Source organism: Streptomyces mashuensis, assembly GCF_014654785.1.
Lineage (GTDB): Bacteria > Actinomycetota > Actinomycetes > Streptomycetales > Streptomycetaceae > Streptomyces > Streptomyces mashuensis.
This window is the reverse complement of the sequence record NZ_BNBD01000006.1, coordinates 170528-227460: the sequence shown is the minus strand read 5'-3', so window position 1 is coordinate 227460 and position 56933 is coordinate 170528. Positions and strand designations below refer to the sequence as shown.

49 protein-coding genes and 1 pseudogene (1 of these 50 cut by a window edge) are annotated in these 56933 nt (G+C 73.1%); 22 read left to right on the top strand and 28 right to left on the bottom strand.

The features are described 5' to 3' along the window. Window positions 1-1584, bottom strand: partial view of a phosphate acetyltransferase gene (pta, locus tag IE305_RS17480; RefSeq protein WP_190130538.1) — the 5' portion only. It extends 513 nt beyond the left edge of the window; 1584 of the gene's 2097 nt are visible here — the first part of the coding sequence; the start codon lies at window positions 1582-1584; the stop codon falls past the left edge of the window. Window positions 1585-1829: 245 nt separating this feature from the next. On the opposite strand from pta, the gene IE305_RS17475 reads away from it, so the two are divergent. Then, window positions 1830-2855, top strand: a complete 1026-nt coding sequence (locus IE305_RS17475; protein WP_190130537.1) for an ATP-dependent 6-phosphofructokinase — start codon at window positions 1830-1832, stop codon at window positions 2853-2855. Between the two features lie 43 nt (window positions 2856-2898). On the opposite strand, the gene IE305_RS17470 is transcribed toward IE305_RS17475, so the two are convergent. Then, entirely contained in the window at window positions 2899-3744 is an 846-nt protein-coding gene (locus IE305_RS17470; RefSeq protein ID WP_190130536.1) for a carbohydrate ABC transporter permease, read from the bottom strand. Window positions 3745-3832: 88 nt separating this feature from the next. After that, window positions 3833-4252: a CBS domain-containing protein gene (locus tag IE305_RS17465; RefSeq protein WP_190130703.1), complete on the bottom strand. Its 420-nt coding sequence runs from the start codon at window positions 4250-4252 to the stop codon at window positions 3833-3835. A 197-nt stretch (window positions 4253-4449) separates the two neighbouring features. Between IE305_RS17465 and IE305_RS17460 the strand changes: the two genes are divergently transcribed. The 3 genes from IE305_RS17460 to IE305_RS17450 all read left to right on the top strand — a co-directional run bounded on the left by IE305_RS17460 (window position 4450) and on the right by IE305_RS17450 (window position 6720). Next, on the top strand, window positions 4450-5238 hold the full coding sequence (locus tag IE305_RS17460; protein ID WP_190130535.1) for a VOC family protein: 789 nt from the start codon (window positions 4450-4452) through the stop codon (window positions 5236-5238). A 107-nt stretch (window positions 5239-5345) separates the two neighbouring features. Beyond that, window positions 5346-6038, top strand: coding sequence for an aspartate/glutamate racemase family protein (locus tag IE305_RS17455; protein WP_190130702.1), 693 nt, complete (start codon window positions 5346-5348; stop codon window positions 6036-6038). A 94-nt stretch (window positions 6039-6132) separates the two neighbouring features. Beyond that, on the top strand, window positions 6133-6720 hold the full coding sequence (locus IE305_RS17450) for a DUF3592 domain-containing protein (protein WP_190130534.1): 588 nt from the start codon (window positions 6133-6135) through the stop codon (window positions 6718-6720). Window positions 6721-6735: 15 nt separating this feature from the next. On the opposite strand, the gene IE305_RS17445 is transcribed toward IE305_RS17450, so the two are convergent. Continuing rightward, the gene (locus tag IE305_RS17445) at window positions 6736-7689 is read right to left on the bottom strand and encodes an SDR family NAD(P)-dependent oxidoreductase (RefSeq protein ID WP_190130533.1); all 954 of its coding nucleotides are present in this window, start codon (window positions 7687-7689) and stop codon (window positions 6736-6738) included. 52 nt (window positions 7690-7741) lie between these two features. On the opposite strand from IE305_RS17445, the gene IE305_RS17440 reads away from it, so the two are divergent. Next, window positions 7742-8170 carry a MerR family transcriptional regulator gene (locus IE305_RS17440; protein WP_190130532.1) on the top strand — a complete coding sequence of 143 codons (429 nt, stop codon included), beginning with the start codon at window positions 7742-7744 and terminating at the stop codon, window positions 8168-8170. Here the strand turns inward: IE305_RS17440 and IE305_RS33070 are convergent. Continuing rightward, window positions 8097-8276: pseudogene (locus IE305_RS33070) on the bottom strand (hypothetical protein); the annotation flags it as partial. The gene IE305_RS17440 and the pseudogene IE305_RS33070 sit on opposite strands and share 74 nt — an antisense overlap. A gap of 67 nt (window positions 8277-8343) precedes the next feature. Beyond that, window positions 8344-9123: an NAD(P)H-dependent oxidoreductase gene (locus IE305_RS17435; protein ID WP_190130531.1), complete on the bottom strand. Its 780-nt coding sequence runs from the start codon at window positions 9121-9123 to the stop codon at window positions 8344-8346. Between the two features lie 168 nt (window positions 9124-9291). On the opposite strand from IE305_RS17435, the gene IE305_RS17430 reads away from it, so the two are divergent. Continuing rightward, the gene (locus tag IE305_RS17430; protein WP_190130530.1) at window positions 9292-10128 is read left to right on the top strand and encodes a helix-turn-helix transcriptional regulator; all 837 of its coding nucleotides are present in this window, start codon (window positions 9292-9294) and stop codon (window positions 10126-10128) included. A gap of 9 nt (window positions 10129-10137) precedes the next feature. Then, a complete protein-coding gene (locus IE305_RS17425) occupies window positions 10138-10587 on the top strand; it encodes a 2-thiouracil desulfurase family protein (RefSeq protein WP_190130529.1) in 450 nt (149 codons plus the stop codon). A 9-nt stretch (window positions 10588-10596) separates the two neighbouring features. On the opposite strand, the gene IE305_RS17420 is transcribed toward IE305_RS17425, so the two are convergent. Both IE305_RS17420 and IE305_RS17415 read right to left on the bottom strand, forming a co-directional pair. Further along, complete coding sequence (locus tag IE305_RS17420) at window positions 10597-10782, bottom strand: DUF397 domain-containing protein (protein WP_190130528.1); 186 nt, start codon at window positions 10780-10782, stop codon at window positions 10597-10599. A gap of 10 nt (window positions 10783-10792) precedes the next feature. After that, window positions 10793-11644, bottom strand: a complete 852-nt coding sequence (locus IE305_RS17415) for a helix-turn-helix domain-containing protein (protein WP_190130527.1) — start codon at window positions 11642-11644, stop codon at window positions 10793-10795. 180 nt (window positions 11645-11824) lie between these two features. On the opposite strand from IE305_RS17415, the gene IE305_RS17410 reads away from it, so the two are divergent. Further along, window positions 11825-12229: an ATP-binding protein gene (locus IE305_RS17410; protein WP_190130526.1), complete on the top strand. Its 405-nt coding sequence runs from the start codon at window positions 11825-11827 to the stop codon at window positions 12227-12229. A gap of 85 nt (window positions 12230-12314) precedes the next feature. Then, on the top strand, window positions 12315-12716 hold the full coding sequence (locus IE305_RS17405; protein ID WP_229891110.1) for an MmpS family transport accessory protein: 402 nt from the start codon (window positions 12315-12317) through the stop codon (window positions 12714-12716). A gap of 35 nt (window positions 12717-12751) precedes the next feature. On the opposite strand, the gene IE305_RS17400 is transcribed toward IE305_RS17405, so the two are convergent. Further along, window positions 12752-13258, bottom strand: coding sequence for a cupin domain-containing protein (locus IE305_RS17400; RefSeq protein ID WP_190130524.1), 507 nt, complete (start codon window positions 13256-13258; stop codon window positions 12752-12754). A gap of 284 nt (window positions 13259-13542) precedes the next feature. On the opposite strand from IE305_RS17400, the gene IE305_RS17395 reads away from it, so the two are divergent. The 3 genes from IE305_RS17395 (at window position 13543) to IE305_RS17385 (ending at window position 15228) form a co-directional block, all read left to right on the top strand. Beyond that, complete coding sequence (locus IE305_RS17395; protein ID WP_190130523.1) at window positions 13543-13827, top strand: hypothetical protein; 285 nt, start codon at window positions 13543-13545, stop codon at window positions 13825-13827. 71 nt (window positions 13828-13898) lie between these two features. Then, window positions 13899-14276 (top strand): hypothetical protein, encoded by a 378-nt coding sequence (locus IE305_RS17390; RefSeq protein WP_190130522.1) that lies wholly within the window; start codon window positions 13899-13901, stop codon window positions 14274-14276. Window positions 14277-14322: 46 nt separating this feature from the next. Next, window positions 14323-15228 carry a Vgb family protein gene (locus IE305_RS17385; protein WP_190130521.1) on the top strand — a complete coding sequence of 302 codons (906 nt, stop codon included), beginning with the start codon at window positions 14323-14325 and terminating at the stop codon, window positions 15226-15228. On the opposite strand, the gene IE305_RS17380 is transcribed toward IE305_RS17385, so the two are convergent. Beyond that, window positions 15225-16151, bottom strand: a complete 927-nt coding sequence (locus IE305_RS17380) for a LysR family transcriptional regulator (protein ID WP_190130520.1) — start codon at window positions 16149-16151, stop codon at window positions 15225-15227. The two genes, IE305_RS17385 and IE305_RS17380, sit on opposite strands and share 4 nt — an antisense overlap. Window positions 16152-16222: 71 nt before the next feature. Between IE305_RS17380 and IE305_RS17375 the strand changes: the two genes are divergently transcribed. Then, entirely contained in the window at window positions 16223-16867 is a 645-nt protein-coding gene (locus IE305_RS17375) for a maleylpyruvate isomerase family mycothiol-dependent enzyme (RefSeq protein ID WP_190130519.1), read from the top strand. Window positions 16868-16872: 5 nt separating this feature from the next. Then, window positions 16873-17370, top strand: a complete 498-nt coding sequence (locus IE305_RS17370; protein WP_229891108.1) for an anthrone oxygenase family protein — start codon at window positions 16873-16875, stop codon at window positions 17368-17370. Window positions 17371-17384: 14 nt separating this feature from the next. Here the strand turns inward: IE305_RS17370 and kilB are convergent, their stop codons facing one another. The 5 genes from kilB to IE305_RS17345 all read right to left on the bottom strand — a co-directional run bounded on the left by kilB (window position 17385) and on the right by IE305_RS17345 (window position 22566). Next, window positions 17385-17831: a plasmid transfer protein KilB gene (gene kilB / locus IE305_RS17365; protein ID WP_190130517.1), complete on the bottom strand. Its 447-nt coding sequence runs from the start codon at window positions 17829-17831 to the stop codon at window positions 17385-17387. A gap of 30 nt (window positions 17832-17861) precedes the next feature. Then, window positions 17862-18728: a carbohydrate ABC transporter permease gene (locus tag IE305_RS17360; RefSeq protein ID WP_190130516.1), complete on the bottom strand. Its 867-nt coding sequence runs from the start codon at window positions 18726-18728 to the stop codon at window positions 17862-17864. Next, entirely contained in the window at window positions 18725-20086 is a 1362-nt protein-coding gene (locus IE305_RS17355; RefSeq protein WP_190130515.1) for an extracellular solute-binding protein, read from the bottom strand. Before IE305_RS17355 ends, IE305_RS17360 begins: the two co-directional genes overlap by 4 nt. Window positions 20087-20167: 81 nt before the next feature. Continuing rightward, window positions 20168-20899: a response regulator gene (locus IE305_RS17350; RefSeq protein ID WP_190130514.1), complete on the bottom strand. Its 732-nt coding sequence runs from the start codon at window positions 20897-20899 to the stop codon at window positions 20168-20170. Beyond that, window positions 20896-22566 (bottom strand): sensor histidine kinase, encoded by a 1671-nt coding sequence (locus IE305_RS17345; RefSeq protein WP_190130513.1) that lies wholly within the window; start codon window positions 22564-22566, stop codon window positions 20896-20898. The genes IE305_RS17350 and IE305_RS17345 overlap by 4 nt, the downstream gene beginning before the upstream one ends. 141 nt (window positions 22567-22707) lie before the next feature. On the opposite strand from IE305_RS17345, the gene IE305_RS17340 reads away from it, so the two are divergent. Continuing rightward, window positions 22708-24039: a cation:dicarboxylate symporter family transporter gene (locus tag IE305_RS17340; protein WP_190130701.1), complete on the top strand. Its 1332-nt coding sequence runs from the start codon at window positions 22708-22710 to the stop codon at window positions 24037-24039. A 34-nt stretch (window positions 24040-24073) separates the two neighbouring features. Here IE305_RS17340 and IE305_RS17335 read toward each other — a convergent pair whose 3' ends face one another. The 3 genes from IE305_RS17335 to IE305_RS17325 are packed head-to-tail and all read right to left on the bottom strand — an operon-like array spanning window position 24074 to window position 26444. Then, complete coding sequence (locus IE305_RS17335; RefSeq protein WP_190130512.1) at window positions 24074-25303, bottom strand: beta-ketoacyl-[acyl-carrier-protein] synthase family protein; 1230 nt, start codon at window positions 25301-25303, stop codon at window positions 24074-24076. Continuing rightward, entirely contained in the window at window positions 25303-25572 is a 270-nt protein-coding gene (locus tag IE305_RS17330) for an acyl carrier protein (protein WP_190130511.1), read from the bottom strand. Before IE305_RS17330 ends, IE305_RS17335 begins: the two co-directional genes overlap by 1 nt. Window positions 25573-25616: 44 nt before the next feature. Further along, a complete protein-coding gene (locus tag IE305_RS17325) occupies window positions 25617-26444 on the bottom strand; it encodes a class I SAM-dependent methyltransferase (RefSeq protein WP_190130510.1) in 828 nt (275 codons plus the stop codon). A gap of 207 nt (window positions 26445-26651) precedes the next feature. On the opposite strand from IE305_RS17325, the gene IE305_RS17320 reads away from it, so the two are divergent. After that, window positions 26652-28022 (top strand): condensation domain-containing protein, encoded by a 1371-nt coding sequence (locus tag IE305_RS17320; RefSeq protein ID WP_229891139.1) that lies wholly within the window; start codon window positions 26652-26654, stop codon window positions 28020-28022. A 174-nt stretch (window positions 28023-28196) separates the two neighbouring features. Here the strand turns inward: IE305_RS17320 and IE305_RS17315 are convergent, their stop codons facing one another. Next, window positions 28197-28793, bottom strand: coding sequence for a TetR/AcrR family transcriptional regulator (locus tag IE305_RS17315; RefSeq protein WP_190130508.1), 597 nt, complete (start codon window positions 28791-28793; stop codon window positions 28197-28199). A 151-nt stretch (window positions 28794-28944) separates the two neighbouring features. Between IE305_RS17315 and IE305_RS17310 the strand changes: the two genes are divergently transcribed. Continuing rightward, window positions 28945-30615 carry an MFS transporter gene (locus IE305_RS17310; RefSeq protein ID WP_190130507.1) on the top strand — a complete coding sequence of 557 codons (1671 nt, stop codon included), beginning with the start codon at window positions 28945-28947 and terminating at the stop codon, window positions 30613-30615. Between the two features lie 93 nt (window positions 30616-30708). Here IE305_RS17310 and glgB read toward each other — a convergent pair whose 3' ends face one another. From glgB to IE305_RS17290, 4 genes are all read right to left on the bottom strand, one after another. Further along, the gene (glgB, locus tag IE305_RS17305) at window positions 30709-32988 is read right to left on the bottom strand and encodes a 1,4-alpha-glucan branching enzyme (protein WP_444546164.1); all 2280 of its coding nucleotides are present in this window, start codon (window positions 32986-32988) and stop codon (window positions 30709-30711) included. A 158-nt stretch (window positions 32989-33146) separates the two neighbouring features. Beyond that, a complete protein-coding gene (locus IE305_RS17300) occupies window positions 33147-34751 on the bottom strand; it encodes a maltokinase N-terminal cap-like domain-containing protein (protein WP_190130505.1) in 1605 nt (534 codons plus the stop codon). Window positions 34752-35103: 352 nt separating this feature from the next. Next, window positions 35104-36819, bottom strand: a complete 1716-nt coding sequence (treS, locus tag IE305_RS17295; protein WP_190130504.1) for a maltose alpha-D-glucosyltransferase — start codon at window positions 36817-36819, stop codon at window positions 35104-35106. Continuing rightward, complete coding sequence (locus IE305_RS17290) at window positions 36816-38810, bottom strand: alpha-1,4-glucan--maltose-1-phosphate maltosyltransferase (protein WP_190130503.1); 1995 nt, start codon at window positions 38808-38810, stop codon at window positions 36816-36818. The genes treS and IE305_RS17290 overlap by 4 nt, the downstream gene beginning before the upstream one ends. 386 nt (window positions 38811-39196) lie before the next feature. Here IE305_RS17290 and glgP point away from each other — a divergent pair, with 386 nt between their 5' ends. Continuing rightward, window positions 39197-41824 (top strand): alpha-glucan family phosphorylase, encoded by a 2628-nt coding sequence (glgP, locus tag IE305_RS17285; RefSeq protein WP_190130502.1) that lies wholly within the window; start codon window positions 39197-39199, stop codon window positions 41822-41824. 70 nt (window positions 41825-41894) lie between these two features. On the opposite strand, the gene IE305_RS17280 is transcribed toward glgP, so the two are convergent. From IE305_RS17280 to glgX, 5 genes are all read right to left on the bottom strand, one after another. After that, on the bottom strand, window positions 41895-43430 hold the full coding sequence (locus tag IE305_RS17280) for a M4 family metallopeptidase (protein WP_190130501.1): 1536 nt from the start codon (window positions 43428-43430) through the stop codon (window positions 41895-41897). A gap of 235 nt (window positions 43431-43665) precedes the next feature. Further along, window positions 43666-45951 (bottom strand): M4 family metallopeptidase, encoded by a 2286-nt coding sequence (locus tag IE305_RS17275; protein ID WP_190130500.1) that lies wholly within the window; start codon window positions 45949-45951, stop codon window positions 43666-43668. Between the two features lie 291 nt (window positions 45952-46242). Beyond that, window positions 46243-48036, bottom strand: a complete 1794-nt coding sequence (locus IE305_RS17270) for an ABC transporter ATP-binding protein (protein WP_190130499.1) — start codon at window positions 48034-48036, stop codon at window positions 46243-46245. After that, window positions 48033-49892: an ABC transporter ATP-binding protein gene (locus IE305_RS17265; RefSeq protein ID WP_190130498.1), complete on the bottom strand. Its 1860-nt coding sequence runs from the start codon at window positions 49890-49892 to the stop codon at window positions 48033-48035. The genes IE305_RS17270 and IE305_RS17265 overlap by 4 nt, the downstream gene beginning before the upstream one ends. Before the next feature lie 70 nt (window positions 49893-49962). Then, a complete protein-coding gene (gene glgX / locus IE305_RS17260; RefSeq protein WP_190130497.1) occupies window positions 49963-52245 on the bottom strand; it encodes a glycogen debranching protein GlgX in 2283 nt (760 codons plus the stop codon). Between the two features lie 184 nt (window positions 52246-52429). Here glgX and IE305_RS17255 point away from each other — a divergent pair, with 184 nt between their 5' ends. The 4 genes from IE305_RS17255 (at window position 52430) to IE305_RS17240 (ending at window position 56760) form a co-directional block, all read left to right on the top strand. Continuing rightward, complete coding sequence (locus IE305_RS17255; RefSeq protein WP_229891106.1) at window positions 52430-53701, top strand: L,D-transpeptidase; 1272 nt, start codon at window positions 52430-52432, stop codon at window positions 53699-53701. Between the two features lie 213 nt (window positions 53702-53914). Continuing rightward, on the top strand, window positions 53915-55117 hold the full coding sequence (locus tag IE305_RS17250) for a L,D-transpeptidase (RefSeq protein ID WP_190130495.1): 1203 nt from the start codon (window positions 53915-53917) through the stop codon (window positions 55115-55117). Between the two features lie 93 nt (window positions 55118-55210). Beyond that, complete coding sequence (locus IE305_RS17245; RefSeq protein WP_190130494.1) at window positions 55211-55978, top strand: enoyl-CoA hydratase/isomerase family protein; 768 nt, start codon at window positions 55211-55213, stop codon at window positions 55976-55978. A 278-nt stretch (window positions 55979-56256) separates the two neighbouring features. Further along, window positions 56257-56760, top strand: coding sequence for an ATP-binding protein (locus tag IE305_RS17240; protein WP_190130493.1), 504 nt, complete (start codon window positions 56257-56259; stop codon window positions 56758-56760). Window positions 56761-56933: the final 173 nt, after the last annotated feature.

Below are 56933 nucleotides of genomic sequence, written 5' to 3'. Positions count from 1 at the left end.
GACGAGCACCCGGTCGGCGAGGCACATGAAGAAGACCGAGGAGACGATCTGCGCGCCCGGCGCCGTCTTGATGATCTCGAAGGCGGGACGGATGGTGGCGGCGGTGGAGTGCACCGCGCCGGAGACCATGCCGTCGGCCAGGCCCTCCTGCACCATCAGCGTGCCGAAGTACGACACGTCGGCGACGACGTCGTGCGCGAGCTCCAGCGTCATGCCCTTGTGGGCGCGCGCCTTCGCGTAGATCCCGGCGAAGCGCTCGCGCAGCGGCGACGTCTGCGGGTCGATGAGCTGCGCCTCGGCCAGGTCGATGCCCAGCTCGGCGGCGCGCTTGCGGATGGCCTCCTCCTCGCCCAGGAGGATCAGGTCGCACACGTCGCGGCGCAGCAGCACGTCGGCGGCGCGCAGCACGCGCTCCTCGGTGCCCTCGGGCAGGACGACGCGGCGGCGGGCGGAGCGGGACCGCTCGATGAGCTCGTGCTCGAACATCATCGGGGTGACGCGGGCGGAGCGGGCGACGGAGATGCGGTCGGTGAGCTCGGCGGTGTCGACGTGCCGCTCGAAGAGGCCGAGGGCGGTCTCGCCCTTGCGCGGCGAGGACGCCTCCAGCTTGCCCTCGATGGCGAACAGCTCGGCGGCGGTGGGGAAGGACCCGCCGGGCACCGAGGCGACGGGCGTGCCCGGGGCGAGCCGGCCGGCCAGCGCCAGGATGTCGGGGCCGGGGCGCTCGTCGAGGGTGAGCAGCAGGCCGGCGATGGGCGGCGCGCCCGCGCTGTGCGCGGCGAGGGCGCCGACGATGAGGTCGACGCGGTCGCCCGGGGTCACCACGAGGCAGCCCTCGGTCAGGGCGGGCAGGAAGACGGGCAGCATGGCGCCGCCGAAGACGAAGTCCTTGGCGTCGCGGGACAGCCCGGCCTCGTCGCCGAGCAGCACCTCGGCGCCCAGCTCCTGCACGATCTGGCGGACGGTGGGCGCGGAGAGGGAGGGCTCCTCGGGCAGCGCGTAGCAGGGCACCGGCAGGCTGGCGGTGAGCCGCTCGGCGACGGCCTCGCGGTCGGCGGGGGCCACGCGGTTGACCACCAGGGCCACGACGTCGCAGCCGAGGGACTCGTAGGCGCGGAAGGCGTTGCGGGCCTCGGCGCGCACCGACTCGGCGGACTGCTCCTGGCCACCGACCACGGTGATCACGGAGGCGCCGAACTCGTTGGCGAGGCGGGCGTTGAGCGCCAGCTCGTCGGGGAGGGTGGTGCCGGCGAAGTCGGTGCCGAGGACGATCACGTACTCGTAGTCGCGGGCCACGGCGTGGTAGCGGTCGACGAGGCGGGAGACCAGCTCGTCGGTGCCGCGCTCGGCCTGGAGGGCGGCGGCCTCGGCGTACGTCATGCCGACGACGCTCTCGGGGGTCTGCGTCAGCCGGTAGCGGGCGCGGAGCAGGTCGAAGAGGCGGTCCGGGCCGTCGGCGTGGAAGAGCGGGCGGAAGACGCCGACCTTGTCCACGTGGCGGGTCAGGAGCTCCATGACTCCCAGCTCGATGACCTGACGCCCGTCGCCACGGTCGGTCCCGGTCACGTACACGCTGCGCGTCACGTGTGCACTCCTTGATCGCTGCGGTGACCCCCGGTGGTACCCGGGGGCGAAAAAAATAACCCGTTAGGGTGGCCTTGCCCTCTTGACAATACCTGTCCCCGTGGATAAGGCGCTCGTCAGGAGGTGAACGCCGGAGCCCCGGAGGTTCGGCACCGGCCGCCGACCCGTGAAAGAATCGGCACGGCACACACGTACCATCCTCCCCGCCTCCGCCGGGGCCACCAGAGCAGGAGACACAGCACACGATGCGCATCGGAGTCCTCACCGCGGGCGGCGACTGCCCTGGCCTGAACGCTGTGATCCGCTCGGTGGTGCACCGCGCGGTCGTCGGCCACGGCGACGAGGTCATCGGCTTCGAGGACGGCTTCAAGGGCCTGCTCGACGGCCGCCACCGCAAGCTCGACCTGGAGGCCGTCAGCGGCATCCTGGCCCGCGGCGGCACCATCCTCGGCTCGTCCCGGCTGGAGCGCGCCCGGCTGCGCGAGGCCTGCGAGAGCTCCAAGGAGCTCGCCCGCGAGTACGGCATCGACGTCCTGATCCCCATCGGCGGCGAGGGCACGCTCACCGCGGCCCGCATGCTGTCCGACGCCGGCCTCCCGGTCGTCGGCGTGCCCAAGACCATCGACAACGACATCTCCTCCACCGACCGCACCTTCGGCTTCGACACGGCCGTCGGCGTCGCGACGGAGGCCATCGACCGCCTCAAGACCACCGCCGAGTCGCACCAGCGCGTCATGGTCGTCGAGGTCATGGGCCGCCACGCCGGCTGGATCGCCCTGGAGTCCGGCATGGCCGGCGGCGCCCACGGCATCTGCCTGCCGGAGCGCGCCTTCGACCCCGCCGACCTGGTGAAGATGGTGGAGGAGCGCTTCGCCCGGGGCAAGAAGTTCGCCGTCATCTGCGTCGCCGAGGGCGCGCACCCCGCCGAGGGGACGATGGACTACGAGAAGGGCGCCATAGACCAGTTCGGCCACGAGCGCTTCCAGGGCATCGGCACCGCCCTCGCCCACGAGCTGGAGAAGCGCCTGGGCAAGGAGGCCCGGTCGATCATCCTCGGCCACGTCCAGCGCGGCGGCACCCCCACCGCGTACGACCGCGTCCTCGCCACCCGCTTCGGCTGGCACGCCGTCGAGGCCGCCCACCGCGGCGAGTTCGGGAAGATGACGGCGCTCAAGGGCACCGACATCCGGATGGTGCCGCTGGCCGACGCCATCACCGAGCTGAAGCGCGTGCCGGAGGACCGGATGGACGAGGCGGAGTCGGTCTTCTAGGGCAGCCTTCCAGGGCAGTCCTTCCGGGCGTCTTCCGGGGCAGTCAGCCCTTGACGGCGCCCGCCAGCGCGAACCCGCCGCCCAGGCGGCGGGACACCAGGGCGTACAGCAGCACCACGGGCGTGGAGTACAGCAGCGAGAACGCGGCCAGCTGCCCGTACGCCACCTGGCCGTGGCTGCCGAAGAAGGTGAACACGCCGACGGAGGCGGGGAGCTGGTCCGGGGTGAGCAGCAGCATGAACGGCACGAAGAAGTTGCCCCACGTCATGATGAAGCAGTGCACCGTCACCACGGCCAGCCCGGGCCCCATCAGCGGCAGCACCACGCGCAGCAGCGCCTGACCGCGCCCCGCGCCGTCCGTCCAGGCGGCCTCCTCCAGGCTCACCGGCACGCCGTCCATGAAGTTCTTCATCAGCCAGACCGCGAACGGCAGTTGGGTGGCGGCGAGGAACAGCGCCGTGCCGGAGACCGTGTCGATGAGGTTGACGCGCACGAACAGCCCGTACACCGGCACCATCACGGCCGTCACCGGCAGGCAGGTGGTGAAGAGGATGCCGAGCAGATACGGGCGGACCAGGCGCGAGCGGTAGCGGGACAGCGGGTACGCGGCGAGCGCGGCGCACACGATCGTCACGGCCGTCGCCCCGCCGCACAGCACGAGGCTGTTGAGCAGCGGCGTGAACGTGATCTCGTCGGTCAGCACCGCCGAGAAGTGCTCCGCCGTGGGCCCGTCCGGCCACCGCAGCCGCAGCCCCGCCCCCGCGTCGACCGACGCCAGCAGCAGCCACGCCAGCGGCGCCGCGAACGCCGCGGCGACCAGCAGCAACGCCGCGTCGGCCGCCAGCCGGCGGCGGACGGGGGACGTGGACGGGGACAGGACGGGACCCATACGAGCACCTCCGCGCGGCGCGCAGGGACAGCCGCTCGGAGCGTAGCGCGGAGGCGCGGGTCCGCGTCAGGGGACGGTCGGCCCCGGTCTACGGCCGGGCGTACACCGCCTCCGCGAACTCGGCGATCTGGTCGTCGGTGAGGTGCTGGGCCAGGTCCGCCTCGCTGATCATGCCGATGAGCCGCTTCTTCTCGATCACCGGCAGCCGCTTGATGCGGTGCTGCTCCATCTCGTGCAGGACCTCCTCGACGTCGGCGTTCGCGTCGATCCAGCGAGGGGTGCCCTCGCAGATGTCCGCCGCCCTGCAGTCGGCCACGTTGTGGCCCCGGGCCACGCACTTCACGACGATGTCGCGGTCGGTGATGATCCCGCACAGCCGCTCGTTCTCGTCTGCCACCGGCAGCGCGCCGAGGTCCATCTGCTTCATGAGCTCGGCCACGCGCAGCAGGGAGTCGTCCTTGGTGACCCACTGTGCGCCCGGGTGCATGATGTCCTTCGCAGTCGTCATGATCAGCTCCTTCGGGTCGCTCGCTCCGGGCTCGCTCATCCCTCCCATCCTCACGCCGTCGCAGCCGGGCGGCGATCGGAGGGCTACTCCGTTCGGGTGAGGGCGGGGTGAGTGGGCCGGGCCGCCGGGCATCCGCCGGGCGGGTGTCAGTGCCCGGTGCCAGACTGAAACCGGCCGAACGGAAGGAGCGCGTCACCATGCTCAGCACAGACTTCGTCACCGGTGCCCCCAACTGGCTCGACCTCGGCAGCCCGGACACGGAGGCGGCCGCCGCCTTCTACGGCCAGGTCTTCGGCTGGGACTTCGAGTCGGCCGGCCCCGAGTCCGGCGGCTACGGCTTCTTCAAGAAGGACGGCAGGACGGTGGCCGCCTGCGGCCCGCTCACGGAGGAGGGCGCGAGCCCCGCCTGGACCGTCTACTTCCAGACGGCCGACGCCGACGCCACCGCCAAGTCGGTGGAGCAGAGCGGCGGTACGGTGCGCGTGGCACCGTTCGACGTGATGGAGGCCGGCCGCATGGGCTGCTTCACCGACCCGGGCGGCGCGGAGTTCTCCGTCTGGCAGCCGGCCGCCGTCCCCGGCCTGGAGAAGACGTCCGAGACCGGCGCCCTGTGCTGGGCCGAGCTCCACACCGGCGACCCCACGTCGGCGAAGGCGTTCTACCGCGGCCTGTTCGGCTGGCGCTCCGAGGACATCAAGGTCCCCGGCATGACGTACACGGTCCTCTCCACCGCCGAGGGCGACCAGCAGGAGGCCGCGTTCGGCGGCGTGGTCCCGCTGCGCGACGAGACGGAACGGCCGCGCTGGCTCCCGTACTTCACGGTCGAGGACGTCGACACGGTGGTGCGGACGACGCAGGGCTCGGGCGGCGAGGTGCTCATGCCGGCGTCCGACGTCCCGGACATCGGCCGCATGGCGTGGCTGGCCGACCCGGCGGGCGCGCCGTACGCGGTGATCAAGCCGAACCCGCCGGTGCAGGCGGCGTGAGGGCTGATCGGGGGCCGGGGGTGGGTCCGCGTTAGGGTGACGCAACGATCATCACCCAGGCGGCTATCCACGGGGGAACGGCCATGCGGACCGAGCAGACGCAGACCATGCGGACCATAGGGCTCATCGGCGGAATGAGCTGGGAGTCGACGGCGGAGTACTACCGCCTGCTGAACGAGTTCACGCGGGACCGGCTCGGCGGACTGCACTCCGCCCGCTGCGTGCTGCACTCGGTCGACTTCGCGGAGATCGAGCGGTTGCAGGTGGAGGGCCGCTGGACGGAGGCCGGGGAGATCCTGGCCGGGGCGGCCCGGTCGCTGGAGGCCGCGGGCGCCGACTTCCTCCTCATCTGCACCAACACCATGCACAAGGTCGCCGACCAGGTGGCGGCGGCCGTCTCCGTGCCGCTGCTGCACCTGGCCGACGCCACCGCCGACGCGGTCCGCGCGGCGGGCGTGCGGCGCGTGGGCCTGCTGGGCACCGCGTTCACGATGGAGCAGGACTTCTACCGCGGCCGCCTCGCCGGCCACGGCCTCGACGTCCGCGTCCCCGACGCGGAGGGCCGGGCGCTCGTGCACCGCGTGATCTACGAGGAGCTGTGCCTGGGCATCGTCCGCGAGGACTCCCGCGCCGCCTACCGCAAGGTCATCGACGGCCTGGTGGCCGACGGCGCGGAGGGTATCGTCCTGGGCTGCACGGAGATCGAACTGCTGGTCACCGCGGACGACAGCCCGGTGCCGGTGTTCCCCACGGCCCGCCTGCACGCGGAGGCGGCGGTGAGGACGGCGCTGGCAGGCTGACGCCCGGCGGCCGCCGGCCTCGCCGAATTGGACTGGACCAACTCGGCCGGGCCGGGTTGAATGCACTCCTTCAGCACTCAACTGACGGGGTGTCATGCGCGACGTGTTCTTCCTGGCCCTGCCGGCACTCCTGGCCGCCGGCGGCATCGCCGGCATGGTGGCCGTGCTGCTCCGGGCGAGACGCCTGCAAGCCGCCTGGGACAGCGGCATCGCGGTCGAGGGGCGGTGCGTCGCCGGGTACGTGGTCACGAGGACCCACGGGCACGGCCGCCCCGGCCACAGCGTGTGGCACCACGTGCACGAATTCACCACGCCGGAGGGCGAGGTGCGCCGCCTCGAAGAGGCCGGCGGCCCGCGCACGGTGGTGCCGGGCGACACGGTGACGGTCCGCTACCCGCACGGCCGCCCCGGCCGGGCCACCGCCCTCCCCCCGGCCGCCCGGAGCAGGACGCTGCTGGGCACCGGGTGCGTGATGGCGTTCCTGGTGGTCTTCGTCCTGGCGGCGCTCTCGTTCATGGGCTTCTACCTGACGGTGTTCAAACCCATGTGGCACACCGCCCGCACGGGTGGCACGGGCAGCACCCGGACCGTCCCCGACCTGCCGCCCTTGCCGTCCTTGCCCACGACGTGGCCCACGGACCTGCCCCCGCCGCCGGCGGACGTCCCGTTGCCGCGCCCCTGACCGTGGGACCGTGGCTCAGCCGCCGACCCCCGTCAGTTCGCACGACAGGTCCCACAGCCGCGCCGCCGCCTCCCGGTCCACCGCCCACGGCTTGACCCCGCCCACCAGCATGTCGTCGCCGGTGGCCGGCTCGGCGACGTCGCAGTCCTGGCAGTAGAGGCCCCCGCGGCCGGCGAGGAGCGGCGACGTCGCCGCCCACACCGCCGTCGCCGCGCCCTGCTGCGGCGTCTTGAAGCCCTCCGCCGCCTCGCCCGTCTCCGTCACCCAGCCGAGCCCGCGCCACTCCTCCCGCGGTACGTGCCGTTGCAGCGGCGTGAGGATGCTGCCCGGGTGCACCGCGAAGGCCCGTACCCCGGCGGGTGCGCCGAGCAGCCGGTCCAGGTGCACCGCGAACAGCGCGTTCGCCGTCTTCGACTGCGCGTACGCCAGCCACCGGTCGTAGCCGGTGCGGAAGTGGACGTCGTCCCAGCGGATGCCGGACAGGAAGTGCCCCGACGACGCCACCGCCACCACCCGCGCCCCGCGCGCCAGCGCCGGCCGCAGCCGGTTGACCAGCGCGAAATGGCCCAGGTGGTTGATCGCGAAGTGCGCCTCCCATTCCCCCGGGCCGACGCGCGTCTCGGGGCACGCCATCACGCCCGCGTTCGCGACGACGGTGTGCAGGGGCCGCCCCGACTCCAGGAACCGTTCCGCGAACGCCCGTACGTCGTCCTGGTCCGCGAGGTCCAGCGCCTGCACCTCCGTCCCCGCGATGCCGCGCAGCGCCGCGGCCGCCGTGCCGGGTCGCCGTGCGGGCACGACGACATGTGCCCCGGCGCCCGCCAGGGCCCGCACGATCTCCAGGCCCAGACCCGAATACCCGCCCGTGACCAGGGCGTTCGTGCCCGTGAGGTCGATGCCGGCGACGACGTCCGCCGCCGTGCTGTGCGCACCGAAACCGGTGCCGATGCTCTTCTGCCGAGTGATCATGAGCGGGACGCTAGAAGCTCGACCGCGCGCTAGGTCAAGCTACGGTGACGCCATGGCCGACGACGCCCCCACCCCCCTCCCCATCGGCAAGGTCGCCGAACTCACCGGCATGAGCGTGCACGCCCTGCGGTTCTACGAGCGCGAGGGCCTGCTCCTGCGCGACATCCCGCGCTCCGCGGGCGGGCAGCGCCTGTACGACCGCGCGGACGTCGAGTGGCTGCTGCTCTGCGACCGCCTGCGCGCCTCCGGCATGCCGATCGCCACGATGCGGCGCTTCGCCGCCCTCGTCCGCTCCGGCCCCGGCAACGAACCCGACCGCCTCGCCCTCCTCCGCGAGCACGAACGTTCCCTCCGCGCCCGCATCGACGACCTCACCGCGTGCCTCGACGTCGTCCACGCCAAGGTCGTCACGTACGAACAGCACCTACGGGACGGCACGGCGGCGGGCCTGTGGTCGCCGCCGGCACCGGCCGCCGGGTGAGCACGACGCGGCCGGCCGCCACGTCGTACGCGAGGAACGGGTGCTCGTAACACCCCTCGGGCGCCATCAGCACCGGCTTGCCGAGCCGCCGCCCGATCGCGCGCAGATCGACTCCGCCCCGCGCCCCTACGGGGCGCCGTGGTGGCGCGTGGCGGAGATCCGCCGGACACGACCTAGCCGCGCACGTGCAGTCCGAAGCCCGTGCGGCCCGCGGGCTCCAGCCCCTCCTTCAGGTGCAGCGAGGGGATCTCGTAGTCGCCGAAGTTCTGCCGCCGGAACGCGATCGGCTCGGTCGACTCCAGCGTGAGCAGGCGCTCCTCCCACGCCTTGGCGACGGCCGGGTAGTCCTCCTCGGGCATCCGGTCGGTGCCGTGCAGCACGAACGGCGGCAGCACCTCGATGCCCGGGTAGAAGAGGATGCCGTGGTGGATCGGGAACAGCAGGTCCTCCATCGGGCCGTTGATCCCGCGAGCCGCGTAATGCGACTCCGGGCCGCCCACGGTCACCGACAGCAGGGCCCTCCTGCCCGCGAGGGTGCCCTCACCGAACCGCTCGCCGTACTTGGTGTCGCTGTGCTCGCCGACGCCGTACGCGAAGCGGTAGGTGAACACCCGGTCCACCCAGCCCTTGAGGATCGCGGGCATGCTGTACCACCACAGCGGGAACTGGAAGATGATCACGTCGGCCCACAGCAGCTTCTCCTGCTCGGCGCGGACGTCCGGGGTGAGCTCCCCGGCCTCGAAGGCCCGGCCGGAGTCCCGGGCGACCCTCAGCGGACTCGACGCGTGGGGGCCGTAGTCCGCGGCGTCCACGACCGCCTTCCACTTCATCGCGTACAGATCGCTCACCCGCACCTCGTGCCCCGCGCCCTCCAGCGTGGACACGGCCAGATCCTTCAGCGAGCTGTTGAGCGACTTCGGCTCCGGGTGTGCGTGGACGATCAGCGTCTTCATGGGAACAGGAACTCCTCGGGATCGGATGCGTTTCGGCTGCCTCCGATCCTGGGCGCCGCCGCCCCCGCTGTTCAGGGACGCTTCGTCCGTCGGACGGGACTTCCTGGTAATGGCAGGGCCACCCTCGTGGCCGGGGGCCGAGGCGATACCGAGGCCATACTGAGGACCATGGACGATCTCGCGGGCTTCCTCCGCACCCGGCGTGCCCGGGTCGACCCGGCCGCCGCCGGCATCCCGGCCGACAACCGCCGCCGGGTCCAAGGGCTGCGCCGCGAAGAGGTCGCCCACCTGTCCGGAGTCAGCGTCGACTACTACGTACGCCTGGAGCAGGGCCGCGCGACCCAGCCCTCCGAACAGGTCCTCGACGCCCTCGCCCGCGTCCTCGGCCTCGACGCCACCGAACGCGAGCATCTCGGCCGGCTCGCCTGCCAACGCCGCCGCGCGAAGGCGCCGGGCGGGCGGGTCCGCCCGGAACTGCTGCGCGTCCTCGACCTGGTCACGGGCGCGCCCGCGCTGATCATGAACCACCGCCTGGACGCACTCGCCGGCAACCGCCTCGCCGGCCTCCTCTTCGGCCGCCCGATGCCCGGCCTGAACATCGCCCGCCACATCTTCCTGGAGGAAACGGAGCACGGCCTCTACGCCGACTGGGAGACCTGCACCCTCGACGTGGTCGGCCACCTCCGCCTGGCCGCCGGCAAATACCCCGACGACCCCCGCCTGGCCTCCCTCATCGGCGAACTCGCCATGGGCAGCGAACGCTTCCGCCGCCTGTGGGCGCGTGCGGATGTGCGCGCCCGTAGGCATGGGCGCAAGGCGTACCGGCACCCGCTGGTGGGCCTTCTGGAGCTGCACCAGGAGAACTTTGCGCTGCCGGACGAATCGGGAATGGAGGTCATCGTGCTGTCCGCGGCGCCGGGCAGTGCGGCGGAGGACGGCCTGCGGCTGCTGGCGGGGCTGGACGCGGACCGCGGAAGCGCGCGTCCCGCGGTGAGCCGTGGTTAGCCTGGCGGCATGGAAGCAATCCTGGTCAGCGCGTGCCTGCGCGGGGTGCCGTGCCGGTTCGACGGGCAGCACAAGGCGTCTTCGGGCGTCGAGGAGGCAGTGACAGGCCGCGAAGTCGTCTCCTTCTGCCCAGAAGTGGCGGGCGGCCTCGCGACACCACGACGGCCCGCGGAACTGGTGGGCGGCGACGGGTACGACGTGCTCGACGGGACAGCGCGGGTCGTCGAGGACACCGGACGCGACGTCACGGCGGAGTTCCTGGACGGAGCCCAGCGCGCGCTGGCCGCGGCGCGGCACCGGGGCTGCACGGAGGCACTGCTGATGCCGCGCAGTCCGTCGTGCGGACGGGGTACCGTCCACGACGGGTCCTTCGCCGGGAGGTTGGTGCCGGGAGATGGAGTGACAGCGGCACTGCTTGAGCGGAACGGCATCGCGGTACGGCCTGCGCCGGGAGTGTGAAGCGATCTCCTACGGCGATGGCGCTGCCGTTTTGAGGGCGGCGAGTAGCGCGCGGAGGCGGGCGGGGGTGGTGGCTATGACGGTGTGGGGGGCGTCGCTCTCGCGGAGGAGGAGGTGGGGTTGGGCTGCGGCGAGTTCGACGCACTCGTTCCCCTGCGAGGAGAAGGACGACTTCTGCCACTTCGTGTCGTACATCGGGGCGCCTTCACAATTCTTTGGCCACGGTGCGGATGAAATCCCGGGTCGCGCTGGGCGACAGGGAGATCGCTTCCGCGGCGTCGAGAATGGCCCGGAAGCACGCCAGTTGGGACTCTGCGTACAGCAGGGTACCGCCGCTAGCGACGTCGAGATGGACCGTGTCGAGGCGCGCAACAGGTCCTTCCACGTATAGGACGGAAGAGCCCCCGCTGGCGAAGCCCCCGGCCACGAACGGAATGACGCGAACGGAGATGTTGTCGCGCTCCGACTCCTCCAGCACGTGCTCAAGCTGTTTGCGCGCTACGTCCGGACCGCCGAACCGCATACGGGTGGCGGCCTCATGAATCAGGAAGGTGCAGGTCGGTGGCGTCTCGCGGTCCAAGACATCGCGACGCCTCATGCGTAGTGACACCCTGCGTCGCACTTCTGTCGCCGACCGCGGGGGAACCGCTGTGGACAGCACCGCCTTCGCGTAGTCCTCGGTCTGGAGCAGCCCGGGGATGTACATGATCTGCATCGAGCGGATCCCGCAGGCATGGTGCTCCAGCTCCGCGACGTCGAGCGCACCGGAGGGGATCGACCCCCGGTAGTGCTCCCACCAGCCGGCTCCGCGTTCGCGGGCCATCTGGACGAGCGCTTCGACATACTCCTGGTCGACACAGCGGTAGATGCTGGCCAGCATGCGAACCCGTTCGGCGCTGATGCCGAAGCGGCCGGCTTCCAGGTTGCTGATCCCCGTTCGGTTCGTGCCGAGTTCGGCCGCGGCCTCCGGGGCCGTCATGCCCGCTTGCTCGCGCATCTTGCGCAACTCCGCACCCAGCCGCTGTTGCCGCGCAGTGGGTGTCGATCGTGGTGGCACGTCCGCTCAACCTCCTTGGCTCGGCGCCATCGTGCCACGTCGCCGGTGGCTCTGACACGTCACCCGAACGAGTAGAGCGAACAGGTCGCACCGATGCGACTTGCTGCCCTATCGTTCCGAAGCAGCCCGCACAAGTCCCGTGCGACACAAGCGACTTGCGCTCGAACAGAGAGGCGACCCATGTCCACCACCACCCCCGCCACCTACTTCCTCGCCGCACCCGCAAGCGCAGCAACCGCACGCATCGCACGCGAGTTCGTGACCGCGATCCTCGTCGCCGCCGGGCGCGAGGCCCTCATCGACGACGCTCGCGTCTGCGTGTCCGACGCCGTCACCAACGTCGTGCAGCACGCGCGCGTCGACGCGCTCACGATCGAGGTCGGTGTCCACGCGCACCGCGTCGTGTTCGCCGTGCGCGACGACGACCCCGGGCGGCGGCCGTACCGCCGGGCCGCGCGGAGCGACGACGAGCGGGGGCGGGGGCTCGCCCTCGTGCGGGGGCTGGCGTGCGACTCCGGCGTTGCCCTCGTGTGGGAGGGGCTCGACGTCGTCGGCAAGCGCGTGTGGTTCTCCCTCAGTGCGTAAGGAGGGGGCCGTTTTGCTCTTGCTTTACGGTGAGCGGTAAGGTCTAGACCATATGTTGACCTTGGAACCGAAGGAAAAACTCACCGTGAAGCCCCCTGTCCGCATCCGTACCACGCTCTGCGCATTCGCTCTCGCCCTCGGCGGTGGGCTGGCGCTCACCGGGTGCGGTGAGGACGGTGTGTCGAAGAAGTCGTACGAGGTGACGTACGAGGTGTCCGGCAAGGACGTGGCCTCGATCGTGTTCAACGAGGGCAAGGGCTCGATCTCCGACCCCGACATGAGCACCGAGGACCGCCCGAAGGTGCCGTGGACGCGGACCGTGACGCTGAAGGGGCTGGGTGCCCCGACGCTGACGGTGACGTCGGGTTCGGCGGACGGCGACGCCACCTGCAAGATCTCGTACAAGGGCAAGGTGCTTCAGGAGAAGACCGCGAAGGGCGCCGGCGAGCTGGCGCAGTGCTCGGTGGTCTCGCCGATGGCCGACTAGCGCACTCGGGGGCCCTGCCGGCCGACAGCTGCGCGTCACACGCCGAGCGCAGCGTTCCAGACCGGGCTGTCCACGTAGTGGTTGTCGAAACGCTCCGAGGACTCCCTGATCTCGGCAGGATCGGCCTCGCCGCGCATGACCCGCCCCAGTAGCCGCAGGTAGTCGAAACGTGCCATGCCGGGCGTGAAGGCGAACAGGACGTCGGCCGTGCAGCCCGGGGCGGCGGCGAAGGCGTGCGGGGTGCGGGGCGGGACGAGGAGGAAGTCCCCTCTGTTCAGGACCTTGATCTCCTCGTCCACCAGTACGCGGAGCGAGCCGTCGATGACGAAGAACATTTCGGCGGCGCGGGTGTGGAAGTGCGCCGGCGCCCCGGCGGCTCCCTCGGCGAAGGTCGAGCGGTAGCTGGTGAGCAGACCACCGGTGGTGCCGGAGTCCGCCAGCAGGGTCATCACGCTGCTCGGGTCGCTCGCGGTCTCCGCCTCGGCGGCCCGGGTGAGGACGGCTGCGGAGTCGGTGCCGGTGTTGGTGCTGAGGCTGGTCATGGTGGCGTTCCCCCTGATCGTGCGGCGCGTTCACGTCGCTTGTCGATCAGCCTAGGGGCCGGTTGCCCCAAGAATATGGTCCACTTCTGCCACGGAAACGTGGGTCACTTCCCACTCGGCGCCCCCGGATATCCGCCGCCTCACGGCGGCGACCGGCGCGCCGCTTCCGCGCTCCGGCGCGGTGGCGCGCCGCGGGGGGCCGGGTGCGCCACTGCCTTGGCGCCCGGGCGCCGCCCTAGCGTGGAGCCCGGCAGCGGCCGGAGCGAACGCAGGGGGACGGGGACATGGCGGTCATGGTGCACCACCGCGGGGCGGGGTGGACGTACGAGCTGTACAAGGAGACGTTCGACCGGGCGATACCGGACACGGCCAAGCCGCCGGCGGGGCTGGTCGCGCACGTCGCGGGGGCCTGGCAGGAGGGAGACGGCTGGCAGGTGTTCGAGGTGTGGGAGTCGGAGGACGCGTTCCGGGCGTTCATTCACGAGGTGGTCGTGCCGATCGCGGCGACGCTCCAGGCGCCGCCGTTCGAGTCGAGCATCACGGAAGTGGCGAACCACCTGGTGCCGTAGGCGGTGCGCAGCGCACGGGGTGGTCGGACCCCGTGCGCTTCCGTCATGGCCGGGTTGTCCATAATTGCCGGATGGATTCCTCCGGCGTCAGCGTTCTCACCTTCGGTCCGTGCCCCTACGTCGACGGGGCGGTGCGGCCGCTCGTCGACGGGCGGGACGTGTGCGACGAGATCTGGCCGGACGGTGTCACACAGCACTGGGACTGGCAGCAGCACGAGGGCCGCCACCTGCTGACCGCCACAGCGGCTGCCCACACGATCGCGCTCGTCGCCCCGGAATGCGACACCGCGTGCTGCGGCGCGGTCTGGGTGACGGTGCGGAGGGAAGGCCGGTACGTCGTCTGGACGGACTGGGAGAACACGGGGGTCATCGGCGGGGCCGTGCCGGCCGAAGTCCGGTTCGACGCCGAGCAGTACGACGCGGAAGTCGCGCGGTTGGAGTGGTCCTGAGCCCCGTACGCTTGTGCGCGTCCGTGACGAGGCCGCAGGAGGCGTGTTGAACCAGGTCGTCATCGAAGAGTGCCGGGTCGACGACGGCGACGGCGGGCCGTATGCGGTCACTGCCGGGCCGGACGGGGCGTTGTGGTTCACGCTCGTCCACGGCGGCCGTATCGGACGCCTGGTGCCGGGCGACGATATGACGAGCCATCAGCTCAACGATCCCGGCTGCGCGCCGACGATCATCTGTACCGGGCCCGACGACGCGCTCTGGTTCACCGAGTACAAGGGCAACCGCATCGGGCGGATCACGGTCGGCGGGGCTGTTCAGGAGTTCGCGCTTCCCACGGCCGGCTCCGGCCCGTTCGGCATCGCGCCGGGGCCGGACGGGGCGCTGTGGTTCACCGAGAGCGCGGCGGACCGGATCGGCCGCATCACGCCCGAGGGGCAGGTCACCGAGTTCGCCCTCCCGGCCGGCGGGGCGGCGTTCCCCTCCGCGATCACCGCCGGGGACGACGGCGCGATGTGGTTCACGCTGAACCAGGGCCACGCGATCGGCCGAATCGGCCCCGACGGCAGCGTGACTCTCCACCCGCTGCCCACCAAGGACGCGGCGCCGGTGGGCATCACGCGGGGCGGGGACGGTGCGCTGTGGTTCGTGGAGATCGGCGCCGGCCAGATCGGCCGTATCACGGTCGACGGCAGGATCACCGAGTTCCCACTGCCCGACCGCGGGGCCAGGCCGCACGCCATCACCACGGACTCGCACGGCGTCCCCTGGTTCACCGAGTGGGGCAGCAACCGCGTCGGCCGCATCACCGCCGACGGTGCCGTCACGGCGTACGACCTGCCGACGCCGGGCAGCGAGCCGCACGGCATCGCCCTCGGGCCGGACAACGCGCTGTGGGTCGCGCTGGAGAACGGCGCGCTGGCGCGCGTGGCGGAGAAAGGCGGCAGCGCCTAGCTCGCGGGGCTCGTCGGCAGGGCCTTGCGGAGGCGGTCGAGGAGTGCTCGGGCTGCCGGGCTCACGGGGCCGGTGGCGCGCCAGGCCAGGGCGATGCGGGCGCGGATCGCGGGACGGGCGATGGTCAGGGTCCGCAGGTGGCTTTCGCCGCCCGGAGGCGGGCCGCCCTCCTCGCCCGCCGGAAGTACCGCGACGCCCAGGCCGCGGGCGGCGAGCTGGGCGAGCACCCGCGGTGCTGCCGCCTCGAAGGTGACGCGGGGCCGGAAACCCGCCTTCGCGCAGGCGCGTTCGAGTGCGGCGCGTACCCCGGTGCCGCGCGGCAGGCAGATCAGAGGGCGGTCGCGCAGTTCGGCGAGTGGGACACTCGTACGGTCGGCGGGGACGAGGAGCGGGTCCCCGGGTGCGGCGACGACGGCCAGGGGAACGTCGATGACGGTGTGGAGGGACAGGCCGGGCGGGGGCACCTCGTCGGTGGGGCCGAGAAGGGCGACGTCGAGTTCGCCGGCGAGGAGTGCGGCCTGCATCCGCTCCGAGGTGTCCTCGGTGAGGGCGACTTCCAGGGCGGGGTGGGCGTCGTGGAAGTCGGCGAGGAGCGCGGCGATGTCGAACGCGTGGCCCGTGGCTCCGGAGACGAGGCCGAGGGAGACGCGGCCGCGCAGCAGACCGGTGTACGCGTCGGCCGTCTGCCGTACCGCGTCGGCGGCGGCCAGCGCGGCCCGGGCGTACGGCAGGACGGCCCGGCCCGTCTCGGTCAGGGTCACCGTCCGGTGGGAGCGGTCGAGCACCGGCTGCCCCAGCTCCTTTTCCAGCTGCCGGATCTGGGCGCTCAGGCCCGGCTGGGCGAGGTGCAGGCGGGCGGCCGCGCGCGTGAAACCGCCCTCGTCGACGACGGTGACGAAGTAGCGCAGCTGGCGGAGTTCCATAAGCCGCAATGCTAGAGGGCAGCACAACTGTCTATTGGAAATATGGATCGGCCGCCCGCACGCTTGATCACATGCACAACACGACCGACATCACGGTCATCAAGGCCGCCATCGCGGCGGAACGCCGGGAACTCGCCGACCTCTTCGACGGCCTGCCTGCCGATGCGTGGAACGCGCCCAGCCTGTGCGCGGGCTGGCGGGTCCGCGAAGTCGTCGCCCACATGTCGATGGGATTCCGGCTCTCCCTCCCCGCCACCCTGGGCGAACTGGCCAAGGCCCGCGGGAGTCTGCATCGCATGACCGACCGCGTCGCCCGCAGGGACGCGGCCGCCCACCCCGCCGACGTGCTCAGCGCCTTTCTGCGGGACAACGCCCACCACCCCTGGACGCCGCCGGTCGGCGGATACGTCGGGGCCCTCGGCCATGACGTGGTGCACGGGCTGGACGTCACCGTCGCCCTCGGGCTCGAACGGCGTGTTCCCGAGGACCGGTTGCGCGTCCTGCTCGACGACATCAAGCCCCGAGGCCTGAAGTTCTTCGGCGTTGACCTCGGCGGAGTACGGTTGTGCGCCGAGGACATGGACTGGTCCTACGGTTCCGGCGCCCCGGTGTACGGCGCCGCCCAGGACCTGCTCCTGCTCGCATTCGGCCGCAGGCTCCCGTACGGTCGTCTCGACGGCGAGCCGAGCAGCCGCTTCACGGGCGCCGGCCGGTGATGGCCGTGACGACGACCGCGCGCATCCGGCTCCTCCGAGCCCTCTCACTGTTCTCCACCGGGCTGCTGGCGGGCGCCTTCGGCTACGGCGCCGCCAATCTCGTCCCGACGTTCGACGTCGTGCCGGTCGACATGCGACTCGACTTCCACACGGCCCTGATGGCGAAGAACGGCATCACCATGCAGACCGCGATGGCCGTCTCGGCCCTGAGCACCCTCGCCCTGGCCGCCGCGGAACGCGGCCGTGCGCGCCTCCTCGCCGGGGTGGCGGGAGCCCTGGTGGTCGCGTCGTTCCTGATCACGCGGTTCGGGAACGTCCCCATCAACGGCTGCATCAAGCAGTGGGCCGCCACCGCGCCGCCGGCCGGTTATGCGGACGTCCTGCGACGCTGGGAGCTGTTCAACGACGCCCGCACCCTGTCCGCGGCCGTCGCGTTCGGGCTGCTGGTCCTTCTCGCCCTCCCGACGGCTGCCGGCCGCTCCCCGCAGGAGTCATCGGCCTAGCCGCGCAGCCGGCATCAGCGCAGCAACCGCGCCGCCCGCGCCACGAACGCCTCGATGGCCAGGCCCGCGTCCGCGTGGCGCGCGTCCCGGTCGTCCTGGTCGTGGGCCGTGGAGACGTCGCGCGTGCTCGCGTAGGCGTGCTCGGCCGCCGCGACGACGGCCGGTTCGTCGGTCAGCAGCTTCACGCGGTACAGCGCCTGCCGCGCCGCCGTACGCAAGCGGTGGGCCTCGTCCCGCGCCGCGAGGAACGCGTCCCCCTCCGGGTCCTCCTGGAGGCGGTACCAGCGCTCGGCCTGCCCGCGCCGGTACTCCTCCACCGCCGCCGCGAACGCGCTGTACGTCGTCGTGCGCTCCTGCCGCAGCGCCTCCGAGCGCGTGGCCCTGCGCTGGAAGAAGTGGGTCGTCAGGGAACCCAGCAGGGTGCCCAGCACCGCCACCGTGCTCGTCCAAAAGGCTTCCATGGCCTCAGCCGACCACAGCCGGCCGCCCTCTCACACCTCCTCCCGCAACAACCGCACGTACGCCGTCGCGAACACCGCGCCCACCAGCAACAGCAGCAGCGCCACCGCCGTGCCGTAGCCGATCAGGGCCTTCAGGAACGCCTGGTCGTACATGAACACCGGCAGCGTCTGGCTGCGGTTGCCCGGGCCGCCGCGGGTCATCGCCCAGATCAGGCCGAAGACCGACAGTGTCTGGAGCGTGTTCAGCATCAGGTTCGTGCCGATGGAGCGGCGGATGAGGGGGAGCGTGATGTGCCACAGGCGGCGCAGGCCGCGGGCGCCGTCGACCTCTGCCGCCTCGTCGATCTCCTGGGGGATGCCTGCCAGCGCCGCCGAGTAGACGAGCATCGAGAAGGCCGTGCCCCGCCATACGTTGGCGAAGGAGACGGCGAGGATGGGGAGGGTGAACAGCCAGTTCTGTTGCGGGAGGTGGAGCCACGCCAGGACCGCGTTCAGCGTGCCCTGCCGGTGGAAGAACGTGTACATCAGGAAGCCCGCCACGATCTCCGGCAGCACCCACGCCGCCACGACCAGCGTGCCCGTGACCGTACGGACCGGGCGTGACGCGCGGCGCATCAGGCCGGCCAGTGCCAGGCCCAGCGTGTTCTGGCCCACGAGCGCCGACAGGACGGTGAAGACGAGCGTCAGCAGCACCGCGTTGCGGAACGCCGGGTCGGCCACCGCGCGGCGGAAGTTGGCGAGGCCCGTGAACGACGCCGTGGCCTGGCCCGTGAGCTGGGTGTCCGTGAAGGCGAGGTAGACGCAGTAGCCGACGGGGCCGGCGAGGAAGAGCAGCGCGAGCGCGGTGGCCGGGGCCAGGGGGAGCCAGCGCAGCGGACGAGGACGGGAAGCGGTCATCGGCGCGTCACCCCTGACGCGCCGGCGATCGAGGCGAGCCGTTCGTCGTAGCGCCGCGCGGCCGTCGCCGGGTCCGCGTCACCCGTCGTGACCGACTCCGTGGCCTCCTGGATGGCGTGCGACACCTGCGCATAGGCCGGCAGCGCGGGGCGGTACGCGCTGACCTGCACCAGCTCCGTGAAGAAGTCGGTGCCGGGCAGCGCCGTGCGGTACGCCGGGTCCGCCGCCACGTCGTCGCGGACGGCGATCTGCCCGTCGGCCACGGCCCACGCGGTGGCGTTCGCGGGCGTCTGCATCGTCTCGATCAGCTGCCACGCCAGGCCCGGCTTGCCCGACTTGGCGCTGATGGACCACGTCCAGCCGCCGCACAGGCTGACGCGGCCGGGCGCGTGCCCGTCCTGCGTGGGGAAGGCGGCGCGGCCCATCACCTGAGGCCAGCGCGGCCACGGCCGGGAGCCGTTCGGCTGCCAGAACTTGCCGAGCCACGAGCCGTCCAGGGCGATCGCGAGCCGCCCCTCGGGCAGCCATTCGCCCACCACCCGGTCGGTGACCTTGGGGTCGAGGGCGTCGGACGGTTCGGGGCCGAGCTTCTCGGCGTACACGGTCCGGACGAACGCCAGCGCGTCGCGGAAGCCCCGGCTCCCGGTCACCCACTTCTTCTCCGCGGGCGCGTAGAGCGGATCGGCCCCCGTGCCGTACAGCAGCATTTCGAAGCCCTGCATGGACGTGGCCTCGCCGGCGCCCTTGCCGCTGTAGACGTTGAGCGGGATGACGCCGGGCACCGCGCGCTTGACCGCGCGGGCGGCGTCGAGCACGTCGTCCCAGGTGCGGGGGTGCCAGTCGGCGGGCAGCCCGGCACGCGCCAGGATCTCCTTGTTGAACCACAGGCCCCGCGTGTCCGTGCCGTCCGGCACGCCGTACGTCCGGCCGTCCGTGCCCCGTGCCGCCGCTTTCGCCGTGGCGGCGAAGCGGTTCCAGTCCTTCCAGCCGGCGAGCTCGTCGTCGAGGGGTCTGAGGTAGCCGCTGGTGATGTCGGAGTTGATGAGGAAGGTGTCCTCGTGGACGACGTCGGGCGCGGTCCGCGGTGACCGCATCATCTGCTGGACCTTGGCGTAGTAGTCGTCCAGCGACGCCTGGATGGGGATCAGCCGCAGCTTCCTGCCCGGGTGCTCCCGCTCGAACTGCTTCTTGATGCCCGCCAGCCAGCCGTCCATGATCTGCACCTTGTTGTCGGTGCTGCGCTGGTAGGCGACCTTCAGCGTGTCCGGGTCGGTGCCGGAGCCGCAGCCGGTGAGACCACCGGAGAGAACGGCGACGACGGTGAGGACGACGAGCGGTACGAGGCGGGTGGGGCGCACGGGCTGACCTCCTGCACCATCGCGGGGCGGAACTGCGAGGAGCCGTACCTTCCGTACCTTCCCAGGGCAGGAGCCCCGCACTCAGGGCGTGGCCCACCGGTAGTGCAGCTCGGGCCGGCCCACCTGGCCGTAGCGGGGCGCGCGGGTGGCGCGGCCCGTGTCCACCAGGTGTTCCAGGTAACGGCGGGCGGTGATGCGGGAGATGCCAACGGCCGTCGCGGCGGCACCGGCGGACAGGCCCTCCGCCCCGGCGGTGCGCAGGGCCTGCGTGATGGCGTGGAGGGTGTCGGCCGCCAGGCCCTTGGGCAGGGCCACGGGCTGGGGCGTGCGCAGGACGGCGAGGGCGCGGTCGACCTCCTCCTGTCCGCTGGCCTCCCCGGCGGCGGCGCGGAACTCCGCGTACCGCGCCAGCCGGTCCCGCAGCGTGGCGAACGTGAAGGGCTTCAGCACGTACTGCACCACGCCCAGCGAGACGCCCTCGCGCACCACGGCCAGGTCGCGGGCCGAGGTGACGGCGACGACGTCGGCGGTGTGGCCGGCCGAGCGCAGGGAGCGGACGAGCTGGAGGCCGTGCCCGTCGGGCAGGTAGAGGTCGAGCAGCAGCAGGTCGACGGGGGTGCGCTTGAGGATCTGGGTGGCGTCGCCGCGCGAGTGGGCGACGCCCACCACGATGAAGCCGGGCATGCGGCTCACGTAGAGGGCGTGCGCGTCGGCCGCGACGGGGTCGTCCTCGACGACGAGCACGCGGATCGGGGCCGGCGGGGGCGCCGGAACGTCTCTCCGGGTGGCGGGGGCGGGCGGGCTCTCGGTCATGCCGGCACCTCCGTGGGGTTGGTGGTCAGCGGCAGGACGACCGTGAACTCGGCGCCGCCGTCCGGGGACGCGCCGACGGTGACCGTGCCGCCGTGGCGGCGGGCGGTCTGGCGGACGAGGGCCAGGCCCAGGCCACGGCCGTGCGGCGCGCCCGCCGGCGCCTTCGTGGACCAGCCCCGGCGGAACACCTCCGCGGCGGCGTCGGGCGGGACGCCCGGCCCGCTGTCGCCGACGCGCAGCAGCAGCTCCTCGCCGTCGGTGCGCGCTGTCACGGTGACGCGCCCCGGCCGCCGCGTACCGGGAGCGGTCTCGCCCGTGGCCGCCTCCACCGCGTTGTCGATGAGGTTGCCGAGCACGGTGACCAGGTCGCGGGCGGGCAGGCCGGGCGGCAGCAGGCCGTCGTCCACGCGCGAGTCGTCGGTGAGGGCCAGCTCCACGCCGTGTTCGTTGGCCTGGGCGGCCTTGCCGAGAAGCAGCGCGGCGAGGACGGGTTCGGCGACGGCGGCCACGACGCGGTCGGTGAGGGCCTGGGCGAGTTCGAGCTCGGCGGTGGCGAAGTCCACGGCCTCGTCGGCCCGGCCGAGTTCGATGAGGGAGACGACGGTGTGCAGGCGGTTCGCGGCCTCGTGCGCCTGAGAACGCAGGGCCTCGGCGAAGGAGCGGACGGAGTCCAGTTCGCCGGAGAGCGCCTGGATCTCGGTGTGGTCGCGCAGGGTCACCACGGTGCCGCCGTCGCGGTCGGCGCCCGCGCCGCCGCCCCGTACGGGCGAGGTGTTGACGACCACGATCCGTTCGTCGGTGAGGTGGACCTCGTCGACGCGCGGCCCGGCGTCCAGCAGGGCGGCGGTGAGGGCCGGCGGGAGGCCGAGGTCGGTGACGTGCCGGCCGACGAGGCCGCCGCACGGGCCGCGCAGGCCCAGCAGGGCGCGGCCGCCCTCGTTGACGAGGGCCACGCGCCGGCCGGCGTCCAGGAGCAGCAGCCCTTCGCGCACGGCGTGCAGGGTCGCCTCGTGGTAGGCGCGCATGCGGCCGAGCGCGGCGGCGTCCATGCCGTCGGTGTGGCGGCGCAGCCGGGCGCCGAGGAGGTACGCGCCGAGGCCGCCGGCGGTGAGGGCGGCGAGCGCGACGGCGGTCAGCGCGACGAGTTCGTCGCGCAGCCCGGCGCTGATGGTGTCGACGGTGATGCCGGCGCTGACGAGGGCGACGACGGGCCCGCCGGGGCGGGCACGGACGGGGGCGACGGCGCGGACGGAGGGGCCGAGGGTGCCGGTGTACGTCTCGGAGAAGGTGCGCCCGGCGAGGGCGGGCCCGGTGTGGCCGAGGAACGGTTCGCCGATGCGCGCGGGGTCGGGGTGGCTCCAGCGCACCCCGGTGGGGGACATGATCGTCACGAAGTCGACGCCGGTGTCGTGCCGGACCTGCTCGGCGTACGGCTGGAGGACGGCGCTGGGGTCGGGGCCGGCGGCGGCCGAGCGGACGTCGGGGGCGGCGGCGACGGCGGTGGCCGCGGCCGTGACCTGCCGGCGGGCGGCCTCCTCGGCCTGCTGCCGGTCGGACAGGCAGGCGAAGACGGCGCACCCGGCCACCACGACGGCGACCAGCACGATCTGTGTCGCGAAGAGCTGGCCCGCCAGGCTGCGGGGGCGGCGGATGCGGGGTCTGCGCATGGCCGACAGTGTGCCCCTTGGCCGGTTCGTGAACGTAATGCACGCAAGGGTGACCGCCGTCACAGTGCGGTGCATAGTTCCCGGGACGTCCACGACACCGCACCGAGGAACGAGGAGGGGACGACCGTGACCGCATCCACCGTGGCGGCGCCGTCGCCGCCGGGCCGTGAGGGCACCGGCGGCACGGGACGGCGCGACCGTACGCACTTTCTGTACCTGGCCGTGATCGCCGCGGTGGTCGCCGGCGTCGTACTGGGCCTCGCCGCGCCCGGTGTCGCCGTCGAGTTCAAGCCACTCGGCACGGGCTTCGTCAACCTCATCAAGATGATGATCTCGCCGGTGGTCTTCTGCACCATCGTGCTGGGCATCGGCTCGGTGCGGAAGGCGGCGAAGGTCGGCGCGGTCGGCGGGCTGGCGCTGGGCTACTTCCTGCTGATGTCCACGGTGGCGCTGGCCATCGGTCTGCTCGTCGGCAACATCCTGGAGCCGGGCAGCGGCCTGCACCTGACGGAGGCGGCGCGGCACGCGGGCGAGGCCCAGGCCAAGGGCGGTACGGGCGGCTCGACGGCCGACTTCCTGCTCGGCATGATCCCCACGACGATGGTGTCGGCGTTCACCGGCGGCCAGGTGCTCCAGACGCTGCTGGTCGCGCTGCTGGCGGGGTTCGCGCTCCAGGCGATGGGCCCGGCCGGCGAGCCGGTGCTGCGCGGCATCGGGCACCTCCAGAAGCTGGTGTTCCGCATCCTTGCGATGGTGATGTGGGCGGCGCCGGTGGGTGCCTTCGGCGCGATGGCGGCAGTGGTCGGGGCGACGGGCGTGGACGCGCTGAAGTCCCTGGCCGTCATCATGATCGGCTTCTATGTGACCTGTGTGCTGTTCGTGGTCGTGGTGCTGGGCACGCTGCTGCGGCTGGTGGCGAAGGTGAACATCTTCGCGCTGCTGAAGTACCTGGGCCGGGAGTTCCTGCTGATCCTGTCGACGTCGTCGTCGGAGTCGGCGCTGCCGCGCCTCATCGCCAAGATGGAGCACCTGGGCGTCAGCAAGCCGGTCGTCGGCATCACGGTGCCCACGGGCTACTCGTTCAACCTGGACGGCACGGCCATCTACCTGACGATGGCGTCGCTGTTCGTGGCGGAGGCCATGGGGCAGCCGCTGTCCGTGGGGCAGCAGGTGTCGCTGCTGCTGTTCATGATGGTGGCGTCGAAGGGCGCGGCGGGCGTGACGGGCGCGGGCCTGGCCACGCTCGCGGGCGGCCTCCAGTCGCACCGCCCCGAGCTGGTGGACGGGGTCGGCCTGATCGTGGGCATCGACCGGTTCATGAGCGAGGCGCGGGCCCTGACCAACTTCGCGGGGAACGCGGTGGCCACGGTGCTCGTCGGCACGTGGACGAAGGAGACCGACCCCGAGCGGATGCGCGAGGTCCTGGCGGGCCGCCTGCCCTTCGACGAGGCGACCCTGTCCGCGGACCACTGACAGCCGTTCCGCTGTCGTCCTCACGCCCCGCCCCTCACGCCGCCCCGAACACCACGGCCGAGTTGTGGCCGCCGAAGCCGAAGTTCTGCTTGACGGCCACACGGACCGGGGCGGGGCGGCCCACGAGCGGGGTGCAGTCCAGGTCGCAGTCGGGGTCCGGGTGGTGCAGGTTGGCGGTGGGCGGCACGTACTTCTCGCGCAGGGCGAGCAGCACGCCCACGCTCTCCAGGACCCCGCACGCCCCGCAGGCGTGACCGATCACCGACTTGGGCGCGGTGACCGCCAGGCGCCGCGCGTGCGCGCCGAACGCGCGCTTGATCGCGGCCGTCTCGGCCCGGTCGTTCAGCGGCGTGGCCGTGCCGTGTGCGCTGATCAGGTCCACGGCGGCCGGTTCCAGACGGGCGTCGGCCAGGGCCAGCCCGATCGTCCGGGCCGCCACCGCGCCGTCCGGCCGGGGCGCCAGCGGGTGATGGGCGTCGCAGCCCGAGGCGGCGCCGAGCACCTCCCCGTACACGGTGGCGCCGCGGCGCAGCGCCGACCGCTCCGACTCCAGGACGAGCACGGCGGCGCCCTCCGCCGGCACCATGCCGTCGCGGTCCCGGTCGAACGGCCGGGACGCGCTCGCCGCCTCCTCCGCGGGCCGCTGCGACAACACGTCCAGCAGGCAGAACGACGCCAGGGCCGGCACGTCGAGCCAGCTCTCCACGCCCCCGACGAGCACGATGTCGGCGGTGCCGTCCCGGACCGCGCGCAGGCCCGCCCCGATGGCGTCGGTCGACGACGCGCAGGCGGTCGACAGGGTCTGGACCGGGCCGGTGATGCCCAGTTCGCGGGCGACGAGCCCGGCGGCCTGGTCGGGCAGCAGCCGCAGCAGGCCCAGCCGGTTCATCCGTGTCCACCCGCTCTCCCGCAGGGTGGTCACGAGCCGCGCGGTCTCGTCGAGACCACCGCCGCCGGTGCCGACGTACAGGGCACCGGGGGCCGTACGCAGCCGCGCGTCCTCCCGCGCCTTCATCGCCGCCGCGAACAGCAGCTGCTGGAACCGCGAGGTGCGGCGGACCTGCGCGGCGGGCAGGTGCTCCCGCGGGTCGAACCCGCGGACGACACCGCCCACCCGGCACGGCAGCGGCTCGTCCAGCTCCAGCGCCGAGACCGCGGGCCGCCCCGCGGCCAGGGCGTCCCACAGCTCGTCCGGCGTGCCGCCCGCGCAGGACTCGACCCCCATGCCGGTCACCAGCACGCGGCGGCGGGGAGGCGCGGGCATCAGCGCGTCCCCGACAGGGCGTCGACCACGTCCCCGACCGTGTGCAGGTCGGCGATCCGTATGCCGGTCTCCGCCAGCTCGACCCCGAACTCGCGCTCCAGCACGGCGATCAGCTCCAGGGCCTCCATGGAGTCGAGCCCCAGGACGGGCCGGCCGGGCTCGGCGGCGTAGAAGAGCGCCGATTCACGGGTGATGTCCGTACGGGAATCACCGAGGTCGGGGCGGATTCCGGTGATGGCGCGGGTCACGACGTTCAGGACGTCGGTCATGGAATGATTTCCTTTCATCGGGAACTGATGGAATGCATACGGCTTCACGGCCGGGTCGCGGTGAAATACACGCAGCGCCGGCTGATGGTGAACGGCGTGCGCTCGTACAGCTGCGTCAACGTTTCCGTGAGCAGTTCCGCGGCCTGGTGCCGGCCGATTCCCGGCAATGCGGCGGACGCGAACATCGGCGTCGAGCACAACGCCGCGAGGAAACGCGGGCCGAGCGTGAACGTCCGCTCGGCGGCGACCGCGCCGGCGTAGCCGGCCACCTCCAGAGCGGCCCGGTAGTCGTCGGCGGTCCGGCGCAGCCCCGCCGGCCGGCCGCCGGCCGACCGGGCCAGGGACAGGCCGCGGGCGGTGGCGGTACGGCGGGCCGTGCCGACCAGCTCGGCGTAGAGCGGCAGGTCGGCGGGGGTCTCGGCGCCCGCGTAGAACGCGGAGTTGAACACCAGGCGCCCGCCGGCGGTGAGGACCTGCCCGATCGCGGCGAAGGCCCCGGCGAGGTCCGGGACGAGGTGGATGCAGTTGGCCAGTACGACGGTGTCGAAGCTGCCGGCCGGGAACAGCCGCGCCACGGAGGAGGCGTCGCCCTCGGCGAACCGGGCCCGGTCGCCCAGGCGGGCGCGGGCCGCGCCGAGCAGCTCCGGGTCGGGGTCGACGCCGGTCAGCGCCATGGTGGGGTCGCGCTGCAACAGCTGCTCGCTGACGGCCCCGTCGCCGCACCCCACGTCGAGGACGGCCGGCCCGGAGCCGGCCGGGACCAGGTCGAGCAGTACGCGGTTCAGCCCGGCGTATTCCCGGTTGCGGCGCAACGCGGCGTAATCCGTGGACGGTTGCGCGCCGTCCAGCCGTGCGTTCAGCCGTGCGTTCATGAAGGGGCCCTTTCCTTGCTGCGGCACGTGCGGAAGGTGCGGGGCGGGACGCTAGCAGCGCGAATTCCGGCGCAACAAGGGGCGGGTTTTCCGCGAGGTGCTCCTTGCCCGCGCCACCAGCGAAAACCATGCAATTCATTGTTGTTTCATCGCGCCCGCCTAACGTCCGTTTCCTGTTCACCGAGTGGAGGGGACCCTGCCGTGCGCATGATCCAGATGTCCGGCTGGCAGCCCGGCCCGGGCGAGGTCGTCGAGTTCGAGGCGAGCGCCGGTGGCCGGGCGCCCGTACCGCACGACGTGCCCGCGTCGTCCTTCCAGCGGGCGCACCTGCTGCTGGCCGCCGCGCACCGCGCCGCCGGTTGCCGCCAGTCGCCCTGGGTGGGCCTGGCGTTCGACCTGCCGGGCCGGGCGGACCTCGGGGCGCTGACGACGGCGTGGCAGGGGCTGGTGCGGCGGCACGAGGCGTACCGCACCTGGTACGAGCCGTCGGGCAGCGGCGACCTGGCCGGGTTCGGCCTGCCGCCCGAGGCGGTGACCGTACGCCCGGTCCACGTCGGCGCGTTCACGAGCACCGACGCCCTGCGCTCCCACCTGCACCGGCGGATCGACGAGCAGACGGCGGTGACCGGGCGGCCGGGGCTGCTCGCCGGGGTGGTCCAGCGGGACACGGCGTCCACGGTCTACTGCGCGATCGACCACGCCTACACCGACGGCCACTCCCTGGCGCTGCTCTTCGACGAGCTCCGCACCCGCTACCACGCGGCCCTCGCCGGCGTCCCGGCCGGCCTGCCGCCGGCCCCCGGCCACCTCGCCCACAACCGCCGCGAGCACGCGCGCTCCGCGGCGCTGACGGCGGACGCGCCGGAGCTCGCCGCCTGGGCGGAGTTCCTGGCCGCGGGCGAGGGGGGCCGCCGGTTCCCCGGCTTCCCCGTCGAGCTGGGCAACGCCGGCGCGCTGGTGCCCGCCGTGCAGTTCGAGTACCCGGTGCTGACGGGCGGTCAGGCGCGGGCGTTCCGTGCCTACTGCGCCCGGCACGGCGGCGGCTTCGCCGCGGGCACCTTCGCGGCGCTGGCCCTCGCCCAGCGGGAGTTCACCGGCGACGACCTCTACCGCGTCCTCACCGCCGTGTCGACCCGGGACCGCCCCGGGCTGCTCCCCGTGCACGGCTGGCTCGTCAACCTCGTGCCGCTGATGTTCCGGCTGCCCGCCCGGCCCACCCTCGCCGCCGCGGTCCCCGTGGCCCAGCAGGGCTTCCAGCGGGCCCGCGCCGGGTACGACGTGCCACTGCACCGCGCTTTCGAACTGCTCCTCGACGGCGGCGGGGTCCCCGAGATCCCGCCCATGGCGTCGTACGTGGACGGGCGGGCCGCGCCGGGCGCCGGCGACTACCTGCGGGCCGGCGCGAGCGTGCTGTGCGGGCCGGACAACGCCGGCGGGGTGTCGCTGTGGCTCAACTGGTTCCCGGACCGGGCGGAGCTGGTGGTGCGGATGCCGGACACGCCGGAGGCGGCCGCGGGCGTGCCCAAGTACCTCGACCGGGTCAGGGAGATCATGCTCGCGGCGGCCGCGGCCGCATAGCCGGGCCTCCGGCAGGGCCTGGGCCGTATCCGGCGGATCATGCAGCGCCCCGTAGGGGCGCGGGGCGGTGTCGATCCGCGGCTCCGCCGCGTGGCACCCCGTCTGCGGGCGCGTCGTGGCTTGTCGCGCAGTTCCCCGCGCCCCTACGGGGCGCGAAGATCCGCCGGACACGGCCTAGTCGCGGATGTCCGCCACCAGCCGCGCCGCCTCGCGCGCCGGGACGCCGGCCGCCGTCAGTGCCGTCACGGCGGCGCTGCGGCCGGCCTCCTCGGGGGCCAGCACGCCGTCGTTGACCGCCTGCATCAGGCCGAACAGCAGCTGTTCGCGGACGTAGGCCAGGGCCTCGGCCGGCAGGGGCGAGGTGAAGACGCCCTCGTCCAGGCCCCGGCGGAGCATCGCCGCGCACTCCAGGCGGACGGGTTCCAGGCGGCGGAGGATGCCCTCCACGGTGACGCTGCGCTGGGCCATCGAGACCAGCAGCCGGTAGCCGTCGGCGATCTCCCACACCGCCAGCATGGACCGGGCCAGGGCCTCCGCCGGGTCCGCCGCGGCCTCGAACGCCCGCGCCTGGGCCGCCGCCACCGTGTCCGCGGCGTCGTCGACCAGCGCACCGATCAGCGCGTCGCGGCTGGGGAAGTGGCCGTAGACGGTGCGGCGCACGACGCCGGCCGCGCGGGCGATCTGGTCCATGCTCGCGTCCGCGTCCCGCAGCAGCTCGGCGAGGGCGACATCCATGATGCGGCGGCGATTGGCGTCCGCTCTGCCCGCCATACCGGCTCTCTTCCCGATCGGGTCCGGGCCCCGACGGCCGACCGCTCGCCCTCATTTTGCACACCCCCGTACCGGCGCGGTAATTTGCACACCACTGTGTAATTGCACAGCGGTGTGCAAGTCCGTGCGCAACAGCGAAAGGGGTGGCCCGATGGGCCTCGTGGTGTCGACCCCGGTCGACAAGATGGACGGTCCCTACAAGAGGCGCTGGGCGGCACTGGGGGTGCTGTGCCTCAGCCTGCTGATCATCGTCATGGCCAACACGTCCCTGACGGTCGCGGCCCCGGACATGGTCCAGGACCTCGGCCTCGGCAGCTCGGACCTGCAATGGGTCATCGACGGCTACACCGTCCCGTACGCCGCGCTGATGCTGATCCTCGGCGCGGTCGGCGACAAGTACAGCCGCCGCGGCGCCCTCGTCCTCGGCCTGCTGGTCTTCGGCGCTGCGTCCGTCGCGGGCTCGCTCGTCGACAGCGGCGGCGCGGTCATCGCGGCGCGTGCCGCGATGGGTGTCGGCGCGGCCATGATCATGCCGGCGACGTTGTCGCTGCTGGCCGCGACGTTCCCGCGTGCCGAGCGCGCCAAGGCGATCACGATCTGGACGGCCACGGCCGGCCTCGCCATCGCGGTCGGCCCGCTGGTGGCCGGTGCGCTGCTGGAGGACCACGGCTGGGCCTCGACGTTCCTCATCAACGTGCCGATCGCCGCGATCGGCATCATCGGTGCGCTGCTGCTCGTCCCGCCGTCCAAGGCGGCCGGCATCGAGAAGATCGACTACGTCGGCGGCCTGCTCTCCGTGGTCTGGGTCGGCTCCCTCATCTACATGATCATCGAGGGGCCGCACTTCGGCTGGGGCGCCAAGGCCGTCACCGCCGCGGTGATCGCCGGCGTCGGCCTGGTCCTCTTCGTCCTGTGGGAACTGCGCCACCCCCGGCCGGTCCTCGACGTCCGCCGCTTCACCCGGCGCGCCTTCGCCGGCTCGACGACGGCCGTCGCCCTGTTCTTCCTCGCCGTCTTCGGCGCCTTCTACTACCTCACGCAGCACCTCCAGTTCGTCCTCGGCTACTCGCCGCTGGACACCGGCGTGCGCATGCTGCCGCTGGCCGGCGCGGTGTTCGTGGGCGGCGCGCTGACCGCGCTCCTCACCCCCCGGCTCGGCATGAAGGTCACGGTCACCGTCGGCATGACCGTCGGCACGGTGGCCGTCGCGCTGCTCGCCCGCGTCGACGCGTCGTCCACGTACGGCGACTTCGTCCTGCCGCTGGTCGTCCTGGGCCTGGCCATCGGCCTGTCCCTGTCGCCCTGCACCAACGCCATCATGGGCTCCTTCCCGGAGGACCAGCTCGGCGTCGGCGGCGCGGTCAACAGCACGTCCATCGAGATGGGCGGCTCACTGGGCATCGCCGTCCTCGGCACGGTGCTCGCCAAGACGTACTCCTCCAACCTCGGCGACGCCGCCGCGAAGGCCGCCGCGGCCGGCGGCCCCAAGCTGCCGGAGAAGGCCCTCGCGGCCGCGCAGGACTCCGTCGGCGCCGGCCTGTACGTCGCCAAGGAGGCCGGCAAGCAGGTCGCGGCCGGCGCCGCGCCGAAGGTGGGCGCGGAGAAGGCGGCCGCACTCGGCGCCCAGCAGGCCCACACCATCCTGGAGGCCGTGCACAAGGCGTTCGCCGACGCCGTCGCGCACACCAGCGTCGTCGGCGCGGTCGTCCTCGGCGTGGGCACGGTGCTGGTGGCGTTCCTGCTGCCGGGCCGTGGCCGGGGCGCGGCCCCGGACCCCGCGGAGGCGTCCGCGGAGTCCCGCAAGGAGACGGCGGCGGCCTAACGGTCACCGTCCGGCGGGGCGGGGCAGGGGCGAAAGGGCCCCGGTCCCGCCCCTTCCCGTTTCCCAGGGGCTCCGCCCCCGGACCCCCGCGCCTCAAACGCCGGCGGGGCTGTCAGTGGGCCGCAGCCACACCGTCGCCAGTGGCGGCAGCGTCAGCAGTACGCTCGACGGGCGGCCGTGCCACGGCACGGCCTCCGTCTTCACCGGGCCCGGGTTGCCGACCCCGCTGCCGCCGTACCGCTCCGCGTCCGAGTTGACGCACTCCTCCCACACCGGCGGGGCCGGCGGCACGCCCAGGCGGTAGCCCTCCCGGACCACCGGGGAGAAGTTGCTGACCGACAGCAGCGGCGAGCCGTCCGCCGCGAAGCGGAGGAACGCGAAGACGTTGTCGTCCGCCGCGTCGCCCACCACCCACGCGAAGCCCTCCGGCGAGGTGTCCCGCTCCCACAGCGCCGGGGTGGCGCGGTAGCAGTGGTTCAGGTCGCGGACCAGGTCGCGCACGCCCCGGTGGTCGGCCTCGGCCGCGTACGACGGGTCGAGCAGCCACCAGTCCGGGCCGTGCCGCTCCGACCACTCCGCGCCCTGCGCGAACTCCTGGCCCATGAAGAGGAGTTGCTTGCCCGGGTGCGCCCACATGAAGCCCAGGTACGCGCGGTGGTCCGCGCGCCGCTGCCACCAGTCGCCCGGCATCTTCGACACCAGCGACCGCTTGCCGTGCACCACCTCGTCGTGCGAGATCGGCAGCACGTAGTTCTCGCTGTACGCGTACACCATCGAGAAGGTCATCCGGTCGTGGTGGTACTTGCGGTGCACCGGCTCCTTGACCATGTACTCCAGCGAGTCGTGCATCCAGCCCATGTTCCACTTCAGGCCGAAGCCCAGGCCGCCGAAGCCGCCCGCCCCCACCAGGTGCGTCGCCCGCGTCACCCCGTCCCAGGCCGTCGACTCCTCCGCCACCGTCACCACACCCGGGCACCGGCGGTAGACGGTCGCGTTCATCTCCTGCAGGAACGCCACCGCGTCCAGGTTCTCCCGGCCCCCGTACGCGTTCGGCACCCACTCGCCCGGGCCGCGCGAATAGTCCAGGTACAGCATCGACGCCACCGCGTCCACGCGCAGGCCGTCGATGTGGAACTCCTCGCACCAGTACACCGCGTTGGCCACCAGGAAGTTGCGCACCTCCGGCCGGCCGTAGTCGAACTCCAGCGTTCCCCAGTCCGGGTGCGCCGCCCGCCGCGGGTCGTGGTGCTCGTACAGCGGCCGCCCGTCGAACTCCGCCAGCGCCCAGTCGTCGCGCGGGAAGTGCGCCGGCACCCAGTCCATCAGCACCCCGATGCCCGCCCGGTGCAACGCGTCCACCAGGTGCTTGAAGTCGTCCGGCGTGCCCAGCCGCGCCGTCGGCGCGTAGAAGCCGGTCACCTGGTAGCCCCACGAGCCGCCGAACGGGTGCTCCGCCACCGGCATCAGCTCCACGTGCGTGAAACCGAGGTCCTTCACGTACGCCGGCAGCTGCTCCGCCAGCTGCCGGTACGTGAGCCCCGGCCGCCACGACGGCAGGTGCACCTCGTACACCGAGAACGGCGCCTCGTGCACCGGCCGCCGCCCCCGTCCCGCCATCCACTCCTCGTCCCGCCACGCGTGGTGCGAGGCGTGCACGATCGACGCGGTCGCCGGGGGCGCCTCCGTGCGGCGCGCCATCGGGTCCGCGCGCAGGGTGTGCGAGCCGTCGGGCCGGGTGATGTCGAACTTGTACAGCGCGCCCTCGCCCACGCCCGGGAGGAACAGCTCCCACACGCCCGTGCCGCCCAGCGAGCGCATCGCGTGCGCCGTGCCGTCCCAGTAGTTGAAGTCGCCCGCCACCCGGACGCCCTGCGCGTCGGGCGCCCACACCGTGAAGCGGGTGCCGGCCACGCCGTCGTGCGTCATCGGGTGCGCGCCCAGCGCCCGCCACAGCTCCTCGTGCCGGCCCTCGCCGATCAGGTGCAGGTCCAGCTCGCCGAGGGCGGGCAGGAAGCGGTACGCGTCGTCGGTGTCCACCACCGCGTCCTGGTAGGCGATCAGCAGCCGGTAGCGGCGGGGGATCGCCACCAGCGGCAGGACGCCCGCGAAGAAGCCGTCGCCCTCGTCGTGCAGCTCGGCCCGCAGGCCGCGCGCCGTGACCGTCACCGAGCGCGCGTAGGGGCGCAGGGCGCGGAACAGCACTCCGTCCTCGGTGCGGTGCGCCCCCAGGACGGCATGCGGGTCGTGGTGCGCGCCCTGCAGGAGGCGTCCGCGCGTGTCCTCGTCCAGCGGCTCGGCCTTCCGCACCGCGGAGGCCGGCAGAGGAGTGGGGCCGGGCTGGAAGGTGGCGGGGACGCCCGCGGGGGCGGGCACGGAGCCGGGGGTCGTTCCTGTGGTCGTTCCGGACGCGGGGCCATGCGCCGGCGCGGGGCCGGCCGGCGGTCGTGCGGTCACGGGATGGTCCTCCCAGGACGATCGGGGCGGTCGGAATGCGATGGGGGGCTGCGGTGCAGGGCAGGGCGCGGCGCGGTTCAGTCCCGGGCCGCTTCCGCCGCCAGGCGGTGGATCGCCGCCATCGGCACCGGCAGCCAGTCCGGGCGGTGCCGGGCCTCGTAGAGCACCTCGTAGACGGCCTTGTCGGTCTCGTGCGCGGCCAGCAGCAGCGGGTCCCGGCGCGGGTCGTGGTGCACGGCCGCGTAGCCGTCGCAGAACGCGGCGCGGGCCTTCTCCGCCCAGCCGCCGGCCGGGGCCCGGCCGACCGCCGCCGCGTAGTCGAAGGAGCGCAGCATGCCCGCGACGTCCCGGGCCACCGGCTGGGGGCGGCGGCGCTCGGCGAGCGGCCGGGCCGGCTCGCCCTCGAAGTCGATCAGCGACCAGCGGCCGTCGGCGGCCGTGCGCAGCGCCTGCCCCAGGTGCAGGTCGCCGTGGATGCGCTGGGCCCGCCGGTCCGGGCCGGGCCGGCGGCCGAGCGCGGCCAGCGCGTCGTACGAGCGGCGCAGCGCGGCCCGGTACGGGCGCAGCGCGGGGACGGCGTCGGCGGCGGCCTCCAGGCGCTGGGCCATGCCGGCCGCGAGGTGTTCCAGCTGCGGCCGGCCGAGGGTGGCGGTGGGCAGGGCCTCGGCGAGGGCGAGGTGGACCTCGGCGGTGGCGCGGCCGAGGGCGTGCGCGTCGGCGGTGAAGCCGTCGCCGGCGGCCAGCGCGTCGAGGGCCAGCCGCCAGCCGTCGGCGGACCCGGCGAGGAAGGGTTGCAGCACCCCGAGGGTGAGGGGTTCGGCGGCGGGGGGCAGGCCGGGCAGTGCGGGCTGCCCGCCGGGCCCGCGCGGGTCGGCCTCGAACCAGGCGGCGGGGGCGGGCACGCGGGCGCAGCCGGTGCGGGCGAGCGCGCGGGGCAGTTCGAGGTCGGGGTTGACGCCGGGGCCCACCCGGCGGAACAGCTTGAGGATGTACGTTTCGCCGTACACGGCCGAGGAGTTGGACTGTTCGGCGCCCAGCAGGCGGGGCGCGAGCCCGGCCGGGACGGTCACGTCCGGTTCACGGGTGAACCGCAGCGGGCCGAGCCGGCCGGGCACCCGCAGCCGCTCCAGCAGCAGCGCGGCGAGCCGGGGGTCGGCGAGCGCCTCGTACGTGGTGAGGCCGTCGAGGGGGCCGCCGGAGGGCCGGCCGATGAGCGCCGGGGCGAGGTGCGGCGGCAGCACGTCCGTGACGCCGAGCAGCAGCTGGTAGCAGTCCTCGGCGGGGGCGCCGGCCCGGGCCCGGTCCTCGGCGCTGGGCGGCTGGTGGGCGTGGAGCAGCAGGTGGACGAGGCCGGGGCCGCCGCCGGGGGTGCGGGGCAGCAGCTCGGTGGCGGCGACGAGGGTGAAGCCGGTGACGGGCCGGCCCTTGCCGGCGAACCAGCGCTGCCGCGGCAGCCACGCGGTGAGCAGCGGTACCAGGGAGGCGAGCAGCGCGGCGTGCGGTCCGGCGGGCGCCGTGGGGACGCCGGCGCTGCGGCCGGGCACGACCGCGGGCACGGGGCCGGGGCCGGGGCCGCCGGGACCGGAGAGGGGATCGGGCAGGGGGTCGGGCAGCGGGACGGGGGCGAAGGTCAGCTGCCCCCCGTGGGGCAGCTCCCGGTGGGACGGTGCGGCGTCCGGCATGGCGTCGCGTCCTTTCCCCGGGGCACACGACAGATGGGGAGAAGTGTCCCGGATCGCGGCTTCGGCCGGCGCGCGCCGGCGATCGTGTCGGGCGAGGATCGTCCGTACGGTCAGCGCGTGCGGCCCGGTGGGCGGTGTCGAGCGACGTCCGCGGCGGGTGGCCGCGGACCCGTGCGGTCCGTGCGTCCGTGCAGTCCTGTGGTGCGGACTCGATCCGTGGTTCCGGCGGTGTGGTTCCGCCGGTGTCGTTCCGGCCGTGTCGTTCCGGCGATGCCTCTACGGGTGCCCGGGGGCGGGGCGGGGAAAACCGGCGGTGCCGGCGGGCCGCGGCCCGCCGTACACGGCCGGCCGGTCAGGGTGCCGGGGGCGGAGGGGCGTTGCGCCGCAGCCGGAACCAGTAGAAGCCGTGGCCCGCGAGGGTGAGCAGGTAGGGCAGCTCGCCGATGGCGGGGAAGCGGACGCCACCGATCAGCTCCACGGGGTGGCGGCCGTTGAAGGCCCGCAGGTCCAGCTCGGTCGGCTGTGCGAAGCGCGAGAAGTTGTTCACGCACAGGACCAGGTCGTCCCCGTGTTCGCGGAGGAAGGCCAGCACCGCCGGGTTGCTCGACTGGAGCTCGGTGTACGAGCCGAGGCCGAAGGCCGGGTTCTGCTTCCGGATCTCGATCATCCGGCGGGTCCAGTGCAGCAGCGAGGACGGCGAGGACATCGCCGCCTCCACGTTGGTGACCTGGTAGCCGTAGACCGGGTCCATGATGGTCGGCAGGTAGAGCCGGCCCGGGTCGCAGGAGGAGAAGCCGGCGTTGCGGTCGGGCGTCCACTGCATCGGCGTGCGCACCGCGTCCCGGTCGCCGAGCCAGATGTTGTCGCCCATGCCGATCTCGTCCCCGTAGTAGAGGATCGGCGAGCCGGGCAGCGACAGCAGCAGCGCCGTGAACAGCTCGATCTGGTTGCGGTCGTTGTCGAGCAGCGGGGCCAGCCGGCGCCGGATGCCGATGTTGGCGCGCATCCGCGGGTCCTTGGCGTACTCGGCCCACATGTAGTCGCGTTCCTCGTCGGTGACCATTTCGAGGGTCAGCTCGTCGTGGTTGCGGAGGAAGATGCCCCACTGGCAGCCCGAGGGGATGGCCGGGGTCTTGGCCAGGATCTCGGAGACCGGGTAGCGCGACTCGCGGCGCACCGCCATGAAGATGCGCGGCATGACGGGGAAGTGGAACGCCATGTGGCACTCGTCGCCGCCCTTGGGGAAGTCGCCGAAGTAGTCGACGACGTCCTCGGGCCACTGGTTGGCCTCGGCGAGCAGCACCGTGTCGGGGTAGTGGGCGTCGATCTCGGCCCGCACCCGCTTGAGGAAGGCGTGGGTGCGCGGCAGGTTCTCGCAGTTGGTGCCCTCCTCGGCGAAGAGGTACGGCACGGCGTCCAGCCGGAACCCGTCGATGCCCAGGTCCAGCCAGAACCGCAGGGCGGCGAGGATCTCCTCCTGCACGGCCGGGTTCTCGTAGTTGAGGTCCGGCTGGTGGGAGAAGAAGCGGTGCCAGTAGTACTGCTTGCGCACCGGGTCGAACGTCCAGTTCGAGGTCTCCGTGTCGACGAAGATGATGCGCGCGTCCTGGTACTGCTTGTCGTCGTCGGCCCAGACGTAGTAGTCGCCGTACGGCCCGTCCGGATCGGTGCGAGACTGCTGGAACCACTCGTGCTGATCGCTCGTATGGTTCATGACAAAGTCGATGATGACGCGCATGCCGCGCTGGTGCGCGGCGTCCACGAACTCCACGAAGTCCGCGAGGTCACCGAACTCCGGCTGCACCGAGGTGTAGTCGGACACGTCGTAGCCGCCGTCCCGCAGCGGGGACTGGAAGAACGGCGGCAGCCAGAGGCAGTCGACGCCCAGCCACTGGAGGTAGTCCAGCCGGGCCGTGAGCCCCTTGAGGTCGCCGATGCCGTCCCCGTCGCTGTCCTGGAAGGACCGTACGAGGACCTCGTAGAAGACGGCGCGCTTGAACCAGTCGGGGTCCCGGTCCTTGGCGGGGGTGTCCTCGAAGGTGTCCTGGACGGGCTCGTTGACGATCATGGTGTGGGTGACCCTCCGATCGGTGAGGACGGTCGCAGCGAGAACACGTGCGCGGGCGCCATGGGGCGGCCCGGCTCGAGGCGCACATAGTTGTCCCTGCCCCAGTGATAGGTCTCTCCGGTGAGCTCGTCGCGCACCGGAACGGACTCGTGCCAGCCGAGGCCGAGTTCCGGCATGTTCAACGAGACCGTCGCCTCCTGGGTATGGTGCGGGTCGAGGTTGACGACCGTGAGCACGCACGAGGCGCCCTCGCGCTTCGAATAGGCGATGACCGCGTCGTTGTCCGCGTGGTGGAAACGCAGGTTGCGCAATCGCCGCAGGGCGGGCTGACGCCGCCTCAGCCGGTTCAGGGCGGTGAGGAGCGGTGCCAGGCTGCGCCCCTCCCGTTCGGCGGATTCCCAGTCGCGGGGCCGCAGTTGGTATTTCTCCGAGTCGAGGTACTCCTCGCTGCCCGGCCGCACGGGAACGTTCTCGCACAGCTCGTAGCCGGCGTAGACGCCCCAGCTGGGCGACAGGGTGGCGGCCAGCACGGCCCGCACCTCGAACGCCGGCCGGCCGCCGTCCTGGAGGTAGGCGTGCAGGATGTCGGGGGTGTTCACGAAGAAGTTCGGCCGCATCACCGCGGCCGTCTCCCGGGACAGCTCCGTCAGGTACTCGGTGATTTCCTGCTTCGTGTTCCGCCAGGTGAAATAGGTGTACGACTGCTGGAAACCGATCGCGCCCAGCGTCCGCATCATCGCCGGGCGGGTGAACGCCTCCGCCAGGAAGACGACGTCCGGATCGGTGCGGCCCATCTCCGCCAGCACCTTCTCCCAGAACACCACCGGTTTCGTGTGCGGATTGTCGACGCGGAAGATGCGCACACCGCGGTCCGCCCAGAACCGCAGAATGCGCAGCGTTTCCCGCACCAGGCCGTCGAAGTCCTCGTCGAAGGCGAGCGGATAGATGTCCTGGTACTTCTTCGGCGGATTCTCCGCGTACGCGATCGTGCCGTCGGCGCGGTGGTGGAACCACTCCGGGTGCTTGCCCACCCACGGGTGGTCCGGCGAGCACTGGAGCGCCAGGTCGAGCGCCACCTCCAGGCGCAGCTCCCGGGCCCGCGCCACGAACCGGTCGAAGTCCTCCAGCGTGCCCAGGTCCGGGTGGACCGCGTCGTGGCCGCCCTCCGGCGACCCGATCGCCCACGGGCTGCCCACGTCGTAGGGGCCGGCGGTCAGCGCGTTGTTGGGGCCCTTGCGGTAGGAGGTGCCGATGGGGTGGACGGGCGGCAGGTAGACCACGTCGAAGCCCATCGCGGCCACCGCGGGCAGCCGCCGGGCCGCCGTACGGAACGTTCCGCTCTGCGGCGGCCGGCCCTCGCGCAGCACCGCTCCCTCCGAGCGCGGGAACAGCTCGTACCAGGAGCCGAACAGCGCCCGCTCCCGCTCCACCAGCACCGGCACCGGCCGGGACGCCGTCACCAGCTCGCGCAGCGGGTACCGGGCCAGCGCCGCCATCACCTCCGGGGCCAGCGCCGCCGCCAGGCGGGCGGCGGGCGGCCGGGCGGCGTCGCGCAGGGCGTCCGCGGCGGCCAGCACCGCCGGCCGGCCCTCGCTCTTGGGCACCCCGGCCGCCGCCCGCTCGTACAGCCGGGCGCCCTCCTCCAGCACCAGCTCCGTGTCGAGGCCGGCCGGCACCTTGATGCGGGCGTGCTCCCGCCAGGTGCCCACCGGATCGCTCCACGCCTCCACCACGTACGTCCAGCGGCCCTCCAGGTCGGGCGTGACCTCCGCGCCCCAGCGGTCCGTGCCCGGCGCCAGCTCGCGCATCGGGGTCCACGGGCCCTGCCGGCCGGCCGGGCCGCGCAGCACGACGTTGGCGCCCACCGCGTCGTGACCCTCGCGGAAGACCGTGGCGGTCACCTCGAAGGTCTCGCCCGTCACGGCCTTGACGGGCCTTCGGCCGCAGTCGACGAGCGGGGCGGGGTCCAGAACGGGAATGCGTCCGATCATGGGATCACCTGGGGGGACGAGGGGGCACGGGCGGGAACGGCGGACGGGCCGCCGAAGGGCTGTTCCAGTCGGTTTCCGGTCGGCTTTCGGTCGGGCCGTGCTGGGACGTCTTCCCACAGAGCCCGGCGGGACATGCCCGCACCGCAGGAACTACTCGTGCGTAGCCCGTCTGGTACCGCGCGCGGAGGGCGGCCGTTCCTCCGTCACCCGTACGGAGTTTCCCCGCTCCACCGATCGCGTGCAATGACACTGCTGTACGCGCGGCGTAATTCGCCGTAGTACTTTCCGTCCAGTACGCCTGCCGCAGACGATCCGCCCGCAACCGGTCGGGCGCACTTGGCCGCTTGTCCCGGAACGACGGGGGTGCCGCCGCTACCGTCGGGGGAGTGAAGGCCATTCGTCGATTCAGCGTGCGTCCCGTCCTTCCCGAGCCCCTACGACCGCTCAGTGAACTGGCGCGCAACCTGCGCTGGTCCTGGCACCCCGAGACCCGGGAGCTGTTCCAGTCCGTGGACCCCGAGGGCTGGCAGGCCGCCGGCGGCGACCCGCTGCGGCTGCTGGGCTCGGTCCCCGCCGACCGGCTGGCCGTGCTCTCCGAGGACCGCCGGTTCCGGCGGCGCCTCGCGGCGGCCGCCGACGACCTGCACGACTACCTCAACGGCCGCCGGTGGTACCAGGAACAGCCCCCCGGCCTGCCCCGCGCCATCGCCTACTTCTCGCCCGAGTTCGGCATCACCGCCGCCCTCCCGCAGTACAGCGGCGGCCTGGGCATCCTCGCCGGCGACCACCTGAAGTCCGCCAGCGACCTCGGCCTGCCGCTCATCGGCGTCGGGCTGCTCTACCGGCACGGCTACTTCCGCCAGTCCCTCTCCCGCGAGGGCTGGCAGCAGGAGCACTACCCCCTGCTCGACCCCAACGAGCTGCCGCTGGACATGCTCCGCGAGCACGACGGCACCCCCGCCCGCGTCACCCTCGCCCTGCCCGGCGGCCGCACCCTCGCCGCACACGTCTGGCAGGCCCGGGTCGGCCGGGTGCCGCTGCTGCTGCTCGACTCCGACGTCGAGGACAACGGCCCCGGCGAGCGCGACGTCACCGACCGGCTCTACGGCGGCGGCAGCGAGCACCGGCTGCTCCAGGAGATGCTGCTGGGCATCGGCGGCGTCCGCGCCGTCCGCGCCTACTGCCGGATCAGCGGCCACCCCGAACCCGAGGTCTTCCACACCAACGAGGGCCACGCCGGCTTCCTCGGCCTCGAACGCATCCACGAGCTCATCGGCGAGGGCGCCGACTTCGACTCCGCGCTGGAGCGGGTGCGCGCCGGCACCCTCTTCACCACCCACACCCCCGTCCCCGCCGGCATCGACCGCTTCGACCGCGACCTGGTCGCCCGCCACTTCGGCGAGGACGCCGAACTGCCCCGCCTCGACACCGGGCGCGTCCTCGCCCTCGGCCGGGAGGACTACCCCGGCGGCGACGGCAACCTCTTCAACATGGCCGTCATGGGCCTGCGCCTGGCCCAGCGCGCCAACGGCGTCTCGCTGCTGCACGGCCGGGTCAGCCGGGAGATGTTCGCCGGGCTCTGGCCGGGCTTCGACGCCGAGGACGTGCCCATCACCTCCGTCACCAACGGCGTGCACGCCCCCACCTGGGTGGCCCCCGAGGTCTTCCGGCTCGGCGCCCGGCACATCGGCGCCGGCCGCGCCGAGGACGCCCTCGCCGTCGGCGGCTCCGCCCGCTGGGACACCGTCTCCGACATCTCCGACGCCGACATCTGGGAGCTGCGCGGCACCCTCCGCGGCCACCTCGTGGAGGAGGTGCGGCGCCGGCTGCACGCCTCCTGGCGCGAGCGCGGCGCCGGCACCGCCGAGCTCGGCTGGATCGACGACGTGCTCGACCCGGACGTCCTCACCATCGGCTTCGCCCGCCGCGTGCCCTCGTACAAGCGCCTCACGCTGATGCTCCGCGACCGCGAGCGCCTCACCGAGCTGCTGCTGCACCCCGAGCGCCCCGTGCAGATCGTGGTGGCCGGCAAGGCCCACCCGGCCGACGACAGCGGCAAGCGGCTCGTCCAGGAGCTCGTCCGCTTCGCCGACGACCCGGCCGTCCGGCACCGCATCGTCTTCCTGCCCGACTACGGCATGGCGATGGCGCAGAAGCTCTACCCCGGCTGCGACGTCTGGCTCAACAACCCCCTGCGGCCCCTCGAGGCGTGCGGCACCTCCGGCATGAAGGCCGCGCTCAACGGCTGTCTCAACCTCTCCGTCCGCGACGGCTGGTGGGACGAGTGGTACGAGCCCGACTTCGGCTGGGACATCCCCACCGCCGACGGCAGCGGCACCGACGAGGACCGCCGCGACGACCTGGAGTCGGCCGCCCTCTACGACCTGCTGGCCCAGCGCGTGGCACCGCGCTTCTACGACCGGGGCGCCGACGGGCTGCCCGGACGCTGGATCGAGATGGTGCGCCGCACCCTCGCCACCCTGGGGCCCAAGGTGCTGGCGGGCCGCATGGTGCGGGAGTACGTGGAGCGGCTGTACGCGCCGGCCGCCGAGGCCCACCGGGCCCTGGAGCCCCGGGCGGCCCGTGAACTCGCGGCCTGGAAGGCAAAGGTCCGGGCGGCCTGGCCGGCCGTGGCCGTGGACCACGTGGAGGCGGTCTCCGACGGCCCCCTGGGCGGCACCGCGGAGCTGGGCGCCACGCTGTCGCTGCGCGTCACCGTCCGGCTCGGTGACCTCGACCCCGCGGACGTGGAGGTGCAGGCGGTGGCCGGCCGGGTGGACGAGGCGGACCGGCTGACCCGTACGGTCGCCTTCCCGCTGAAGGCCACCGGCACCCCCGGCCTGGACGGACGGCGGCTCTACGAGGGCCCGCTGACCCTCGACCGCACCGGCCCGTTCGGCTACACCGTCCGCATCCTGCCGTCCCACCGGCTGCTGGCGGGCCCGGCGGACCTGGGCCTGGTGGCCGTGCCGTCGGAGGCCACGGGCGAGGCGGCGGGCGTGCTGATGCGCTGACAGCACAAGGCGCCCGGGGACCCTGCGGTCCCCGGGCGCCCCGGACCGGCCGGTCAGCGGCCGGGCGGCGTCACTTGACGTTGACGCCCGTCCAGGCCGCGGCCACGGCCTTGTACTGGGTGCTGTTCTTGCCGTACAGCGACTGCGCGGCCTTCAGGGTGGCCACCCGGGCACCCTTGTAGTCCGTCGTCGAGGTCATGTACGTGGTGAGCGCCTTGTACCAGATCTTGGCGGCGGCCTCACGGCCGATGCCCTTGACGGCCTTGCCGTCCTGGGTCGGGCTGTCGTACTTGACGCCGTTGATCACCTTCTTGCCGCTGCCCTCGGACAGCAGGTAGAAGAAGTGGTTGGCGACGCCCGAGGAGTAGTGCACGTCCAGCTCGCCGAGCTTGGGGTTCCAGAAGTCGGGCGACTCGCCGTCCTTGCTGGGCTTGTCCATGTAGCGCAGGGCGGTGCCGTTGCCGTTGATGTCGATCTTCTCGCCGATGAGGTAGTCGCCCGGGTCGGCGGCGTTCTTGGCGTAGAACTCGACGTTGGTGGCCATGATGTCCGAGGTGGCCTCGTTCAGGCCGCCCGACTCACCGTTGTACTGGAGGTTGGCGGTGGCGGAGGTGACGCCGTGCGTCATCTCGTGCGCCGCCACGTCCAGCGAGGTGAGCGGCTTCTTGTCGCCCTGGCCGTCGCCGTAGGTCATGCAGAAGCACTCGTCGTCCCAGAAGGCGTTGACGTAGCCCTTGCCGAAGTGGACGCGCGAGTAGGCGGCCTTGCCGTCGTTGCGGATGCCCTTCCGGCCGAAGGTGTCCTTGTAGTAGTCCCAGGTGACGGCCGCGCCGTACTGGGCGTCGACGGCGGCGGTCTGCGCCATGTCCGGCTTGCCGTTGCCCCAGACGTCGTCGGCGTCGGTGAACGCCTTGCCCTTGCCCTCCTCGCCGTGCTGGAGGTTGTACGTCTGGTGGCCGCCGCGGGCGTTGTCCTTCAGCAGGAACGACTTGCCGGACTTCACCGAGCCGACCTTGACCTTGCCGTTGTACTGGCCGGTGCCCGTGCCGGTGACGACGGTCTCGAACTGGTGCAGCTTCTTGCCGTTGCCCGCGTCCGTGATGACGTGCAGGCGGCTGGGGGTGCCGTCGTGCTGGAGGCCCTCGACCACGGTCTCGTAGGCGAGGACGGGCTTGCCGGAGGCGGCCCAGATCACCTTGCGCGGCGCCCGCGCGGCGGAGGCGTCCTTGGCGCCGGCGGCGCGGGCGGCGGCCAGGGCCGTCTTCTCGGCGGAGGGGGCCGCGAGACCGGGGCGCGTGGTGGGCACCTTGATCTGGGCGTCGGTGGCCTTGGTGACCTCCTCGATCTTCCCGCCGGGGGCCCGGTGCACGACCAGGTCGCCGCCGAGGACCGGGATGCCGTCGTACGTGCGCTCGTAGCGGGCGTGCACGGTGCCGTCGGGGTCGGTGACGGTGCCGCGGGCGACGAGCTGCTCCTTGCTGCCGAGGCCGATCGACGTCCACGGGTCGTCCTTGGCGGCCGCCGGGCCGGCGCTGAAGCCGGTGGCGAGCAGGGCAGCGGCGACGGTTGCGGTCGATATGCCCGTGATGCGGGAGGTCTGACGCACGCAAACTCCTAGAAGTGGGGATGTTGGTGCCGGAGATCGCGACCAACTCCGCACAGTCTCTTCGAACTTGCGTGCGCATCACAGTGAATTCTGTGATTTGGCATGTTGCTGTCAGGTAAATTTTTTCCTGGGGCGGACGGGGCCGGTGAGGTGATTCTGACGCCCCGTGATGCAGGAGGCGCCGCCCGGGACTCGTACGTCCCGGGCGGCGCCGTCGTTCTCAGGGGCCGGAAGGTCAGAAGGTCAGCTTCCAGCTCTGGATGGTGCCGCTGTCACCGGAGTAGACGTCCTGCACCTTCAGCTTCCAGGTGCCGGGCGCCGCCGAGCCGGAGGCGTCCACGGTGTACGTCTCCTTGACGTCCGCGTCCGAGTCGTAGGCGTCCGCGTCCTTCAGCCGCCAGCTCTTCCCGTCCGGGGCCACCAGGTCGATCTGGAGGTCGCCGCGGTAGGTGTGGGTGATGTTGACGTCCACCTTGAGCGCCGAGGAACCGTTTCCGCTGCGGGTCACGGTGATGGGCGAGGTGACCGCGTCACCGGCGTCGGGGATGGCCACCGGGGTGGTGTTCTCGAAGACGCCGCCGCTGCCGGAGGTGGAGACGGTCCACTTGAAGGAGGCGGTGCCGGTCTTCCCGGCGGAGTCCTTGACCGTCACGGTCACGCTGCTGGTGCCGGTGGTGGTCGGGGTGCCGCTGATGAGGCCGGTCGAGGAGTTGATCGACAGGCCGGCGGGCAGGCCGGTGGCCGCGTAGGTCAGCGCGCCGCCGCTGGAGCTGGTGGCCTTGATCTGGAGGGAGACGGCGGTGTTCACGATCGAGGTCTGGTCGCCGGGGCTGCTGACCGAGACGCCGGTCGAGAGCCGGCTGCCGACGTTGATGGCCGCCCAGGCGTTGGCCACGTTGTTGTACGTCTCGCTGCCCACGCCGAACAGCTCGCCGGCCGCCCACAGGGTCGCGTCACGGGCGCCCGCGTAGTTGGTGTTCGACGTCATGCGCTGGCTGAGGGCCTTGAACCAGATCTTCGCCGCGTTCTCCCGGCCGATGCCGGTCACGGGCTGCCCGTCGGAGGTCGGGGAGTCGTACTTGACCCCGTTGATCTCCTTCTGTCCGCTGCCCTCGGAGGCGAGGTAGAACCAGTGGTTGGCCGGGCCCGAGGAGTAGTGCACGTCGATGCCGCCGAGGCCGGAGTACCAGCTGTCCTTCGACCGGCCGTCCTTGCTGGGCTTGTCCATGTAGCGCAGCGGCGTGCCGTTGCCGTTGATGTCGATCTTCTCGCCGACGAGGTAGTCGCCCGGGTCGTTGGGGTTGTTGGCCCAGAACTCGACCGCGGCGGCCATCATGTCGGAGGTGGCCTCGTTGAGGCCGCCGGACTCGCCGCTGTAGGTGAGGTTGGCGGTGGCGGAGGTGACGCCGTGCGTCATCTCGTGGGCGGCCACGTCGATGGAGGTGAGCGGCTTGGCGTTGCCCTGGCCGTCGCCGTACGTCATGCAGAAGCAGGAGTCCGACCAGAAGGCGTTGACGTAGGCGTTGCCGTAGTGCACGCGGCTGTAGGCGCCCTGGCCGTCGCCGCGGATGCCCGTGCGGCCGTGCACGTTCTTGTAGTAGTCCCAGGTCAGCTGCGCGCCGTAGTGGGCGTCCACGCCGGCGGTGGCCTTGTCGCTGGTGGTGCCGTTGCCCCAGACGTCGTCGGCGTCGGTGAACAGCGTGCCGGTGCCGGAGGAGCCGCCGTTGAGGTTGTACGTCTTGTGGCCGCCGCGTGTGGTGTCGTTCATCTGGTACGAGCCGGCCGAGCCCGAGGTGCCGATGGTGACCTTGCCGCTGTACTGGCTGTTGCCCGTGCCGGTCTTGACGCCCTGGAACTCGAAGAGCTTCTTGCCGGTCCGCGCGTCGGTGATGACGTGCAGCTCGTTCGGGGTGCCGTCGTCCTGGAGGCCGCCGACCACGGTCTCGTAGGCGAGCACCGGCGTGCCGCTCGCGGCCCAGACGACCTTGCGGGGCGCCAGGGCGGCCTTGGTGTCCTTCGAGCCGAGTGCCTTGGCCGCCTTCACGGCCTCCCGCTCGACGGCGGAGGGCGCCAGCGAGGGCGTGGTCGTGGGCACCGCCATCCGGGCCTTGGACGACTTGGCGACGCTCTTGATGCTGCCGCCCTTGGCCGCACGGTCGACCACGAGGTCGCCGCCGAGCACCGGCAGCCCTTCGTACGTGCGCTCGTAGCGGGTGTGCAGGGCGCCGTTCTGGTCGCGGCTCACGTCGCGGACGACCAGCTTCTCCTTGGGCCCGAGGCCGAGCGCCTTCGCGGTGTCCGCGGTGGTGGCGTTGGCCTGGCGTATCAGCTCGGCCCGCTGCGAGGGCGTCAGCTTCGCGGGCTGGGCGCCGGGGTCGGACTTGGCGATCAGCTGCCGGGGCGCGGCGGCGTCGTCGGTCCGGGCGGAGGCGGTGCCGGCCTGCACGCCGACGGCGAGCATCGCCGTCACGGCGACGAGCGCGCCGGTGGCGGCGGCGCGTCGATGGGGGGTGGGTCTCACGGTGACTCCTTCTGCGGTGGCCACGACACGGTGGGGTGGCCGGTGGGCTACCGGACGGCGAACGCCCGTCCGGGCAGAGCACGGCGGAACAGAGGAGAGAACAGGAGAGAAGAGAAGGGACCGGTGCCGCGGGCCGCGTCGCGTGGTGCGGTGGGGTGTGGGGAGTGTGGGGATAGCCCGCGCCAGTCGAGTTGAAGCGTGCCACCGGCGCCAGCTTCATGTCAGGGGCGCGTCAACAAGTTGGCCGGAAAATGTCCGTTGGCCAAAGATCGGCGTCCGGATACCGGGCGGTTACACCAGGCTGTCCCGCCACGCCCGGTGCAGGTCGGCGAAGTGGCCGCGGGTGGCGGCGAGCGTTGCGGGGCTGCCGTCCTCGACGATGCGGCCGTCGGCCATCACCAGGACCCGGTCGGCGATCTCCACCGTGGACAGCCGGTGCGCGACGACCACGGCCGTACGCCCGCGCAGCACCGTGCGCAGGGCCTGCTGCACGGCCCGTTCGCCGGGGATGTCGAGGGAGGACGTCGCCTCGTCGAGCACGATCACGCCCGGGTCGGCCAGCAACGCGCGGGCGAACGAGACGAGCTGGCGCTGACCGGCGGAGATGCGGCCGCCGCGCTTGCGCACGTCGGTGTCGTACCCCTCGGGCAGGGCGGTGATGAAGGCGTGCGCGCCGATGGCGCGGGCGGCGGCCTCGATCTCGGCGCGGCCGGCACCGGGCCGGCCCACGGCGATGTTGTCGGCGACCGTCCCCGAGAAGAGGAACGGCTCCTGGGTCACCATCACCACCGCGCGCCGCAGCTCCGCGCCGGCCAGCCCGGTCAGCGGCACGCCGTCGAGCAGGACGCGGCCGCCGGTGGGGTCGTGGAAGCGGGCCACGAGCTTGGCGAGCGTGGACTTGCCGGCGCCGGTGGCGCCGACCACCGCCACCGTCTCGCCCGCGCGCAGCGTCAGGTCGAGGCGCGGCAGGACCTCGCGCCCGGTCCGGTAGCCGAAGCGGACCTTCTCCAGCACCACTTCGCGGCCGGGGGCGCCGGCGGGCCGGCGCGGCAGGGGCGTGGGCACGGTGGGCTCGGGCACCGAGGGCTGCTGGGCGAGGAGGCCGGCGATCTTCTCCAGGGCGGCGGCGGCCGACTGGTAGGAGTTGAGGAACATCCCGAGCCGGTCGATGGGGTCGTACAGCCGCCGCAGGTACATCACCGCGGCGGCGAGCACGCCCAGGCCCAGCCCGCCGGCGGCCACCCGGTGGGCGTCCCACACCACGATGGCGGCGAGCGCCGCGCCCGCCACCAGGCGGGCGGAGACGACGAAGCGGGCCATGGCCAGGGCGCTGTCGGCGTTGGTGCGCTCGTGCCGGCGGTTGAGCTCCTCGAAGTGCTGCTCGCCGGCGCGCTCGCGGCGGAACGCCTGGACGGGCCGGATGCCGTTCATCGTCTCGGTGAACGTCACGACGACGGCCGCCATGGCCGTGGACCGCCGCCGGTGGACCGCGCGGGACCGCCGCCGGTGCGCGCGGACGAGCGCGCCCAGCGGCACGAACGACGCCAGGGCCGCCGCGCCCGTGGCCGGGTCGAGCCACAGCAGGGTGGCCGAGACGAACAGCACCGACAGGGCGATGTCGATGAGCTGCTGGAGGCCGTTGTCGAGGAGCTCGCGGAGGGAGTCGACGTCGGCGGTGGCGCGGGAGACGATCCGGCCGGAGGTGTAGTGCTCGTGGAAGTCCAGGCCGAGCGACTGCACCTGGCGGAAGATACGGCCGCGCAGGTCCAGCAGGGCGTCCTGGCCGATGCGGGCCGACAGCCGGACGCACGTGAGCTGGAGCAGCCCGCAGGCCAGGGCGCAGGCCGGGTAGCCGGCGCCGGCCAGCAACAGCGGGGTGTGGTTGCCGTGCCGCAGGGCGGGGACGCCGCGGTCGATGGCGTACGCGACGAGGAGCGGCCCGCCCTGGACGGCGGCCTGCTGGAGGAGCAGCAGGAGGGCGGTGAGCCGCACCCGGCCGCGCGCGGGCGCCAGGAGCGAGCGCAGCAGCGCGCGGGAGGCCCCGGCGGGGGCGGGCAGGCGGTCGCGGGCGGGGGTGCCGGTCATGGCCGGGCCCCCTGGGGGCTGCGGCCGGGCGCGCGGCCGGAGGCGGACATCAGCCAGGCGTACTCCTCGCTGTGGTGGAGCAGTTCGCGGTGGGTGCCCACCGCGGTGATGCGGCCGCCGGAGAGCAGGGCCACGCGGTCGGCGAGCAGGACCGTGGAGGGGCGGTGGGCGACGACGAGGGCGGTGGTGGTGGCCAGCACCTCGCGCAGGGCCGCCTCGACGAGGGCCTCGGTGCGCACGTCGAGGGCGGAGAGGGGGTCGTCGAGGACGAGGAAGGGGGGCCGGCCCACCACGGCGCGGGCCAGGGCGAGGCGCTGCCGCTGCCCGCCGGACAGGCTCAGGCCCTGCTCGCCGACCTGGGTGCGGTGGCCGTGGGGGAGGTCGTGCACGAAGCCGGCCTGGGCGACGGCCAGGGCCCGCAGCAGGTCGTCCTCGGTGGCGGCGGGGGCACCCATGAGGACGTTCTCGCCGGCGCTGGCGGAGAAGAGGACGGGGTCCTCGAAGGCGACGGCGACGAGGGCGCGCAGCCGTTCGCGGGGCAGGGCGGTGATGTCCCGGCCGTCCAGGGTGATGCGGCCGGCGGTGGGTTCGAGCAGCCGGGGCAGCAGGGCGGTCAGCGTGGTCTTGCCGCTGCCGGTGGCGCCGACCAGGGCCATGGTCTCGCCGGGGCGGACGTGGAGGTCGACGCCGTCGAGGACGGGCGGGGCGTCCGGGGGCGCGTCGGGGTAGCGGAACCGTACGCCGGTCAGGCGCAGCCCGCCGTCGGCGGCGGTCGCGGGCCGGGGGGCCGGGAGGGCGCGGGGCCGGTCGCCGGCGGCGGCGGGCGGTGCGTCCATCACCTCGAACCAGCGGTCGGCGGCGGTGGCGGCGTCCTGGGTGATGGCCAGCAGGAAGCCGAAGGACTCCACGGGCCAGCGCAGGGCGAGGGCGGTGGAGAGGAAGGCGACGAGCGTCCCGGCGGACAGGGTGCCGTCGGCCACCTCGGCCGCGCCCAGCACGAGGGCCGTGCCGATGGCCAGTTCGGGCAGGACGGTGACGACGGCCCAGACGGTGCCGAGCAGCCGGGCCTTGAGCAGCTCGGTCTCCCGGAGCCGGCCGGCGAGTGCCGCGAAGGCGCGCTCCTGGGCGCGGTGGCAGCCGAACCCCTTGAGGATGCGGATGCCGAGGACGCTCTCCTCCATGAGCGTGGTCAGGTCGCCCAGCCGGTCGCGGGCGGTGCGCGCGGCCGCCCCGAACCGCCGCTCGAACACCGAGCACATCACCATCACGGGCACCGCCGGCGCCAGCAGCACCAGGCCCAGCCGCCACTCCTGGGCCAGCAGGATGGCGAAACCGGTCACGACGGTGACCGCGTTGACGAGGAGGAAGGTCAGCGGGAAGGAGAGGAATATCCGCAGCAGCGTCAGGTCGGCGGTGCCGCGCGAGAGCAGCTGGCCGGAGGGCCAGCGGTCGTGGAAGGCGACGGGCAGCCGCTGGAGGTGGGAGAAGAGGGCGGCCCGCAGGTCGGCCTCGAAGCGGGCGAGCGGACGGGCCGTCAGTACCCGGCGCGCCCCGAACAGCGCGGCCTCCGCGATGCCCAGCGCCAGCAGCACCGCGCCGCCCAGCCACACCCCGGAAGGGTCCCGGCGGGTCACCGGCCCGTCCACGATGCCCTTCAGGGCCAGCGGGATGACCAGGGTCAGGGCCGAGCCGCCCACGCTCACCAGAGCCGCGGCCACCAGCGTGCCGCGCACCGGGCGGACGTACGGCCACAGCCGCAGCAGCGACCGTACGGCGGACCGCCGCCCCGCGGGCACGGTGCCGTGGTCGCTCGCCTCCACGGCGGGGGCCGCCGCGGAGCTCGTCACCGACGTCATCACGGAGAGGGTAGGCGCCACCACGGACAGTGTTCATCCGTATTCGGCATTCCGTTCAGGGGCGGACCGCTCAGGGGCCGGGGGAGAGGGGTGCGGAGCCCTCCCTCTCCGGCACCACCCGCCACAGCAGCACCGAGCGCCCCCGCACCGATATCCGGCTCCCACCGTCCCGGTGCAGGTCGGGGGCGGTGCTCTGGTCCTCCAGGGCGGTGTTGGCCAGTAACGCGTACGACCGGGCCCACGGCGGTCCGGGCAGGGTGAAGCGCAGGGCGCGCGCACCAGCGTGCAGGATCAGCAGGAAGCTCTCACCGGTGACCGGCGCGCCCCCCGGCTCCCCGGCCGGGACCTCCGGCCCGGAGAGGTACAGCCCGAGCGTGGCCGAGGGCGCATACCAGTCGGCCTCCGTCATCTCCGTACCGCCCGGCGTGAACCAGGCCAGGTCGCGCAGCCCGCTGCCCTCGCGCGGCAGGCCGGAGAAGAAGGAGGGGCTGCGCAGCGCCGGATGGGCGCGGCGCAGCGCCACCAGGCGGGCGCACAGGGCGGCCACGCCGCGCCAGCCCGGGTCGTCCAGCAGCGACCAGTCGACCCAGCCGGTCTCGTTGTCCTGGCAGTAGGCGTTGTTGTTGCCGCGCTGGGTGCGGCCCATCTCGTCGCCCGCGACAAGCATCGGCACGCCCGCCGACAGCAGCAGCGTCGTCAGCAGGTTGCGCACCTGCCGCCGGCGCAGCGCCCGGACGCGCAGGTCGGCCGTCTCGCCCTCGGTGCCGCAGTTCCACGAGCGGTTGTCGTCGGCGCCGTCGCGGTTGCCCTCGCCGTTGGCCTCGTTGTGCTTGCGTTCGTAGCTGACCAGGTCGCGCAGGGTGAAGCCGTCGTGCGCGGTGACGTAGTTGACGGAGGCCCAGGGGCGCCGGCCGTCGCGGGCGTAGAGGTCGCTGGAGCCGGACAGCCGGTAGCCGAGGTCGCGCAGGTCCGGCAGGGCGCCGCGCCAGAAGTCGCGCACCGCGTCGCGGTAGCGGTCGTTCCACTCGCTCCACGGGGGCGGGAAGGCCCCGGCGCGGTAGCCGCCGGGGCCCACGTCCCAGGGCTCGGCGATCAGTTTGACCCGGCGCAGCACGGGGTCCTGGGCGACGGTGGCGAGGAACGGCGAGAGCATGTCCACGTCGTGCGTGGCGGTGCGGGCCAGGGCGGCGGCGAGGTCGAAGCGGAAGCCGTCGACGCCCATCTCGGTCACCCAGTAGCGCAGCGAGTCGGTGACGAGGCGGAGTGCGGCGGGCCGGACGACGTTCAGGGTGTTGCCGCAGCCGGTGTGGTCGGCGTAGCGGCGCGGGTCGTCCTGCAGCCGGTAGTAGTGGCGGTTGTCGATGCCGCGCAGGGAGAGGGTGGGGCCGAGTTCGCCGCCCTCGGCGGTGTGGTTGTAGACGACGTCGAGGAGCACCTCGATGCCGGCCGCGTGCAGGGCGCGGACCATTCGTTTGAACTCGCCCACCTGCTGGCCGCGGGTGCCGCCGGCGGCGTAGCCGGCGTGCGGCGCGAACCAGGCGACGCTGTTGTACCCCCAGTAGTTGCGCAGGCCGCGCCGCAGCAGGTGGTCCTCGTGCGCGAACTGATGCACCGGCAGCAGTTCGACCGCCGTGACACCGAGTCGCGTCAGGTGCTCCAGCGCGGCGGGGTGGGCCAGCCCGGCGTACGTTCCGCGCAGCTGTTCGGGTATGCCGGGGTGACGCATGGTGAAGCCGCGCACGTGCAGTTCGTAGAGGACCGACTCGGGCCAGGGCGTGCCGGGGCGGTGGTCGTCGGACCAGTCGTCGTCATCGTGGACCACCACGCCCTTGGGCACGTACGGCGCGGAGTCCCGCTCGTCGCGGACCGTGTCGGCGACGTGCTGCTGCGGCCAGTCGCGCACGTGCCCGTACACGTGCGGCGGCAGCGAGAAGTCCCCGTCCACGGCGCGCGCGTACGGGTCGAGGAGCAGCTTGGCCGGGTTCCAGCGGGCGCCGGTCCAGGGGTCCCAGCGGCCGTGCACGCGGTAGCCGTAGCGGTGGCCGGGCAGGACGCCGGGGACGAAGCCGTGCCAGGTGCCGTGCGCGCCGGCGGTCAGCGGCAGCCGGGTCTCCCGCAGCGCGTCGCCGCCCCCGCCCTCCTCGAACAGGCAGAGCTCCACGGCCTCGGCACCGCCGGCCCACAGCGCGAAACGGGTGCCGGGCGTGCCGTCCGGGCCGGTGGCGAAGCGGGCGCCGAGCGGTTCGGGCGCGCCCGGCAGCACGGAGCGCGGCCCGGCCGGCTCCGGGGGCGCCGGCCGGACGGCCGCGGAGGGGGCCCGCCGGCGGGCCTCGTGCTCGGGTGCGCTCGGCATGCTGGGCCTCCGGCGGCTCGCGGGCGGCGCGCCGGGACGGCCCGGCCGTCCCGGGACCGGGGCGCCCGGCGTGGGTCCTTCTCCCCGTTCTTCCCAGATCCACGCATGCGCTCACACGTGTGATCGGGGTCAGCAAGCGAGTGCCGCTTCGTTTCCCCGGCGGCCGCCGGTCGTTGGGCCGGGTGTGACTCCTGTTCTCCCGCGTGCGCTGCGCCGGCTGGCCCTGCTGGTGTCGCTGGCCGCGCTCGCCGGGTGCACCCACGTCGCCGCCCCGGACCGGCCCGCCACCGCGCTGATGGACGACGCCCGCCCGGCGAGCGACCTCATCCAGGTGGTGCCCCGGGACCGGGCGCGCGGCGTGCCGGCGGACGGCCGGCTGGAGGTGCGGTCGTCGCGCGGGGTGCTGGAGCGGGTACGGGTGTCCGAGTACCGCGCCGACGGCATCCGGCGCACCGTCAGCGGCCGTATCCAGTCCGGCGGTCACACCTGGCGGCCGGCCGGCGGGCGGCTGGACCTGGCCGCGCACTACACGGTGGACGCCGTCGCACGGGACGGCTCCGGGCGCCGCACGGTGCGGCACACCGGCTTCAGTACGTACGTGCCCGAACACCGGTTCATCGGTTCCTTCTCGCCCGAGGCCGGTTCCACCGTCGGCACCGGCATGATCGTGTCGTTCGGCTTCAGCCGCCCCGTCGCCGACCGGGCAGCCGTCGAGCGCGCCATCCGCGTCACCGCGCAGCCGGCGCAGCGCGTGGCCGCGCACTGGTTCGGGCCCACCCGGCTGGACTTCCGGCCGCGCACGTACTGGCTGCCGGGCACGGTGGTGACGATGGACCTGCGGCTGCGGGACGTGCGGTCGGCGCCCGGTGTCTACGGGCTCCAGCGCAAGACGGTGCGGTTCACCGTGGGGCGCAGCCAGGTCAGCACGGTGGACGCGGCGCGGCACACGATGACCGTGGTGCGCGACGGCCGGCCGGTGGCCACCGTGCCCATCACGGCGGGCCGGCCCGGCAGCGAGACGTACGGCGGCAAACTGGTCATCAGCGAGAAGTTCCCCATGACCCGGATGAACGGTGACACCGTCGGCTTCGGGGGCGAGTACGACATCTCGGACGTACCGCACGCGATGCGGCTCACCGCCTCCGGCACCTTCCTGCACGGCAACTACTGGGCGGAGCCCGACGTCTTCGGCACCCGCAACACCAGCCACGGCTGCATCGGGCTGCCGGACGTGCGCGGCGGCGGGGAGACGACGCCCGCCGGCCGGTTCTACGCCTCCTCGCTGCTGGGCGACGTGGTCGAGGTGGTGGGCTCCGGCGAGCCGGCGCCGGCCCCCGACAACGGCCTGAGCGGCTGGAACCTGACGTGGGAGCAGTGGCTGGCGGGGTCCGCGCTGCGGGGCGCCGGCGGCGGACCGGCAGGGGCCTCCGGGCACCTGCCGGGCGGCCGGGTTTGACCTGGCCGGAATCAGCCGCTTCACTTCGGTCACCGCCTTCACCACAGGCGCACGGCTCTGCATCACCGCCCCCGTTTGGGACCGAATGGTGACAATCCCGAGGTCAGCGATGTCGGTGGCGTGTGGTTATCTATCGATCGAGGCGTGCTCGGCACGCCACGGGGGCGCCGCGTGGCCGCGGGCCGTGCGAGGGGAGAAGAACCGTTGTCGAAGGTGCAGCCGATATCCGGGAGCCGGGCCCGCCGTGGGCTGTCCGCCCTGCTGCTCGGTGCCGCGCTGACGCTTGTCGTCAGCGCCTGTGACGGGGGCTCGGGCGGCGGCAAGGACGCCAAGGCCGACGGCCCGTCCCAGGCCGTGGTGGACATCGCGCCGGGCGACGGCTCGAAGGACGTGCAGACCAGCGGCGCCCTCAAGGTGACCGCCAAGAACGGCAAGCTGACGTCGGTGAAGGTGGCCGACGACAAGGGCCACCAGATCGACGGGAAGATCAGCGGCGACGGCTCCACGTGGGAGCCGGCGACCCACCTGGGCGCGTCCACCAAGTACGCGGTCGACGCCCTCGCCAAGGACGACAAGGGCCGCACGGCCGCCAAGCACGCGGCGTTCACCACCCTCACCCCCGAGAACACGTTCGTCGGCTACTTCACGCCGGAGGACGGCAGCACGGTGGGCGTGGGCATGCCCGTGTCGCTCAATTTCAGCCGGGGCATCGAGAACCCCCAGGCCGTCCAGCGCGCCATCAAGGTGACCGCCGAGCCGGCCGTGGAGATCAAGGGCCACTGGTTCGGCAACGACCGCCTGGACTTCCGCCCCGAGCAGTACTGGAAGCCGGGCACCAAGGTCACCATGACCATGAACCTCGACGGCGTCGAGGGCCGCAAGGGCGTCTACGGCACGCAGAACAAGACGGTGAAGTTCACCATCGGCCGCAGCCAGGTCAGCACGGTGGACGCCGCGTCCCACCAGATGACCGTCGAGCGCGACGGCAAGGTCCTCAAGACCATCCCGATCTCCGCGGGCGCCCCGGGCCACTCCACGTACAACGGCCAGATGGTCATCAGCGAGAAGTACGAAGTGACCCGCATGGACGGCCGCACGGTCGGCTTCGGCGGCGAGTACGACATCCCGGACGTGCCGCACGCCATGCGCCTGTCCAACTCGGGCACCTTCCTGCACGGCAACTACTGGTCGGGCGAGGGCACGTTCGGCTCCGAGAACGTCAGCCACGGCTGCGTCGGCCTGTACGACCAGCGCGGCGGCGGCGACAACGGCACGCCGGCGGCCTGGTTCTTCAACAACTCCCTCCTCGGCGACGTGGTCGTGGTGAAGAACTCCAAGGACAAGGTCATCGACCCGTCCAACGGCCTCAACGGCTGGAACATGTCCTGGGCGGACTGGGGGAAGAGCGAGGGCTGACGCCTCGTACGCCCCCCTGCGGCCCGGTGCCGTTCGGTCCCTGTGACCGAGCGCACCGGGCCGCAGGCCGTTAACGAGGGCTAACCTGCTGCCATGACTGTGCATCTAGAGGTCGCCGAGGGCGTGGGGACCGTCCGTCTGGACCGCCCCCCGATGAACGCGCTGGACATCGCCACCCAGGACCGGTTGCTGGAGGTGGCCGGGGAGCTGACCCGCCGCACCGACGTGCGGGCCGTCGTGCTGTGGGGCGGGGAGAAGGTGTTCGCCGCCGGCGCGGACATCAAGGAGATGCGGGAGATGGACCACGCCGCCATGGTGGCGCGGTCCCGCGGCCTCCAGGACGCCTTCACGGCCGTGGCCCGCATCCCCAAGCCCGTCGTCGCCGCCGTCACCGGCTACGCGCTCGGCGGCGGCTGCGAGCTGGCCCTGTGCGCCGACTACCGGATCGCCGCGGACAACGCCAAGCTGGGCCAGCCGGAGATCCTGCTCGGCCTCATCCCGGGCGCGGGCGGCACCCAGCGGCTGTCCCGGCTGATCGGCCCCTCCAAGGCCAAGGACCTCATCTTCACGGGCCGTCAGGTCAAGGCCGACGAGGCGCTCGCCCTCGGCCTGGTCGACCGCGTGGTGCCCGCCGCCGAGGTGTACGCGGCCGCGCACGCCTGGGCCGCGAAGCTGGCCGCCGGTCCCGCCATCGCGCTGCGCGCCGCCAAGGAGGCCGTGGACGCGGGTCTGGAGACCGACATCGACACCGGCCTCGCCATCGAGCGCAACTGGTTCGCGGGGCTGTTCGCCACCGAGGACCGCGAGATCGGGATGCGGAGCTTCGTGGAGGACGGCCCGGGTAAGGCCAAGTTCGTCTGACCCGGGACGGTTTGACGGCGGACGCCCGGAGCCCGTCGTTCCGGCGATTGCCCCGTGTGGGGGAATTCCGCCGGGCGTCCGCCACCCTTCGCCCGGGCCCCGCCGGCACTCCCCGCGATCTTCTGGGCAGGGGCTGTCGCCGCAGGTCACCTCGGGTCCCGCCGGAGGCATCGAGCCGCTGGCATATGACTCCACGGGGGTCCGGCGGGGCTCCGACGGCCGTGTCCAATCCCGGCGTTCGGCTCCGGGGCGCCGTTCCTGCGGCCATCATGGGGGGCATGGCGGGCCTGGAGGGAACGGAGCAGCCGCGGCAGCGGGCCGGCACGACCACTGTGTCGCCGGCCGCGACGGTTGAGGACGAGCTGGTGCTCGAGGCGTTCGGCATGTTCGGCGATCCCACGGCCGGCGAAGTGGAGCTCCCCTCGCGGCCCGAGTCGGCCGCGGCCGCCCGCCGGATGACCGAGATCGTGCTCTCGCGCCACTGGGGGCTGCCCGAGCCGCTCACGGAGTGCGTGGTGCTGCTGGTCTCGGAGCTCGTCGGGAACGCCGTGCGGCACACCGGCGCGCGCTGCTTCGGGCTGCGGATGCACCGGCGCCGCGGCCGGCTGCGGATCGAGGTGCGGGACCCCTCGCGGGGGCTGCCGTGCCTGCTGCCGGTGCGGGAGCTGGACACCAACGGGCGCGGCCTGTTCCTGGTCGACAAGCTCTCCGACCGGTGGGGCGTGGACCTGCTGGCGCGGGGGAAGACCACCTGGTTCGAGATGCGGGTGGCCGAGCGCTGACCGCGGATGCGCGCAGGCCCCCGTTCGCGTCGGAGTGCGACGAGCCGGGGGCCGTGCGGAGGCCGCGGGCAGGGGTGGGGTGTGGCCCGCGGCGAGGTCGGCCCGAGCCCGGGTCAATGGGAGGCCGTGGGTCGACTATGACACGGAGAGTGCCCTCCGGCCAAAAGAAGACC

Bases quoted from the DNA above. Each gene is read 5' to 3' on its own strand.
- IE305_RS17430 (WP_190130530.1), top strand. From the start codon at position 9,292: ATGGACGATCTCGCGGGCTTCCTCCGCACCCGGCGTGCCCGGGTCGAC.
- IE305_RS17410 (WP_190130526.1), top strand. From the start codon at position 11,825: ATGTCCACCACCACCCCCGCCACCTACTTCCTCGCCGCACCCGCAAGC.
- IE305_RS17325 (WP_190130510.1), bottom strand. From the start codon at position 26,444: ATGAACGCACGGCTGAACGCACGGCTGGACGGCGCGCAACCGTCCACG.
- IE305_RS17240 (WP_190130493.1), top strand. From the start codon at position 56,257: ATGGCGGGCCTGGAGGGAACGGAGCAGCCGCGGCAGCGGGCCGGCACG.
- IE305_RS17330 (WP_190130511.1), bottom strand. From the start codon at position 25,572: ATGACCGACGTCCTGAACGTCGTGACCCGCGCCATCACCGGAATCCGC.
- IE305_RS17300 (WP_190130505.1), bottom strand. From the start codon at position 34,751: ATGCCGGACGCCGCACCGTCCCACCGGGAGCTGCCCCACGGGGGGCAG.
- IE305_RS17395 (WP_190130523.1), top strand. From the start codon at position 13,543: ATGGCGGTCATGGTGCACCACCGCGGGGCGGGGTGGACGTACGAGCTG.
- IE305_RS17455 (WP_190130702.1), top strand. From the start codon at position 5,346: ATGCGGACCATAGGGCTCATCGGCGGAATGAGCTGGGAGTCGACGGCG.
- IE305_RS17310 (WP_190130507.1), top strand. From the start codon at position 28,945: ATGGGCCTCGTGGTGTCGACCCCGGTCGACAAGATGGACGGTCCCTAC.
- IE305_RS17270 (WP_190130499.1), bottom strand. From the start codon at position 48,036: ATGACCGGCACCCCCGCCCGCGACCGCCTGCCCGCCCCCGCCGGGGCC.
- IE305_RS17315 (WP_190130508.1), bottom strand. From the start codon at position 28,793: ATGGCGGGCAGAGCGGACGCCAATCGCCGCCGCATCATGGATGTCGCC.
- IE305_RS17420 (WP_190130528.1), bottom strand. From the start codon at position 10,782: ATGTACGACACGAAGTGGCAGAAGTCGTCCTTCTCCTCGCAGGGGAAC.
- IE305_RS17380 (WP_190130520.1), bottom strand. From the start codon at position 16,151: ATGGAACTCCGCCAGCTGCGCTACTTCGTCACCGTCGTCGACGAGGGC.
- IE305_RS17245 (WP_190130494.1), top strand. From the start codon at position 55,211: ATGACTGTGCATCTAGAGGTCGCCGAGGGCGTGGGGACCGTCCGTCTG.
- IE305_RS17400 (WP_190130524.1), bottom strand. From the start codon at position 13,258: ATGACCAGCCTCAGCACCAACACCGGCACCGACTCCGCAGCCGTCCTC.
- IE305_RS17440 (WP_190130532.1), top strand. From the start codon at position 7,742: ATGGCCGACGACGCCCCCACCCCCCTCCCCATCGGCAAGGTCGCCGAA.
- IE305_RS17435 (WP_190130531.1), bottom strand. From the start codon at position 9,123: ATGAAGACGCTGATCGTCCACGCACACCCGGAGCCGAAGTCGCTCAAC.
- IE305_RS17475 (WP_190130537.1), top strand. From the start codon at position 1,830: ATGCGCATCGGAGTCCTCACCGCGGGCGGCGACTGCCCTGGCCTGAAC.
- IE305_RS17460 (WP_190130535.1), top strand. From the start codon at position 4,450: ATGCTCAGCACAGACTTCGTCACCGGTGCCCCCAACTGGCTCGACCTC.
- IE305_RS17465 (WP_190130703.1), bottom strand. From the start codon at position 4,252: ATGACGACTGCGAAGGACATCATGCACCCGGGCGCACAGTGGGTCACC.
- IE305_RS17445 (WP_190130533.1), bottom strand. From the start codon at position 7,689: ATGATCACTCGGCAGAAGAGCATCGGCACCGGTTTCGGTGCGCACAGC.
- kilB (WP_190130517.1), bottom strand. From the start codon at position 17,831: ATGGAAGCCTTTTGGACGAGCACGGTGGCGGTGCTGGGCACCCTGCTG.
- IE305_RS17265 (WP_190130498.1), bottom strand. From the start codon at position 49,892: ATGACGTCGGTGACGAGCTCCGCGGCGGCCCCCGCCGTGGAGGCGAGC.
- IE305_RS17360 (WP_190130516.1), bottom strand. From the start codon at position 18,728: ATGACCGCTTCCCGTCCTCGTCCGCTGCGCTGGCTCCCCCTGGCCCCG.
- IE305_RS17450 (WP_190130534.1), top strand. From the start codon at position 6,133: ATGCGCGACGTGTTCTTCCTGGCCCTGCCGGCACTCCTGGCCGCCGGC.
- IE305_RS17425 (WP_190130529.1), top strand. From the start codon at position 10,138: ATGGAAGCAATCCTGGTCAGCGCGTGCCTGCGCGGGGTGCCGTGCCGG.
- glgX (WP_190130497.1), bottom strand. From the start codon at position 52,245: ATGCCGAGCGCACCCGAGCACGAGGCCCGCCGGCGGGCCCCCTCCGCG.
- IE305_RS17320 (WP_229891139.1), top strand. From the start codon at position 26,652: ATGATCCAGATGTCCGGCTGGCAGCCCGGCCCGGGCGAGGTCGTCGAG.
- IE305_RS17290 (WP_190130503.1), bottom strand. From the start codon at position 38,810: ATGATCGGACGCATTCCCGTTCTGGACCCCGCCCCGCTCGTCGACTGC.
- IE305_RS17390 (WP_190130522.1), top strand. From the start codon at position 13,899: ATGGATTCCTCCGGCGTCAGCGTTCTCACCTTCGGTCCGTGCCCCTAC.
- IE305_RS17375 (WP_190130519.1), top strand. From the start codon at position 16,223: ATGCACAACACGACCGACATCACGGTCATCAAGGCCGCCATCGCGGCG.
- IE305_RS17470 (WP_190130536.1), bottom strand. From the start codon at position 3,744: ATGGGTCCCGTCCTGTCCCCGTCCACGTCCCCCGTCCGCCGCCGGCTG.
- IE305_RS17345 (WP_190130513.1), bottom strand. From the start codon at position 22,566: ATGCGCAGACCCCGCATCCGCCGCCCCCGCAGCCTGGCGGGCCAGCTC.
- IE305_RS17335 (WP_190130512.1), bottom strand. From the start codon at position 25,303: ATGCCCGCGCCTCCCCGCCGCCGCGTGCTGGTGACCGGCATGGGGGTC.
- treS (WP_190130504.1), bottom strand. From the start codon at position 36,819: ATGATCGTCAACGAGCCCGTCCAGGACACCTTCGAGGACACCCCCGCC.
- IE305_RS17350 (WP_190130514.1), bottom strand. From the start codon at position 20,899: ATGACCGAGAGCCCGCCCGCCCCCGCCACCCGGAGAGACGTTCCGGCG.